Genomic DNA, 55,412 nt, shown 5'->3' on the forward strand with positions numbered 1-55,412 from the left:
CCGCTCCCCCAGGCGCAGGTCCAGCCCCAGCGCCTCGATATCCGCCGCCGGACGGAGCATCACCTGGTCCGGCTCCAGCTCGCCCGTCAGGATCTGCTTGGACAGCGGTGGGCGGTCGTACGGGAGATGCGGCTCGTCGCCGATGAGTGTGATGGCGCCCTCGTAACCGAGTCGGCGCAGCGCCTCAGCGGTGGCAAGACCACCGGCGGACGCGCCCACTACAACGACCCGTTCCGGCCTGCCTTGGTCGATGCTCACGGCTGCGTGAACCTGATGGCCGCGGAGGGACAGACCAACGCCGCCTCGCGGACCCCGTCGTGGTGCTCGGGACCTGGCGAGTCATCGAGGAGGACGACCATTCCGTCGTCATCTCGCTGATCGAAGACCTCGGGGGCGATCAGGACGCACTGCCCCGAGGCGACACACTTCGGAACGTCTACTGCTACGTGCATTTCCGCTCTGCTTTCCTGTGATGCGGGTTCACTCACCAGATGACGGGCATGAACTTCGCCCCGTAGGCGGCCGAGGTCTGTTTGAAGGCGACTTCGCTGTCCGGGTCGATCCGCAGGGCCGGGAGCCGACGAAACACCTCGGGCAGCACGAGCTGCAGTTCCATGCGGGCCAGCGGCTGGCCCAGGCACTGGTGGATGCCGTAGCCGAACGCGACGTGCTGGCGGGCGTTCGCACGAGCGAGATCGACCTCGTCAGCATCGCTGAAGACGTCGGCGTCCCGGTTCGCGGAGTTGAGCAGGACGATCACTCCCTCACCGGTGCGGATCGTCACCCCGCCGATGGTGACGTCCTCGGTGGCGATCCTGCGTAGCCCCACGTGCGCGATGGTCAGGTAACGCAACAGCTCCTCGACGGCATTGGCCAGCTCAGCCTTGCCCGCATGCAGCCGGGCCAGCTGATCCGGCTGCTCCAGCAAGGCGAGCACACCGAGGCCGATCATGTTCGCTGTCGTCTCGTGTCCGGCGAAGAGCAGGAAGGCGCCCACGTCGGCGGCATCACGAACGGAGAAGGTGCCCGCATTGACGTGCTCGCCGAGCCTGGACACCAGATCATCCTTCGGCTGTCGCCGCCGCTCCTCCACCAGCCGTTGTAGGTAGTCCCCCAGTGCCAGGTGCGCAGCAGTCTTGTCCTCAGCCGTGGCGACGGTGTCGATGAGCACCTTCGAATGCGACTGGAAGAAGTCGTGATCGGCGTACGGGACACCCAGCAGCTCACAGATCACCAGGGACGGCAACGGCAACGCGACCGACTCGACGAAATCCGCCGGGGCTCCCTTCGCCATCATCGCGTCCAGCAACTGATCGACGATGCGCGAGGTCGGCGCACGCAGCATTTCGATCCGCTTCACCATGAACTCGCGCGTCAACGAGCGCCGGAACAAGTCGTGCACCGGGTCGTCGTGCGCGAAGAAGTATCCCGGTGGCATCGTCGGCGGATTCTCGATCGTGGTCGGGAAATCGGCCCGCGTGGTATCGGAGCTGAACGCCGGATGAGAGAGCACCGCGCGAACATCTTCCCACCGCGTGACCAACCACGGGGTGGCTTTTCCGCCCCAGATGGAGACCCTGGAGATAGGCGCCTCCGCACGCAACCGCGCGTACTGAGGAGGCGGATCGAGGGGAGCATCGCGGGGCCGGGTCAGGGAAAAGGTCAGCACGGAACTTTCGGTACTGGACATGGGGATCCTCCACACGAACGGTGGGCTGGTGAGCGCGCAATCGACGCTAGCACCCCCGGAACGAGCTCGGGAGGAAAACCGACGGGAACATCCGATTTTTCTGCCCGGAGTCCCCGTTCCAGTCATAATGTGAATACGCCCCTCATGTCGAATCATCATGTGATCGGAGTTGGATTCCCAACGCCACAAGGGTTTACGCTCCTGATGAGCACTTGACGGAAGACCTCGGGCCGGATCGAACAATCGTCGTTCTGGGACAGGAATGCTAAGTCCGAAATTGTTCGATCCCACAGCAGCAAAAGGACGGTCAATGGAGCCCCTACGTTTCGACGGACGAGTCGCGATCGTCACGGGCGCCGGTCGCGGAATCGGCAGGGCGCACGCGATGCTGCTCGCCGAGCGCGGCGTCCGCGTCGTCGTCAACGACCTAGGCAGCGCCAACTCAGGTGACGGGAGTGACCCCGACCCGGCCGGGCGGGTCGCCGCGGACATCCGCGCAGCCGGTGGCGAAGCCGTCGCGGACGCGTCCGACATCGCATCCGTCGAAGGCGCGGCCCGCCTCGTCCGCCGCGCGATCCAGGCATACGGCCGCGTCGACATCCTGGTGAACAACGCGGGAATCTTCGTCCCCGGAGAGTTCCCGGCCGTCGACCTACCGGAACTGCGCCGCTACTTCGACGTGCACGTCGGCGGCAGCTTCAACGTAACGCGCGAGTGCTGGCCGCACATGGCCGACGCTGGCTACGGGCGCATCGTCATGACGACCTCGCACGGCATCCTCGGCTCCGCCTCCCTGATCGCCTACGGCACGGCGAAAGGCGGTGTGTTCGCACTGGCCCGAGCCCTCTCCGTGGCTGGCAAGGACCTCGGCATCACCGTCAACAGCATCGCCCCTGTCGCGTCGACCCGACTTGCTGGCGGCAGCGACGACGGCGACTCGGGCCGGGGAACGTTGGACGGCAGCGCACCGACCCGAGTCTCGCCCCTGGTGGCGTTGCTCTGCCACGAATCCTGCCCGGTCAGCGGAGAGACCTTCCTCGCGGGCGGCCGCCGTCACGCCCGGCTGTTCGTCGCCGAGACCGAGGGTTACATCCACCCCGAATCCGACGTCACGCCGGAAAATGTCGCTGAACACTGGCGCGAGATCATGGACGAGTCCTACTACTACATCCCGCAGGACACCGACACGTGGCTCAAGGGGTACGCCGAGAGGATCGCGGCAAGCCCGATCGTGCCTTCCGCATGAGTTCGCCAAGCGGTCGTTTCTCCGGCCCGGATCATCGGCGGAGGAACGACCGCAGGCGGCTCGTCTCCTCTAGCAGGGCACGCGCAGCTGCTTCTCTCTCGCGGGGCCCGAACCGGGACTCCGGCGCGCTGATGCTGTAGGCCGCCAGGCCCACATCCAGCCACGCGATCGGTACCGCGATCGACACGGCACCAGCGATCGTCTCCCCCGTTGAGACGGTGTAGCCGCGCTTGCGGCTCACCTCAAGGTCAGCCAGGAACCGGTCGACGCCACCGACCGGCGCAGCCACGTCCGGCTCCGCGAGGAACTCCCGCACGGCGCGTTCGTCGAGCCCGAGCAACAACGCCTTTCCCGCTGCCCCACGAGTGAGCGGGTAATCCACCCCGACACCCGCTTCGATCCGACCGGGGCGCTGGCCCACCATCTCCTGCGTACACGTCCGCTGATTGCCCAGCCGCCAGAAGATCGCCGAGGTCTCACCGGTCAGCGCACGCAGACGGGCCAGGATGGCGTGCGTCTGAGCGACGAACGCGTCGCGATGCAACATCACACCCGCGAGGCGGATGATCTCCGGCCCAGGACTGTACTTGCGAGTGGTTCGGTCGAACACCAGGAACTGTTCGGCCTCAAGCGCCCGCAGCAAGCGGTACCCCGTGGGTTCCGAGTAACCGAACTTCGCCGCGACCTCGGGCCCCGTCAACGCGGGCTGGCGCGCGGAGAAGGCATGCAGAATCGACAACGCCCGGAACACGCTTTGGGTACCGCCGACTGTCGGCTCGATCGCGGCGCTCGCCCCGGCCTCCGATTTCGTCATTGACGTCGCTCTCCCTGGCAGCGTCCGCGGTGCGGCAAGATGATCAACTGCAATACGTGCCGAGGCTATCGCACGCCGTGCGACCAGACGGCGTTGGCGGGGAATTGTCGCTTTGGCGTATTCCCTGATATACCAACAGGTTCCTGCCGGACGACCTTCCCACACCATGACCCAACACATTACTAGGACGTCCGACTACCTCGTAGCTTAACCAGTGTTTCGCGGTTGTCAACGGAAAGAAGCCGTTATCACATAATGACCGAGCCTGGCCCGCCAAGTCACAATGTGATCGGATTTCTGCGATGCGGTACCCCGACCCCGAACTGGAGGTTAACGTTTGCAGGCTCGCTTCCCTCAGCAGGAATTCAACCCGCGGGGCTCATTCACTGATTCGGCGGCCCCTCACCCTTTCCACGCGGTACGCTCGGGCCGTCCAGGACGGCGAGCAGCGCCTACCGGCCTTTGTGGGTGGCACGGACACATTGGCAGCCAGCCCGCAGCCGGTTGCGCGGTCCTTCCAATCTCCCATGCAGGTCAGCCCCGCAGACGTCGAGTACCAGCGGAACCCGTGCCCCATTCTTCAACGACGGAACGTGACAGCCCTGTTCAGGACAAGCACCGAGCGGAAATTCGCGGTTTGCGGATGGCCGAGCGCTGGTTGTTCGCGACTTTCGAGCTGGTGACGCTGCTGACGAACGCATCTCGTAGAGCCGTTGCTGTCTTCGCCTGCAACCCGTGCCCGGATGGTTCCTACGGCTTGGTGCGCCTGGTCGGCCTCCGGGATCCGTCCGCGAGCAGGCGGTCGACGATGCGAACGAATCGCACGGCCCGCGCGGCGTCCACCCGGAAGCGCGGGCGGGCGCTCGCGGAGGTGGTCCTGGCGGGGATCACCTCCGCGGCACCGGTCAGACGTAGAACGGTGAGGGGACCTGCTCGTTGAACATGATCGACTTCAGCTGCGTGTACATGTCCAACGTCTCCCGCCCGACCTCGCGGCCGATCCCGCTCTCCTTGTAACCACCGAACGGCTGGCCGTCGACGAGGTTCACGTACTTGTTGACCCACACCTGTCCGGCCCGCAGCCGGTCGGCGGTCCGCATGGCGTTGCGCAGGTTGGACGTGTAAACCCCGGACGCCAAGCCGTACCTGACGTCGTTGGCCTGCTCGATCATCGTGTCGAAGTCGTCCCAGCGGATCAGCGAGAGGACCGGGCCGAAGATCTCCTCCTGGGCGATCCTCGCACTGTTCTTCGTCTCGAAGATGGTCGGCTGGATGAAGTACCCGTGCTCGTTCCCGGGTACCGTCACGCGCTTCCCGCCGGTGAGCAGGTCGGCCTCCGCCTTGCCTGCCTCGATGTAGCCCAGTACCCGTTCGCCTTGCTCCGCCGAGACGAGACCGCCGAGGCGGGTCTCCGGGTCGAGCGGCGAGCCGATCCGGATGTTCTCGTAGGCCTTGACGAGCTTCTCGATGAATGTCGGGTACAAGTCGTCGTGGACGAAGAGCCGCGTGCCCGCCAGACAGGATTGGCCGTTGCAGAACGTGGACGCGAAGGTGGTGTTGTCCACCACGGCGTCGATGTCGTCGATGTCGGGGAAGACGATGTTGGGGCTTTTGCCGCCCAGTTCCAGGGACACCGGCACGAGTCTTTCGGCGCCCGCGTGGGCGACGATCCGGCCGACCTGCGGGGAGCCGGTGAAGGCCAGCTTCGCCACGTCCGGGTGCGCGGTGAGCGCCGCGCCCGCCTCCTCGCCGTAGCCCGGCACGACGTTGACGACGCCGGGAGGGAAGACCTCGGCGAGCTGGCGTGCTAGCTCCAAAGTGGACAGCGACGCGTTCTCGTCGGGCTTCAGCACCACGGTGTTCCCGGCGGCCAGCGCGGGCGCGAGCTTGAACGCGGTCATGATGGCGGGCACGTTCCACGGGATGATCTGACCGACCACGCCGTAGGGCTCGCGCTTCGCGATCCCCCAGCCGCCGGGGTAGCTCATGCTCCAGCCGTCGTGGGTCATGACGGCGGCCGCGAAGTACCGGTACTGGCCGATGGCCTGTACGTAGTCCTGCGGAAGCTCGAACAGAGTTCTGCCGATGTCGTGGGCATCGATCCCGATCAGGCGCTCGACGTTCGCCTCGACCCAGTCGGCCACTGTGAGCAGCAGGCGGGACCGCTCCTCGCGCGAGGTGGCGGCCCACGCGGGGAAAGCCGCCTTGGCCGCGGCCACCGCCGCGTCGATGTCGGCCTTCCCGGACCGCGTGATGGTGGCGAGCCGCTCGCCAGTCGACGCGTCCACGGCGTCGAACGTCTCGTCGGTGTGCGAGCGGAACTCGCCGTTGATCAGCGGTGCGTAGTGGGACGCGAGACCCAGGTCGATGCTCATGACTGACTCCTCGGAGTGGGAGCGGGATTCAGGCCCAGGAAGGAAATGGCGTTGTCGCGGGTGATGAGCCCGCGCTGGGATGCCGACAGCTCCTGGCTTTCTCGCACGACGCGTCCGGCGGGCCGTTCGCCAAGCGGGTACGGGTAGTCGCTGCCGACCATCACGCGGTCCGACCCCACGGTGTCCACGAGCAGCAGCAGCGCGTGCTCGTCGAAGACCGCCGAGTCGACGTGGAAGCGGCCGAGATAATGCGACGGCGGGTGCTGCGAGACGCCCACGACGTCCCGACGGTTGTGCCAAGCGTTCTCTAGCCTGCCGAGCCAGAACGCGAACGAGCCGCCCCCGTGGGCGAAGCAGATCCGCAACCGCTCGTCGATGCGGTCGAATGCGCCGCCGAGGATCATCGAGATGATCGAGAGGTGGGACTCCGACGGCATCCCGACCAGCCACTGCGCCATCCAGCGGTCCAGCCGGGGCGAGGAGCGCATGTCCCACGGATGCACGAAAACCGGGACGTCCAGCGCCGCGCAATGCTGGAGGAAGGTGATCATACCCTCGCTGTCGAGGTCGTCGTCGCCGACGTGGTTGCCGATCTCGACGCCGCGATGCCCGTTGGCGAGGCAGCGTTCCAACTCGCGACAGGCGGCGTCGGGGTCCTGCAACGGGACCTGGCAGAACGGCAGCAGCCGGTCGGGCGCCGGGGCGACGATCTTCAGCGCGAGGTCGTTGAAGATCCGCGCGATCCGGACCGCCTCGACAGAGGTCCGACCGTAGTTGAAGAAGACCGGAGTCGGCGACACCACCTGCACGTCGACCCCATCGGCATCCATGTCGGACAGCCTGCGCTGAGCATCCCAACTGGCGGCTCCGATATCGCGGAACTCCCGCGATCCCAGCATGATCGTGGCGTCCGACTCGGATCCGATCCGCAGCCAGGGCACCGGTGGGCTCACGTCGGCCGACAGGTCGGGCCAGCCCTGGGGAACGTAGTGGGTGTGGACGTCGATGGCGCCCATCTCAGCCCTTCCCCAGATGGACGGCACCGCAGTTCGGGCAGGTGCGGGCGTTCTCGTCGGCGTAGAAGGCGGCGAACACCGGCGGGAGATCCGCCACGATGTCGCGGACCTGCAGTTCTGCCTCGTACACCAGTGCGGCACACTTCGGGCAGTACCACTGGAACTTCTCCAGCGTGCCCTCCTCCCTGACCCGCTCGATGACCAGCCCGATCGAGTCCGGATCGGGACGCTGCGGCGAATGCGGCACGTTGCCGGGCAGCAGCCAGGCGTCGCCCTCCAGGATGTGGACGGTCTCCGGCTTGCCCTCGTTCATGAGATTGACGTGGATGTCGCCCCGGATCTGGAAGAACCACTCCTCGTACGGGTCCACGTGGAAGTCGGTGCGCTGGTTGGGTCCGCCGACGATCTGCACGATGAAGTCCTTACCCAACGCCATAGTCCGGTTGTTCACCGGTGGCTTGAGCCGGTGCCGGTGCTCGTCGATCCAGCCGTGGAAGCTGAGCACCTCGGGGATGTCCGTCATTGGGAAGTCTCCTTCCGCCGCGAGCGTAGGACCGCGATCGCCTGGATCTCGATCAGCAGATGTGGATGGGGAAGTTGGTGCACGGCCACGGTCGTGCGTGCCGGTCCGGTGGCGTCGAAGTACTCGCCGTAGACGGCGTTGTAGCCGCCGAATTCGTTCATCGACACCAGGAACGTGGTGACCTGGACGACATCGGACAGCTCGGCACCGACCTCGCCGAGGATCGCACCGATGTTGTCGAGCACGGCCCTGGTCTGGGCCTGGATGTCCAGATTCGTGGTGCCGAGCTCGTCGACCTCCACGCCCGCGAAGGTGTTGTCCGCGCGGCGGGAACTCGTACCCGACACGAACACCAGGTCACCCACGACCTTGACGTGCGGGAACGGGCCGCGCGGGACGGCCAGGCCCTCGACCACGCGCGCGCCGCTCATACCCGGCCCGTCAACGACACCGACCCGAGGCCCGCGATGTCGCACCGGGTGGTGCCCGCGGTGAGCGGCACGGCAGCGGTGGCGGCACCCGCGAGGACGACGTGTCCGGCGCTGATGGGAATCCCGCGCGTCCGGCAGACCGCGAGGAGGGCGTGCAGCGCCCGCACGGGGTTCCCCAGGATCGCCGAGGTCGAGCCGACGACCTCGGCGGCGCCAGCGGGCTGGAACCGCACGGCGCGGTTCGCCACGTCCTGCATCCGCCGCCATTGGCCGATGACGAATCCGGCGGCCGAGGCGTTGTCGGCCACGACGTCGGTGTGGGTGAACCGGAAGTCGGCGTAGCGGGAGTCGATGATCTCGATCGCGGGCGCCACGGCGTCGACGCAGGACTCGATGTCGACAGTGGGGTCGTCGGCGTCGACGGCTCGGCTGATCCGGTAGGCGATCTCGGGCTCCGCCCTGGGATGCAGGAATCCGTCCAGTCGCACGAAGTCGCCGTCGTGCACGCGCATGGCGTCGGTAACGCGGCCGACGATCACCTCGGTCACGCCCATCTGGACCATCTTGGCCTTGCTGGTGAAGCCGAGCTTGACCCCCACGACGTGCTCGCCGCGGGATTGACGTTCGGCGAGCAACGTCTCCTGGATGCGGTAGGCGTCCTCGATGGTCAGTTCGTGGGTGTCCGCCAGGCTCGGGGTGGCCTGGCGGCTTGTCTGCGCGGTGTCGAGCCGTCGGGCGAGTTCGAGGAGGTCGGTCATGACGTGGCTCCGTTCACGAGGTCGAGTGCGACGTCGACGATGAGGTCTTCCTGGCCGCCGACCATGCCGCGCCTGCCGACTTCGGTGAGGATGCGGCGGGCGTCGATGCCGTACCGCCGGGCCGCGCGTTCGGCGTGCAGCAGAAAACTCGAATAGACGCCGGAGTAGCCGAGAGCAAGGGTCTCGCGATCGACCTGGACTGGACGTGGCCGCAGCGGACGGATCAGGTCGTCGGCGGCGTCCTGCAAGGCGAACAGGTCGCAGCCGGTCTCCCAGCCGTACAGGTTGGCGACCGCGACGAATGCCTCGGCCGGGGTGTTGCCGGCGCCCGCCCCCTGGCCCGCCAGCGCGACGTCGACCCGATAGGCGCCGTGCTCGACGGCCGTGACGCTGTTGGCGACCGAGAGCGACAGGTTCTCGTGCGCGTGGATGCCGATCTCGGTGCCGTCGTCGAGGACCTGCCGGTACGCGTCGACGCGCTCGGCGACGTCCGGCATGGTCAGGCGGCCGCCCGAGTCGGTGACGTACACGCAGTGCGCGCCGTAGGACTCCATCAGCCGCGCCTGGTCGGCAAGCGCGTCGGGTGGGCTCAGGTGGCTCATCATGAGGAACCCGGCCACGTCCATGCCGTTCTCGCGTGCCCACTCGATGTGCTGGGCGGCGACGTCGGCCTCGGTGCAGTGCGTCGCGATCCGCACGCTTTGCACGCCGAGATCGCGTGCCCGCCTCAGGTGTTCGACCGTGCCGATGCCCGGCAGCAGGAGCGTCGTCAGCGTCGCGTTCCGCACGGTCTCCGCGGCGGCGGTGATCCACTCCTCGTCGGTGTGGGCGCCGAAGCCGTAGTTGGCGCTGGAGCCGCCGAGCCCGTCGCCGTGCGAGACCTCGATCGCGGCCACCCCGGCTGTGTCCAACGCGGACACGACGCGGCAGACCTGGTCGACGGAGTAGTCGTGCGCCATGGCGTGCATGCCGTCGCGCAGGGTCACGTCCTGGACGTAAACGTTCACGCCGCCACCCACCCTCGACGCACGACGACGCTTTCGGCCGTGCGCAGCGCGGCCGACGTCATGATGTCGAGGTTCCCGGCGTAGCCGGGCAGGTAGTGCCCCGCGCCGGTGACCTCAAGGAAGACCGAGATCTTGGTGCCCGTCACCCGACGTCCGAGTGCCGGGACGGGGACGGCGTCGAGCACGTCGAACTGGACCTGCTGCTTGAGCCGGTAGCCGGGCACGTACTCGCGAACCGTCGCGGCCATGTCGGCCACGGACGCGGTGATCTTCGCCTGGTCGACCTCGCCGTCGACGACGCAGAACACCGTGTCCCGCATGACCATCGGCGGTTCGGCCGGGTTGAGCACGATGATCGCCTTGCCGACTTCGGCGCCACCGACGCGGCGGATCGCCTCGCTGGTCGTCTCGGTGAACTCGTCGATGTTGGCGCGTGTGCCGGGGCCTGCCGAGCGTGACGCGATCGACGCGACGATCTCGGCGTAGGCGACCGGGCCGATCCGCGACACCGCGGCGACGATGGGGATAGTCGCCTGACCGCCGCAGGTCACCATGTTCAGATCGGTTGCGTCGAGATGCTCGGCGAGGTTGACCGGTGGCACGACGAACGGTCCGGCCGCCGCGGGCGTCAGGTCGACGATGAGCTTGTCGTGCTCCCCCGCGACGGCGGCGTGGTGGGCGTGCGCCTTCGCCGACGTGGCGTCGAAGAGCACGCGGATGTCGGCGAACTCCGGCATCGCAACCAGCCCGTCGATGCCCTCGTGCGTGGTCGGGATGGACAGCCGCCTCGCGCGGGCCAGGCCGTCGGATTCCCGGTCAACGCCGACGAGGGCATCGACGTGCAGGGTCGGCGACAGGCGGATGATCTTCATCATCAGGTCGGTGCCGATGTTTCCGGAACCGAGCACGGCGACCCCGACGCTGCCCTCCGCTGGTCCTCTCACGGTGCTGCCTCCTCAAGGATGGTGGCGACCTCGCCGAGGCCGTCGAGCTTCAACCGGAATCGTCCGGGGCCCGTGATCGGCACCATGGGGCCGAGCGCCCCGGACATCACCACGTCACCGGCGCGCAGCGGGCGGCCGCGGCCGACAAGTTCGCGGGCCAGCCACGCGACGGCGACCGCGGGGGAACCAAGGCACGCGTGTCCGGCGCCGAAGCTCACCTCGTCGCCGTCTAGTTCGAGCGTCATGCCCACCGCTGCTAGGTCACGGCCGGTCACGCTGAACGGGGTGGCGCCGAGTACGACGACACCGCTGGAGGCGTTGTCCGCCACCGTGTCCGTGATGGTCAACTCCCAGTCCGCGATCCTGCTGTCGACGATCTCGATCGCGGGCAGCACGAAGTCGGTGGCCCGCAAGACATCCGCGATCGTGGGCCTCGGCCGGTCGACGTCGTCCTTCAACACGAACGCGATCTCGCCTTCCACGCGCGGTTGCAGGAGTCGGCCCAGCGGGACCGGTTCACCATGCGCGTAGACCATGTCGTCGAGCAGCACTCCGAAGTCGGGCTGGTAGACCCCGAACTGCCGCTGCACCGCGGGCGCCGTCAGGCCGATCTTCGAGCCGACGACCGTGGCACCGTCCCGGAGGCGGCCAGCGATGAACCGGCTCTGGGCGTCGTAGGCTTGGTCGAGGTCCGCGACCATGTCCCGGACCGGTGCGCACGGCGTGCCGGTAGCCGCGGCTTCGGTCAAGCGCTGTGCTGCCTCTTCCGCGCTCATAGCTGCACGCACACGTTGGTGGGTTCGGTGTAGAAGTGCAGCGAAGACGCGCCGCCCTCCCGACCGATGCCGGACAGGCCCATGCCGCCAAACGGCGACAGAAGGTCGCGCAGAAACCATGTGTTGACCCACGACATGCCGACGTTCATCGCCTGGCCGACCCGGTGGCCGCGCCTCAGGTCATTGGTCCACACGGACGCCGCGAGGCCGTACTCGGTGTCGTTCGCCAGCTCGATTGCCTGCTCCTCGGTGTCGAAGGGCACCAGGGCGGCCACCGGGCCGAAGATCTCCTCACGGAGCACCCTGTTGTCGTTGCCGATCCCGCTCCACAAGGTCGGCTCGATCCACGAGCCGTCGTCGAGCGCTTCGCCCAACCGGGGAATGCCGCCACCGGTGAGGACCTTCGCGCCCGACTGCTCCGCGAGGGCGAAGTAGCTCAACACCTTCTCGCGGTGCGTCTTCGAAATCAGCGGTCCGGTCGTCGTGCGGTCGTCGGTCGGTTCACCGAGGCGTAGTGCGGCCGCACGCGCAACGAGACCGTTCGCGACGTCATCGAAGATCGCCCGGTGGACGTAGACCCGCTCGGTGCACAGGCAGACCTGGCCGGTGTTCGTGAAGATCGCCTTCGACAGGCCGGTGAGCGCTTCGTCCAGGTCGACGTCGTCGAAGACCACCGCGGCGTTCTTGCCGCCGAGCTCGAACGACACCGGTCGGACGCGGGGCGCGACAGTTCGCATGACGTGGGAGCCGGTGGCCGATGAGCCCGTGAACGTGACGCCGTCGATGCCGGTGTGCGAGGTCAGGAACTCGCCCGCCGATCCGGCGCCGAAGCCGTGTACCACGTTGTAGACCCCGCGGGGCAGCCCGACCTCGGTCAGCACCTCCGCCAGGAGCGACGCGGTGGACGGGGTTTCCTCGCTCGGCTTCACGACGACTGCGTTGCCGCAGGCGAGCGCGGCGGCGACCTTCCAGGTGAGCAGGAGCAACGGCAGGTTCCACGGCACGATCACCGCTACGACACCGAGCGGCTTGCGCACGGCGTAGTTGAGCGCCTGCCTGCCACCGGGCAGGTCCATGAGGAACGACTCCTGGCCCGCGGCGGCGACGACGTCGGCGAACGTCCGGAAGTTCGCGACGGCCCTGGCCACGTCGAGTTCGCGTGCCAAGGCGACGGGCTTTCCGGTATCGGCGACCTCGGCCGCCACGAACTCCTCGAACCGCGCCTCGATTCGGTCGGCGACCCGGCGCAGCAGGGCCGCGCGTTCCCGAACCGGTGTGGTGGCCCAGCCGTCGGCCAGCGCCCGTCGCGCTGCCGCCACGGCAGCGTCCACAACGGACTGATCGGCCTCGTGGACCAGTGCCGACACCACTCCGGAGGCCGGATCGATCTTTTCGGACGAATGACGGTCGTCGAACTCGATCTCCGCGCCGTCCACGAAGTTCCTGATGGTGCACACAGCCATGGTTCGAGCCTCGCTGCAGGCAGCCATGTCCGACAAATACTCTTTCGGCCCCGAGCTATACCCAGATCGATCGCAAGTAGGCTTCAAAGCCGTTGTCCAATGCCTATTTCCGCAGAGCTGCACCGCGAGAAAGGCATGACTTCAGGAGTATCGAGACAGTCCGTCGTGATGCCAAGATCCGGTCATGACCGACGTCATGCCAACGCTCCCCGAGCTCCTCGCCCGTGCCAATGCGCTGCGCCCCGAACTGTGGGCCGCAGCGCCCGAGACCGACCGGAACCGCCGGCTGAGCGATGCCACCTATGCCAGGGTCCGCGCCGCCGGACTCCTCAAGCTGGGCACGCCACGCCTGCTGGGCGGCTACGAGGCGAGCCTGCGCACCATGGTCGAGGTCACCGAGGCCCTCGGCCGCGGCTGCGGCGCGACCGGTTGGGTCATCGGTGTCCTCAACACCGGCAACTGGTTGGCCGCCCAGTACCCCGCGGAGGCGCGGGCCGAGGTCTGGGGCAGCGACCCGGACGCCGCGGTCGCGTCCGTGGCGACGCCGAGCGCCACAGTCGAGCAGGTCGACGGCGGTTTGCGCGTCAACGGGGAGTGGGCCTACGCCTCGGGATCCCTGCACGCGGACTGGGTGTCGGTCGCCGTGCCCTTGGACGCCAACGACAAGAGCACGATCGGCATGGTGCTGGTCCCCGCGAGCGACATCAAGGTCGATGACACGTGGCACGTGACCGGGATGCGGGGCACCGGCAGCAATACGGTGGTCCTCGACGAGGTGGTCGTACCGCAGCACCGGGTGCTCGACGCCCACGCGCTGTTCTCCGGTGAGAACGCCCACGGACACCCGGACGAACCGCTCTACCGCGCCAACATGGCCACCGTGTTCGGTCTCTCGCTGATCGGCACCCAACTCGGGCAGGCGTACGCGGCGCTGGAGCATGTGCTGGCGAAGGCGCCCACCCGCGTGATCGCGACGACCAGGTATCCCAACCAGGCACGGTCGGTGCCGTTCCAGGTCGACGTGGCGGAAGCGGAGACGAAGATCCGGGCCGCCCGGCTGCAGGCTTTGGAGGCCGCGGACACCGCCGACTCGCTGGCTGCCGAGGGCGAGGCGCCGGACGTGGACACCCGCACCAGCATCCGGCTGGCACTCACGTGGGCGAGCAAGCAGTGCTGGGAGGCGGTCGACCAGCTGGTCACCGCGCACGGCACGTCGTCGTTCGCCGAGGTGAACCCGCTGCAGCGGATCTGGCGCGACCAGGCGGTCGCCACCCGGCACGTCGCGTTCAACCTCCGGCTCGTCGAGGAGATCCGCGGCAAGAGCCTGCTCGGTCTTGACCCCCGAGAAGTCACCGATCTTGTCTGACGCCAGGGAGTGCTGATGATCGACGTGCACGCGCATTGGTTCCCGCCGGAGTTCAGCGCGGCTTACGCGCGGACCACCGGGCGGCCCGCGTGGCCACCACACACCGACGATCTGACGGGCCGCATCGCGGACCTCGACGCCGCTGAGGTCGACCTCCAGATCCTGAGCGGCGGACACATCCAGCCGTATTCGACCGACCGGGATCGCGCCGTCGGATGCGCCCGGACGTTCAACGACCTCTACGCGGCGGCGGTCTCGATGTACGCCGGCAGGCTGGGAGCATTCGGTGCGGTTCCGCTGCCCCACGTCGACGAGGCGATCGCCGAGGCGGCACGCTGCCTCGACGACCTCGGCTTCGTGGGCATCGGGGTGGGGACCACCGTCGCGGGTCGGCCGCTGTCGGATCCGGACTTCGAGCCGCTGTGGGCCGAGCTGCACCGCAGGCGCACCACGGTGTTCGTCCACCCGGTGGTCACGCCCGACCGGTTCACGCTGTCCCCGGACCCGTACCTGCTGGGACCGAAGTTCGGCGGACCGCTGGAGGCCGCGATGGCGACGACGCAGTTGGTGGTGTCGGGCGTGCCGAAGCGCCACCCGGACATCAAGTGGATCATCGCCCCGATGGGCGGCGCCCTCGCGTTCCTCTGGCGTCGGTTCGAGATGGACAGCGAGATCCTCGGGCAACAAGAGCTCTTCGAACACGATCCCACTGCGGAGCTTCGGAAGTTCTTCTACGACACCACGTTGAGCGACGATCCTCGCGCCGTGCAGTGGATGACGGACCTCGTGGGAGTCGATCAGCTGGTTTTCGGCAGCGACGCGCCGAAGGTCACCGTAGTCGACTGGCTGAACCGGATGGAGAAAATCTTCACCCGCGATGATCTCGTGAAAGTGACCGGGGAGACGGCACGCCGGAGGTTGGAATTGTGAACAACGGTCTCGAACCCTTCCGGTTGGGTGACCGGACCACGACGTACTACGCGCAGCGGGCGAGTGCGGACCTGATCGTCACCGAAGGCATGCAGCCCTCGCCCGGCGGGCAGGGGGCGCCGTTCACGCCGGGGATGCACAGCCCAGCGCACGTGGCTGCCTGGCAACTGGCGACGTTCTACGCGGGGGGACGAGCGGGGCTACCTCGACTATCGCGCGCTGGTTTTCGCGGAAGGTCGGGTCCGATGAGGATCGTCGGGATCGGTGGATCGCTGCGGGCTGGCTCTCAATCGGAGCGGGCGCTGCGGATCGCGCTCGACGGCGCTGCTGAGGCAGGCGCCGTGACGCAGGTGATCGCGGGGGCGGTGACCGCCAGGCAGATTTGTCGCCTCGGGACGAATGCCGCTGGACCAGTTGGTGGACACGTTCCCACTGGACGAGGTCGAGCGGGCAGCCCACGCCACGACTTCCGGCGAGACGGTCAAGCCGGTGCTCCTGCCCGGCAGCTGACCTCCTGGGAACGTCAGATGCCGACGCACGCGGTGAGGTTGTGGGGGACGTCGGCGAACTGGTCGTCGTCGTGACCGGCGAGATGAGCGCGGATCCTGGCTGCACGCCGGTGCAGATGCTCCAACAGCAACGCGGCGCTGGGGGTAGGGGGACCGTCGGCCCGCACCGTCACCCCCACCTGGCGTTGCACTGAGGGCAGCGGGGTCGCCAGTGGGGTAAGGCGCAGGTCCTCCTCCGGGATCAGGCCGGGTAGCACGGCCACCGAGTCCGAGCTGACGATGAGGGCGAGCAAGGTCAGGATCGACGCCGACTCGACGCGGTCGTCCGGCAGTGGAAGTCCTTCATGCAGGAAGACCTCTTCGATCTCCCGCCGCAGTGTGGTGTGCTCGTCCGGCAGGATCCACGGGTAGTCCAGCAGGTCCGCGAGCGTGGGCGCGGTGGCGCCTGCGGCGGGATGGCCCGCTCGTACGACGAGCCGGACCGGCTCGGTGTACATGTGGATCTGGGTGAGCCGGTCCGCGTGGCTGCTGGGGGTCAGCCTGCCGACCACCAGGTCGAGCTCCCCGGTCAGCAGGTCCTGGACGAGGGCGTCGGGCGTGCCTTCCCGGACAACGACCGTCGCCTTGGGGTGTACATGCTTGAGCGCGGCGATCGCCTGCGGCAAAAGGACGTTCGACCCGGCGAGGTAGGTGCCCACCGTTACCGATCCGGCCTGCCCGGATTCGAGTTCCGCCAGGTGCCGCCCGACTTGCTGGACCTGTGCAAGCACGGCGTCCGCATGCTGCAGGAACGCCTCACCGTAGGCGGTCGGCTTCATACCGCGTGGTCCGCGCTCGAACAACGCGACGCCGAGCAACGCCTCCAGCTCGCGAAGTCCACGGGTGACGACGGGTTGAGTGATGCGCAGTTCCTCGGCGGCGTGGATGACGCTGCCCCGCCGCGCGATGGCACTCGCAAAAACGAAGTGCCGGAGCTTGAGGGTGCCGTCCAGCAGCTTCCTGGCCCGCACCGCATTCGACGTCAGTGGCCTGATCGGATCCGTTGCGTCAGGCGGCACGGTCGAGCTCCGCCAACTCCCTCGGCGACAGGGCGAGCGTCGAGGTGGCGACGTTCTCCACCAGGCAACGCACGGATGACCTGCCGGGAGTGAGCAGCATGGTGGCGGGCCGGTGCAGGAACCACACCCGCGCGACCTTCAGCCAAGAGGCGCCATGCCGGGCGACGACGACGTCCAGGGACGCGGTGTTGTCGGCGGTCAGCCGCTCGCGGAAGCACTCGCTTTCGATCATGTGAGGTCCCCTTTAATTGCTGTCCCAGGCTCGGCTGCACACCCGGCCTTCCAAGGACGGGAGGAGGTTCAACCGGCCGTATGCGGATACCAAGCTGGTTGACTTGCCACGCTATAGTAGCCGCGCCAGTTAGGCGATTGTTGTTCTCGCCGAAGGTCTTCAAGGTTCTCCACGCGGATGAGATCTGCCGCTTTCTCAGTGATTGCGTAGACGGTCGCGTTGGTATTGCCGGACACAATGGACGGCATTGCGGAAGCATCGGCTACGCGCAATCCGCTGATGCCGTGCACACGCAGTTGCGGTTGAGTGTCCACAACGTACAGATCGTCTGTGCCGATCCGGCAAGTCCCACCGGGTGGTTACACGGTCCAGCTACTTCGGCTTCACGGCATTTCAAGCCTAAGATCGCGGCCAAGCTGCAGAAATGCTTGACCGGGGTGGAAATCACACACCGGTCGTGCCCGGTCTCCACTGATGAGTAACCGCGGAAGATCCGGGATGGCCTGATCTCAGCGAACGTGCCGCCGACAGCGACCTCTGGGATCAGGGGCTCGCAGTCCTGTCGGACCTGCGCCGTCGAGCGCGCGACGCACGCAGGTTGACCGCGTTTCCACAGATCTGAGCGTTGTGCCACGCCCCGTTGTTGTTGTTGGTCGTGTCGTAGAAGGCTATCGAGCAAACCCGGTTGCGGCACAGTTTGAGTCGCTTCCAGGTATCGCGATCTTGTCCCAGGAAGACTTCGCGCAGAGCGACCGCGTTGATCCACGCCGCGCCTCGGCCCCGCGGGACGGCGGACAGCTCACCATCGCTTCCGAGGCGAAATTCGAGCGAGCACCGCACATCGCGCATGCGTCCGTCGATCGGTTCATCCCGCACCTCTCCGCACACCGCTCGTTGCAGCTGTGCGCGAAGAACCTGCAGCGCGTGCAACTCTTCGACGGTGATGGTGAGATCCGGAACAGGCAGGCCGGTCCGTTCCCCCCAGGCTTCGGCAGCTCCGGTCGCCCAGCCTTGAGCGGCGTCCGCGTCACGGAGAAGGTCCGGCAGCGCGGGCTTCCCGGCGGGGCGCGTGTTCAGGATCTCCTGGACAAGAACGAGACCGGTGGGCGCGATCTTGACCAAGTATCGTTCAGTCGCAAAAACTGACATAGGGATACCTTATATGGCCATGTCGAATCCTGCGCTCAAGGCTCAGCCCTTGGCCACCTGCACGGATCCCCACAGCGCGCCGCGGTTGATCCGCGCAGGGTAGCGCTCGATCATGTAGTGGTAGAGATCGAGCGCCGTGCTGGTATTCGCTACGCCCTCCTCGAACGTTCGGATGTACTGGCGGGTCTCGGAGATGATCCCCGGATCGTCGTCCGCCGACGGATCCTTGTGCCCCGCAACGACTGCACGCGGCTGCAGGCCTTCGATCCGGTCAAGCGCGTGAAGCCAGTCCCGGCGCCCGGCCTCGTCCGAACCCGCGAGATAGAGGTGCACGTTGTTGTAAGCCGCATCCCCGGCGACGACGAGACCTGCTGAGGGAACATGAAGGCACGTGGTGTCGTCGGAGTCGGTGTGTCCCAGCTCGATCGGCACGAGTTCATGGCCCTCCAATTCGAGGGTTCCTTCCAGCGGGTCAGCGAGCACGATGTGGCGGGGAATCTGTCCGGGGAACCGGGTCTCCCACACCTCCATCAATGCCGCGGGCGTTGACTGTGCACGCATCTGCTCGACAACCTTGGGCACCGCGACCGCGCGGGCGCCGGGGAATCGGTCGAGTACTGCACCCAATCCGAACCAGTGGTCGCCGTGTCCGTGGGTGACGTACACCGTTGTCAGATTCTTCCCGCTGATAGCGAGCCAGGCCACCAGATCCTCGGCCTGCTTCACCGTGAACAGCGGATCGACGAGCACGGCGTCACGCTCCCCAGCGATAAGGGTGGCCGCCGTAGGCGACCACATCCGCCGATCCAGGCCCGGCGGTAGATCCGTCACCGTCGTCGGGACGCTCTCTGCCACGTAGACGGCGTACGACAGCTGTGATGACCCCATGACGCCTCCTTGAGTGATAGTGGGTGACGTAGTCATACACTATAAGATTATGTCTTAATCACTACATCTGTGAAGCATCACACGCGAAATCACATGAGAATCGTCGTCTTGCGAGACATAGTCATCTGACCTAAGCTTGCGTCACCCTGAGTACCCCAGGCAAGGTCGAGACTCGACCGGCAGTCAAAGGAGACGGGATACACATGGACCTGCCGAAGACTCCGGCGAACGAGTCAGGCGATACCCAACCGCTCACGGTCGTGCTCGTTCACGGCTTTATGGACGACGCGGACGGCTGGAACGACGTGAGGCCGGGCTTGACCGAGAGGTCGCTTCCGACGGTGACAGTGAAGCTGGCCGGCATGGGCGATCGGTACCTCGAACAGGGCCCTTTCACCCTGGAGCGGTACACGCGGGACGTGATGGCCGAGGTCGCGAAACTCAAGACCCCTGTTGTCCTCGTCGGACACAGCATGGGCGCTCAGATCGCCGAGCTGGTCGCCGGGCGGCAACCGGATCGGGTCGCGGCGTTGGCACTGCTGAACCCGATTCCGCTCGCAGGTGTGAGGCTGCCCGACGAGCAGCTGGAGCCCTTCCGCAACCCCGACCTCAGCCCCGAGGCGCAGCGTTCGTTCCGCGCCCAACTGTCCACGCGGTTCCCGGATGACCATCTCCGTCGTCTCACCGATGTCGCCGCACAGGTACCGATGACGACGATCACCGCTGTCGCGATGGCCTGGAACGAAGGACATCCGGACGGGAACGAGCCGGCACGCTTCGCCGGGCCTGTGCTTCTCCTCCGCGGAGCCGATGATCCATTTGTCACATCGGAGATCTTCACCTCCTCCGTGGCGCCCCGGTTCCGTGAAGCGCGGATGGCCACCATTCCGGACAGCGGGCACTGGCCACACATGGAGAACCCCGCGTCGGTCGTCAGCGCGATCCTCGATTTTGTCGCGCGCGATGTCATCGCGCCGGCGAGCGGCTCGTCATCGGCGCCTTCGAACTCCTGGACATCCGCATTCTCAGACCGATCCGAGAGCTCGTTCGCCGACGCACTCGCGCCCGACGTGCGCCTTCAGGCGAGCACTCTAAGCAAGCCGGTCCATGACCGCGACACCATCAAGAAGATCATGGCGACTGTCAGCTCAACCTACGAGTCCTTGGAATTCGTTCACGAGGCCCGCAACGGCACTCGCACATACCTCGAATGGCGCGCCACAGCCTTCGGCGGCCTGCAGATGGAGGGCATTACTATCCTGACTCGCAACGACGCTGGCCAGATCGTCGATATCGCCATCCATCACCGCCCACTCGGCGCCGTACTCGAAATGGTCAAAAAGGTAGGCGCGAAGCTGGATGGCGTGCTCACTCCCGACTACTACGAGTACAGGCCGTGAGGCAGCTCCATGACTACGCGACACGACGTTGAATTTCCGGTGGACAACGGAATCACCCTACGCGGATGGCTCTATGTACCTGCAGGTGACGGCCCTCATCCGGCGATCACCATGGCGCACGGCTACGCCGGGACGCGGGAGATGGCGCTTGAAGCGTTCGCATGCGCATTCGCTGAAGACGGGTTCGCGGTGCTCATCCATGATCACCGCAACTTCGGCGCGAGCGACGGTGAGCCCCGCAACGACATCGATCCCTGGCAACAGATCGCCGATTGGCGGCGAGCCATCTCCTTCCTTGAGGCCAGGCCCGAGGTCGACCCGACAAGGATCGGCATCTGGGGCACGAGCTTCGCCGGCGGCCACGCGCTCGTGCTCGGCGCGACAGACCGCCGCGTGCGCTGTGTCGTCTCACAGATCCCGACGATCAGCGGCTACGAACAGTGGCAACGCAAGGTATCGCTGGAACGGATCGTAGAGTTCGACGAAGCGCACAACGAAGACGAGCGCGCACAGCTTCGCGGTGAGAAACCGCGCTATCAGACAGTGGTCAGCGACGATCACACCGTGCCAGCGCTTTTCCACTCCTCCGATGCCATCGAGTTCCATCGGCAGGCTGTCCCGAAGGGCGAGTGGACGAACACGGCAACAATGCGATCGAACCGTGCGTCGCGCATGTACGAGCCCGGCAACTGGATCGGGCGCGTCTCTCCCACACCGCTTCTCATGATCGTCGAGATGAACGACACCGCCATCCCTGCCGACCTCCAGCTGGCTGCATATCAGAAAGCCTTGCCCCCGAAGGACCTCCTGACGCTACCGGGCGGACATTTCGACGCCTACCTCGTGCACTTCGAGCAGTCGAGCGGTGCCGCGAGGGAGTGGTTCCGCACGCACCTCGCCGCGAAGTAGCCCCCGCCAGCGCCGAAAGGACAACCGATGCCACACCTCACTCTACAGTTCGAGGAGGACGTCGCCGTCCTCACGTTGACCAATCCACCTCAGAATCGGCTCGATGACAAGATGATCGCCGATCTCGCCGCAGCACTGGACGCGTTTGAACTCAGCCCGCCACGCGCGGTGCTCCTCAAGGCAGCCGGACCAGACTTCTGCTACGGCGGAGAAATCAGCACATGGCCGGAAAGCACGCCCACGCAGCTGCGCAACGGAATCAGCCGTTCAATCGCCGTGCTCAACCGGTTCGAGAATCTGTCCGTCCCGGTTGTTGCCGCCGTTCAGGGCACTTGTCTCGGCGGCGGGTTCGAGCTCGCCATCCGCGCCGACGTGCTCTTTGCCGGTGAGTCCGCACAGTTCGGGCACCCGGAGCAGACCATCGGGATCGTCACGCTCCTCGGCGGCATCTACCGCGTCGCACAGAGGGCGGGCCAGGGGCGTGCGATCGAGTGGGCTCTGACCTCCGAGCGGATACAGGCCACGGCGATGGCTCAGGCGGGCGTCGTCAACCACGTGGTTCCGGACGACGAGCTACTCGAAGCCGCGCGCTCGTTCGCACGTCGCGTGGCCCAAGGCCCAACACTCGCGCACGGAGTCCACAAGGCGCTTTTGCGTACTTGGGCGCAAGGCGGCATCGCCGCCGCTGACGCGGCCCTCCTCGACGCAGCGATTCCTTTGTTCGCCACCGAAGACGTCACGAACGCCCTCCCCATCGCGCGCGACGCGCTCGCCTCGGGAAAGCCGCGTCCCGTGATGAATTACCAAGGGCGGTGACCAGCGCCTGCCGGTCGCACTCGACGGCATCACATGGCACGCCGCCAGCTGCCATAAGTCGTCAGATGTACCCACCAACGATCCGAAGGAACACAATGGTCATCGACCCAGAGCCACTCGACGCGCGTTCGACGTACAAGCTGCTTATCGGAAGCGTGGTCCCCCGCCCCATCGCCTGGGTCAGTACCCAGTCGGCCGACGGCGTACGCAACCTCGCGCCGATCTCCTTCTTCACTGTCGTGGGCCGAAAACCTCCTCGGGTATCGCTCACCATGCAACCCCGCTCGGACGGAAAGACCCTCAAGGACACGTTCGTCAACATTCGCGACACAGGCCAGTTCGTTGCGAACATGGCGACGTTCCCACAGGCCACGCACGTCCATCGTTCCGCCATCGAATATCCCTCGGACGTCGACGAGTTCGACGTACTCGGCCTCGAAGCAGCTCCCTCGGAAGTCGTGCGCCCGCCCCGTGTGCGAGAGGCACCGATCGCACTGGAGTGCGAAGTATTCCAGATCTTTTCGTCACCCGATGGCCTCGGCAACATCGTCTGGGGCAACGTAGTGCGCTTCTACATCAGAGACGATCTATATCTGCCCAGCGGACGAATCGACACCGCTGCACTCGCACCGATCGGTCGTCTAGCAGCGGAATACAGCGTCACGGACAACGCATTCGTCCCGCCGCTGCCGTCCGAAACCCTCGCCGCCCGCCACGGTCGACGCATGGCGCGCCTCGATAGCCACGAGGACAGCTTCTCCCCGATCGACACTTCGACGTGGTCTCCCTCAGGATCCGTGCTCGAACCGTGAATTGCTCCACCAGTAACTGTTCGGCCGCAGGTCTCATGTTGAAATGGGCGCCAGTTTGGTTCCGCATACACGAGTACGCATTTCCGAATCGGCTACCAGAAAACTATATACGATAAAGTAGGAGACATTAAATGGTCTCAACCTCATCACATATGGATCAACACATGGTCAGGGTTAGCGAAGAAATGCTATACCGGCGGGAAATATTCGTTGGTGGAGAATGGAAAAAACCGGTAGGCGGGGGTCAGACCGACGTCATTTCAGCGAGCACGGCACAGCCCATCGGTAGTGTCCCGGTGAGCACGCCCACTGATGTCGACGCAGCCGTCGCCGCAGCGCGTCGCGCGTTCGACGACCCAACCGGGTGGGCCTACTGGCCGTCGGCAGAACGGGCCACGGCGCTCAGACGCCTGGCCACGGAACTAGCTTCCCGCCATGAGACCGTCGCCCGCCTGGTCAGCCTGCAGAACGGCATGCCCTACTCGACGTCCATGACGTTCGAGGCTGTTTCATCGCCTGCCCTCTTGCAGTACTACGCTGAGTTGGTCGAAACAACACCGACAGAGGAACACCGCTCCGGCATCCCTACCGGGACGACTCTGGTCCGGCGTTCCCCGGTGGGCGTCGTTGCCGCGATCGTGCCCTGGAACTTCCCACAGACCCTGACATCCTTCAAGCTCGCGCCCGCCCTTGCGGCAGGCAACACCGTCGTGGTCAAGCCGGCGGCCGGCACAATTCTCGACTCGCTCGTGCTGGCCGATGCCGTGGCCGCGGCCGGCCTTCCCGCCGGTGTCGTGAACATCATCTCCTCCGGACAGGGACTCGGCCGCTATCTCGTTCGGCACCCGAACATCGACAAGATCTCATTCACCGGTTCCACCGAAGTCGGCCGGGAAATCGCCAGCTACGCCGGAAGCGTACTGCGGCCGGTGACCCTTGAGCTCGGCGGCAAGTCCGCGGCGATCATCCTCGATGACGCGGACCTGGAGTCCAGCGCTGAGCAACTGTTCGTAGCCTCTCTGCTGAACAACGGCCAGACGTGTTTCGCCAGCACCCGGATTCTGGCGCCAAGTAATCGATACGACGAGGTAGTCGGTTTTTACGAGGCCCTCGCGAAAGGCGCCGTCGTCGGCGACGCGCTCGCCGACGACACCCAAATCGGACCGATGGTCAGTGAGTCACATCGGACAGTCGTCGAGTCCTACATCGCGAGAGGCACAGCGCAGGGTGCTCGGCTGGTAACCGGTGGCGGACGCCCGGATAACCACGAAGGCTGGTTCGTCGAGCCGACGATCTTCGCCGATGTCGACAACTACATGGCGATCGCCAGGGAGGAGATTTTCGGACCGGTGCTGTCGGTAATCCCGTACGACGATGACGAAGACGCCGTCCGGATCGCGAACGCATCGGAGTACGGGCTCGGTGGGACAGTCTGGAGCGCCGACGAGGACCGCGCGCGACAAATAGCGAAGCTGGTGCACACCGGCACGATCGGGATCAACCACTACGTGCCCGACCTCGCATCGCCGTACGGCGGGGTGAAGGCAAGCGGAATGGGCCGAGAACTCGGACCAGAAGGGTTGACGTCCTACCAGAAACTCCAGTCCGTCTATCTATGAAAATAGTCGATTGAGTGACCAGATGGCGCAGAATGGCGCCTAGCGGCGGCGATCTCCGGCCTTCTCCTCGGCCGCCCAGCCGGTTCACCCCGGCCGCCCAGCCGGTTTCGCCGGGCCGCACATCGGCCATTCGGCTGAGCTGCCGCACCCGCGTCCTTCCTCGGACTCCGGGAGTGGAATCCGACAAGACGAACGCGCCTGCCCCACCCTGGCCGGTTCGCGCTCGGCCAGGGTGGGGCAGGCGGCGATCGGGTGAGGTGGGGCCACCGTCTGGTTGGGCTGCGGTGTCGACCGCGCGGCGTCGGGGTGGCCGGTCAGCGCAGGTCGACGCGGCGCCACCAGGTGACGCGGCGCCAGGCCCATTCCAGGGGCCCGTACCGGAAGCGGGCCAGCCACCACCGGCTCCACAGCGCCTGCACGGCCAGGATCGCCACGGCGAGTCCGAGCATGGTCGGCCAGGCGCTCGACCCTTTCAGCCCGAGGAGGGGTCCGAAGGACACGATGAGCAGGGTCGCCGTGATGTAGTTGGTGAGCGCCATCCGTCCGAGCGCCTCCAAGGTGGGTGCGAACCAGCGACCGACCGGGGTGCGCAGGATCAGTAGGAGTCCGGTGGCGTAGGCGAGGGCCATGGTCAGCCCGGCCACGCCGGACGAGACAGTGAAGCCTGCGTTCAGAGGGTCCTGTTCCTGCCACAGCAACGCGGCCACCGAGCCCGCAGCCGCGAGTACGAACACGGCCAGCAGGTGCGGGCCGAGCCGGTCGAGGGCGTTGGGGAGACCGAGCTGGGCCAGCGCGAAACCGGTCACGAGTAGACCTGGCACTAGTAGGAAACCACTGCCGAACAGTGCCGTCGGCACCACGATCGCGGCCAGCCCGATTGCCAGGTTCATCCAGCGCGGTGCCCAGCTCAGCGGCAGCAGCACGACGATGCCGATCAGCGCATATCCCAGCAACGCCTCGCCTGGCTGCAGCCAATGGTGCGCGGCACCGAGTACGGCGAGCGCTGCCAGGCGGCGCAATAACAGCAGCCGCGGCCGCGGTGCCCTGGTCTGCGCCCGTTGCAGGAAGATGCCGAAGCCGACCCCGAACAGCAGCGAGAACAGCGGGAAGAACCGTTGATGTGCGGTCAGGTCCAGGACGTGCGGAATGGGCAGCTTCCGAAGGTCGACGATGTCGGCCATGTGCATGATCTGGCCGATATTGACCAGCAAGATCCCGCCGAGCGCGAACCCGCGCAGCGCGTCGAGCTGGCCGATGCGTGGACCCGAGCTGGACTGCGCAAACCCGGTCCTCCCGGTTACCGCGGGAGCGGTCATCATGCGTGATTCCCTTCTAGTGCGTGAGTTGTTCGTTGTTGGTTGGCTCGGCCTGGAGGCGTCGGAGCGTGGGACCGCTGGTGGAGGTGACTAACGCGGCGATGAGCCAGCTAAGGAGGACGGGCAACCCCGGCTTCGGGCCCGGAGCACCAGCTGTCCGCCGGAACATGCCGAGGACACCGATGGCGATGTCCACTTTAGCCAGTGCGTGCTCGGCGTAGCTCTTCCCCGGTACGTCGTCATACGTCCAGCATCGCCACCGCGTCACGGCGCTGCGTCAGGGAAGACCCTGAGAAACCCCCGACCCGGCCCAACACTGCAACAGCGCATCCGCAGGGAACCCCGAGCCGACATCCACGAAGCCTTCCTCTCGCCTGCTGCCTGATCACTCACCGGACAACTTGGCTGGTTGCAAGTGGTTTCCACACATGATCTTTCCGGCGTGGAGGCGCGTCGTCCGGTCGGTCGCCCACGCGCGGGCCAATCCGGCGAGGACGAAGGCGTGCAGGGCGCTATGCCGAGCATGGCGTGATGGACTCCCTTGCCTTCGAGATGGTCATCCCTGATGTTTCAACGGTGCGAGGACGTGCTTGACGTGGGCTCAGATTCACCGGTAACCGTCCGGTTCGACTCCGACGAGAGTTCACTGTGGACGGTTTGCCAAACGAGTGGATGCACGATGCGCCCAGGTAACCCGCCAGCCGGGCACGGTTCATGGCCTGCTCTACTCTCCGAACCGGGCGATCAGCAGCCGTGTTGCTCGGTCGAACCGATGGGAAGCAACACCACTGCGTCTAGCGCTGCGAGTTCGTTCAGCTCCGCGGCGGTGAGGTGGTTCCACCTGACCTCGTTCGTTTCGACCACGGCCGGGAACATAGACCCCCAAGGGCATGTTCGCGTCCGTCACATGACGGCCAGTGTGTACGTCACTCAGATCGTCTGAGCGCCGCGCCGAGTTCGGCACGGGAGCTGAACTGGCCTTGGCATCGTGAACCCGCTTACAGTGGACTGACGTCTCGTGACAGCAAGGATTTCGGGGCAGGTTCCGCAGACTGCTCGTCGAGCACTCTTTGTCTTCCTTTGGGAGAAAGCGTGCTCGCGGCCTGCCGCTGACTCGTGCGGAGCCACGGCCCCATGCTGGCTACCCGGTCGAGAGGAAGTCCCGTACGACGGTGTTGAAGAGTTCTGCGTTCTCCCGGAACATCAGGTGGCTGCCGAACTCGGCCGCGGAGAACGTCCTCAGCCGCGCGCCCGGGATCCGCGCGGCGACCCACTGCCCGACGCCGGGGCCGAAGACGCTGACCTCACCACCGATGACCAGCGTGGGCACCGTAATGCGCGGCAGCACATCGCGCCAATCGTTGCCGTAGTGATCCAAGTGCAAGCTCGCGGCATGCTCGCGCGGGAGGAGAAGGTTCTGCTCAACGATCCACTCGACCTCGTCCTCGCCCATCGCCGCAGTGCGCATCATGTCAACGATGGACCTCGTGGTGGCGACCGCATCGGTGCCACGCAGCCCAGCCGCGATCCCGAAACCCGCCTCCGCGCTGAAGATCGCACCCAACTCAGCGGCCCGACCTGCTGGCGCCAGATCCACCGCGGCCAGCGGCCCCTGGTCCACCAAAACCAGGCGGCTGATGCGACTGCGGTCGAACAAGTCCCAGTAGCACCAGATGACCGCGCAGCCCAACGAATGGCCAAGCAGCACGACATCCCGAAGATCCAGGGCCTCAAGGAGATCCCGCAGATCAGCAGCCAGCCGGGAAACCCGGTAACCGTGCCGCGGCCTGTCCGACTCGCCATGTCCACGATGGTCCACGGCAACCACCCGGTGGTCCCGGCTCAGATCGTCGATCTGCGCTCCGAACTCGGCAGCACTCTGCGAAAAACCCGGCACCAGCACCAACGGAACCCCGACACCGGCTTCCACATAGTGCAGGCGCACCGAATCGTTGGTCACGATGTATCCGTTACGACGTTCACCCATGGATTCTGCTCCCAGCGATGAGAAGGCTCCGCAGACCGCCTGGTCGGCGCTGCCGGTGAGGGCCGTGTGCCGACACCATCGCACGACAGCCGTTCTCGGGCAGTTTGACTGCGCTGCGGAACCTTGAGGGACCCCGACCAATCCCGTCTGCGCCCGGGTGCGCAGTGCGGTGACGTACATCGGCAGCGTCACTCGACGGGCGCGAAGATCCGCACCGGATACCTAGCGTGGCTCACTGTGCCACACCGGTTCACACCACAACCCTCGTCGAACAAGGTTCGCCACCACTCGTTCTCGCGAATGCGGGTGGCGGGATGCTGAACAGGAGAGCGTTTTCCCGCGTTGTCGCCGCCGCGTCGGCTTCGGTCGTGTCCGTTACCGGCTGTTCGCCGACTCCCAGCGCGGCACCGGTCGACGTCGCCAAGACCCGCGCACCGGAGTCGCCCGCTCTCGGCCCGCTCAAACACGTGCGGACCGATGTGCTGGACGTCGCCTACTACGAGGCCGGACCAGCCGACGGCGAAGTCGTGACGCTCTGGCACGGCTGGCCCTACTCCATCGACTGCTACCGCGACGTGGTTCCCGAACTCGTCGAACACGGATTCCGCGTGATCGTCCCCTATCTGCGCGGAAACGGCCCGACCCGGTTCCTACGCGCGGACACCGTCCGATCCGGACAGCAGGCCGCGCTGGGCCAAGACGTCATCAATCTGCTGGACGCACTGCACATCCCCCGGGCCGTTTTCGCCGGATACGACTGGGGCGGTCGCGGCTGCTGCGTCGCGGCCGCGCTGTGGCCGCAGCGGTGCGCCGGTCTCGTGTCGGTGAACAACTACCTGATCCAGAACCTCGACGCCGCGCTGACACCGGATCCTCCGGCGACCGAATCCGCCCACTGGTACTTCTTCTACTTCCTCAGCGAACGCGGCCGAGCCGGACTGGCCAACGACCCCGAGGAAATCGCCCGGGTCGTCTGGACCAGGAACTCGCCGACCTGGCATTTCACCGAGGGCGACCTCGACCGCGCGGCGGATGCCTTCGACAACCCCGACTACGTCGACGTCGTACTGCACTCCTATCGCCACCGCCTGCTGGCCGCACCTGGTGATCCCGGCTACGACCACTTGGAGGCGCGGCTGCTGGCGCAACCGCCGATCACCGTTGCGGCCGTCACCCTCGACGGCCTGGCCGACGGGAGCGTGCCCGCCACCGACGGCACCAGCTCGGCGAAGCACTTCACCGGACCCCGCGTACATCACCAAATCCCCGGGGCCGGGCACAACCTTCCCCAGGAAAATCCGCACGCATTCGCCGCAGCCATCCTTGAGGTGACCACGCTCCGATGAAACCGCAGACGAACCATCCGCTGACCCGCAGGCTGACCAAGAGCGCTGTTGTCATCGCCGGTCTGGTTCTCGCCGCGTCCTGTTCCGCACCGGGCCCGCCGCTCCCGGCGAACCCACTGAGCACGCACCCCGCATCCGCGGGCGAGCCGAGTTGGCCACCGGCGCCGGTGGTACCGCTGCCGTCCCAACCAGCCCCCTTTCTCGTGGTGGACACGCCACTGCCCGATCAACTGGCCATGGGACTGGTCGTGATCCGCTACCGCGCCGAGAACCTGCGCATCGTCGCGGTCTACGGCCCGAACGCGCTCGACGTCTCGCCGCGGATCGGCCACATCCACGTCACCGTCGATGACGCGGCCTGGCACTGGGCGGACGGCAGCGGCGAACCACTGATCATCCAGAGTCTGCCGCCCGGCCCGCACCAGGTCTTGATCGAACTCGCCGATCCCACGCACAAGATCATCGACCGCAAAACCGTGGACCTGGTCATCCCGCCGCGCGACGGCAACCACCACTGACCCCGAGAAACGCCATCCGATTGAGAAAGCAGATGAAGATCAAGAGTGCTTCCCTTGCGGTAGCTGCAGCGCTCGGTATCGCCGTGTTCGCCACCAGCTGTGCCGCTCAACCAGAACTAAGCGCCGCGGTGCCGAGTTCCCATCCGGCGGCAGAAGGCGCGCCAGCGTCTGCGAAACCGACCATCGTTCTGGTGCCCGGAGCGTTCGAGGACGCGTCAGCCTGGAGCAAGGTCACCAGAGAGCTGCAAGCTGAGGGTTTCCCGGTCATCGCCCCGGCGGTTCCGCTACGCGGCATCGCATCGGATACCGCCGCGATCGAAGGGGTTGTCGACGCCATCCGGGGACCCAAGATCCTGGTCGGGCACTCCTACGGTGGTCTGCTGGTCAGTGCGCTGGCGAGCAGGACGACCGACGTGACCGCGTTGGTCTACGTCGCGGCGTTCATTCCGCAGGCAGGCGAAACCGCCGGGCAGCTGAATGCCCAGTTCCCAGGATCCCTGATCGGCCCGGCGACCACTCACACGATCAGCGGGCCGGATGGCGAGGAACTCTACGTGAACCCGGAGAGCTTCCGCGAACTCTTCGCCGCAGGTGCTCCGGCGGCCGACGCGGCCGTGGACGCGGCTGGACAACGACCGATCCTGGCTGCGGCCTTCGAGGAAAAGGTCACCGCCGCCGCGCCCGCGGACATCCGCAAGTACGCCATCGTGGCAACCGAAGACAAGGCCATCCCGCCAGCAGCGGAACGTTTCCAAGCACAGCGCGCCGGTGCCGTGATCACCGAAGTGCGCTCGCCCCACGCGGTCGCCGCAACCAACCCGAAGGCAGTCGTCGACGTCATCGAGCAAGCGGCGGGATGATCGCCACCGGCGCGGATGCGGCCCGCTGGCGCGAGGTTCTGGTGGCCCTGGCCAGCATGACGAGACGCGCTGGCTGGCGACGTTCCCGGCACGAGGAGTTGCTCGAAAACGGGATTCGCCCGTGTGGCAAGGCGATCTGTCAGTCAGACGCGCACGAATTCCTACACCCCTCTTTGGAGCACCATGCGTATTCTGCTGTCCGGCACTCCGGCATACGGCCACTTGATCCCCTTCGGCCCCCTGGCGCGGGCGGCTCGCGCGGCTGGCCACGAGGTCGCCTTGCTGACCAGCGGTGGGATGGCGGGGACCGTCGAGCTCGATCTGCCTGTCCTGCCCGCCGGTCCCATGCCCGACGTGCTGTTCGCCGAAGTCGCGCGTCGGACCGGCGGAGCCGACCCGGCGTCCGATCCCGAACCCGAGTCGGTTGCCGAGTTCTTCGCTGGCACGCGAGTCGACCTGAGCATCGCCGAAGCTCTCGACGCGGCCGAGGCGTGGAAACCGGATCTGATCATCGCGGAACACTATGACTGCGTGGGTCCGCTGGTCGCGGCTCATCTGGGCGTGCCGTGGAACGTCTTGAACCTCGGGCCGAGCCCCGACGAGTTTCTCCAGGCCATGCACCGAACCGTCGCGTCGCGGTACTCCGACCGCGGACTGACTCCCACACCTCCCTTGGCCTCCCTCGACCCGTGCCCGCCGTCGTTGCAGGCCGATGGGTGGCAGCCGCCGGACAACCGAATCGCGCTGCGTTCTGAGCCCCATCGCATCGACGGAGATCCGTGGCGCGTTCCGGATTTCGTCGGGCGTGCTGATCGGCCGCTGGTTCTGCTCACCCTGGGCACCGTTTTCACCGATGTCGGTGTGGTGCAAGCCGTCCTGGCATCTCTGGAGATCGTGGACGTCAACGTCATCGCGACTCTGGGGCCGAATGGTGACGCCGACGCCGTCGACGTCGACCGCACCCGGGTGCGCGTGGTCGGCTTCGTCCCCCTGGAACGGCTGCTCGGGGGGGTGAGCATCGTGGTCGCCGCCGGTGGGTCCGGTACCGTACTGGCCTCGTTGAGCCGCGGACTGCCGATGGTGGTGTTTCCCCAGGGAGCCGACCAGGGGATCAACGGCGAGCGCGCCGAGGCGGCTGGCGCGGCCGTGGTGGTCTCGGAGGCCGCAGAGGTCGGCCCGGCCGTCGCCCGGTTACTGCACGACGACTCGTTCCGTGCTCGGGCCGGAGTTCTCGCGGAGGAGATCGCCGCGATGGAATCCCCCGCACGTGTCGTGCAGCGACTCGCAAGCCAAGTCTCGAACAGGGGCTGAACACCGGCCGTCGACGGTCCGTTTAGGACACCGGTGCGGCCGAGCTGATTGGACCAGCTCGGCCGGATTCCGTCGGTAGTCTCGATGTGCGGAGGTGTCAGCTGGGGTGGGGTTCGCCCCGCGCCCGGTAGTGGGTCGGCGGGTGGGCGGTGATCCGCTTGAAGGCGTTGCTGAACGCTGCCTCCGACGCGTACCCGAATTCGCCTGCGATGGACGCGATCGTCCGGTCCGTGGAACGCACCGCGCGGATCGCGGACTGCATTCGCCAGCGCGCCAGGTAGTCCAACGGCGGCACGCCGACCAATGTCTTGAACCGCAGCGCGAAGGTGCTTCTGGACATGCCTGCCGCGGACGCCAGCTCGGCCACTGTCCAGCGGTATTCGGGTTTCTGGTGGATCGATACCGGTGCGGCGCCGATGTTCTCGTCGTTCAACGCACCGAGCCAGCCGAGCTGGTCATCTGAGGCCAACAGCGTCCGAAGTATCTGGACGAACAGGTTCAAGGTGAGCTGGTCGCGCATGGTCGCCGATCCAGGAGTGTCGCTGGCGGTCTCATCGGCGAGCAACTGCAGGATCGCCAGGACACTCCCGCCCGCCCGGGATTTGGTCCCGGGCGGGAATCCGTATGCTCGGCTCAGCCTGGCGTTTGTTCAGCGGACTCCGGCTGGAGAGTAGACGTGGTTGTCGGCTGGAGCGAAGATGTGGCTGTCGGCTGAGGCCGTTGCGGGCAGTGCCAGCATCAGCGCTGTAATTGCGGCCGCCACTGCGGTCATCATTAGTCGTGGTTTCCGCACTTGTTCTCCCCTGTGTCATAACCAACCCCCACGCTCGGATGCAGTGGGATGCTTTCAAGGTGCCGGGATTCAGTCGGGGCGTCATTAGCAGAGCGTCCACAATTTCTTGACGCTGCGTCAACTCCGAGGTGTGGAGTCTTTGTTGGCGGTAGTCGCGGGGTGGGGTGCCGTAGACGGTGCGGAAAGCACGGGTGAAGTCGGTGTGGCCGGTGAATCCCGGGGGCCGCCGATAGGGTGGCTCGCCTGGTGGCCGCTGGCTTCGACGCAAATCGGCGACGAGGCATCGCTGGAGCCGGTACAGGTCAACGGCTACCCGGCTCTGATCATCCGGCTGGGCGGGGAGATCGACACCGTCATGACGATGCGCATCGACGACGGACTCATCACCGAGCTCTACGCCGTCCGCAATCCCGGCAAGCTGTCGCACATGCAGCGCGAGACCGTCCTGCGCCGCTGAGCCAGGGGCTCTGCCAGCGCTCAAGGCCCGCGAGATATACGACGACCACGGCAAACGCAAATACACCGTCGCACAGATCGGCCAAACCTTCGGCGTCTCCCGCAAGACCGTCTACCGCTACCTCGACCGCGATCAACCCGCCGCCGAAGGAGCGACGCCGGTTTCTGGCCACTGCGGGCTGCCGCATGACGGCGCAGGCGTTTGGTCGAGTGCACTGAGAATCATGCAGGTGTGTGGCTGTGGTCAACGACAGCGCACCTGGATCTCCGGAGGATTGATCGTGTCGGCTCCGTCGAGGCGACATATCCGGGGGGACAGGTGAAGGAGAAAACATGATCAGTGCATTCCGTCGCGGGTTGACGGTGTTGGGGGCCAGCGTGGTGATGGCGTCGTGCTTGGTGACGACGGCTGGCGCGAGCGCCGTGGTGGACGAGTCGCTCCCGACGGGCGAGCAGGTGGGTGGTGTTCTCGCCGAGTACAACGGGAGGACGATCAACCTCGCGCAGGACTGGGAGGGCGCCGACTACTGCATGGAGGAAGCGCCGTCGAAGTTCCGCTGCGTCGACCTGCCCGCGAAAGAACTCGGCATCACCGATATCGAGGACTGCCGGGACGGGTCGTTCTGCCTCTGGGACAACCGGAACTACCAGGCAAAAGGTGTCGAGCTGCGCAGTCCCGGACGCCACGATCTTGCCGACCACGGCCTTCGGGACCGGGCCAACAGTGTTTACAACTACCGGAAATCGCAATCGAAATTCATCGACGTGCGCACCGGGATCCCAGATGCGGAATACACGCTAACTGCTGCCGGCAAGCTCGGGGACCTGGGTCAGCTCGTCTACCCCCACGGTGGCAACTGGAACAACAAGATCGACGTGGTTGAGCTTTTCTAGCAGCCTCGATCCACGCATGAACAGCCAGCCCTAGGCCGGTTGTTCATGCGTGGTACCAAGCCGGATGACATAAACGTCCACACCCCGGAATGTCGATCAACCGTTGACGTCGAGACGAGCTCGGTTGAGGGCTTGATGGCGATACTCACCAGGCGGGGCGCCGAACGCAGCACGGAAGGCGCGGGAGAAGACGGCGGCGTTGGTGTAGCCCCAACGGGCGGCGATGTGATGGACCGGGGTGGCGCGTTGTGCCTCGTCCGCGAGGTCCTGGCGGGCATGTTCAAGGCGTTGCTCGCGGATCCACTCAGTCAGCGTGGTGCCGTGCCAACAGGAGCGAACGATTCGATGCAGGTAGCTGACGGAGATGTGGTGTGCGGCAGCGATCATCGGCGGCGTCAGGTCAGGGTCCTGGAGGTGATGGCGGATGAAAGCCCGGATGCGCGCGGCGAGAGTACGACTACGGGTCTCCGGCGGGAGGCTGTCCTCGGCATCGAGGTGGTGGGCCAACGTGGCGGCGAGCAGATCGACCAGCACCGTCTCCAACCGGACCCCGTCCGTGGCACGGAATGACCGGTAGTCACGCGCCAATTGCATGAGGGTCCCGGCCAACAGAGCACCCGGCCCCTCTCGCGCGGACAACCGATGCGTCACCAACCGGTCGACCCTGTCACCCGACAGCGGCAGCAGCCGCCGCGGGACTTCCAGGCTGACCAGTTTCGCTGAGGTGTTGGCGCACTCGAACGGCTGCGACGTGCCGACCACGTACATGTCCCAGGGACCATGAACGTCTTCCCGACCGGACTGGCTTATCCACAAGTTTCCGCGGAAGGGGAAGCTGAGGTGGTAAATCTCCGGATCGGACTGCCTGATCAGCTTCGACGTCCGCTGGAACGTCATCGGCTGGCACGTCGCCGGCCACACACTCACCGCGCCAAATCGCAGCAGTCGCATCTCCGCCCGAAACTGCTCCGGTTGGTCAGTGCCCATGTCCATGGGCGCCATTGCTTTCGCCAGGAGCTCACGCCACATATCGAACCGGTCCAACGCAGCAACGTCATCGGTTCGAAACTCCGCCTCGATCACACCCCAGCCCCCAGCGACCCAAAAGGTATATAGATCGCAATTAGGACAGAGGATACTGGCGTGCTGAGTCAAGTCAACGCGCCCCAGTTCGCCCACCTGCCAACAGGTCATCGCCCGTGTGCAGGATCGCGATCACGATAGAATGATCAACGGCGGGCGTCTGCCCGCCGAACTCTCCGTATGAGAAACCGTCGAAACCCGCTTGCGAGATCGTCCAGATACCCCCTCAGTGGGAACTGGTCTTGTCGTCGCGGAGTTCGACCCAGCCGTCCCGGCGGGCGACGCGCACGCACTCCTTGCTCGGATCGCTGGCGCTTGCCTTGCGGAAGTCGTGTTCGGCGAAGGCGGGCAGGGCGCTGGTCATCGGCAGTTCTCTCCTCGGGTGGTCGCTTCCTGAAGTCCTTGAGGACGGATCTCAGGAACTTGCGGGTCTCCGGAAACCGTAGCGCGGCATCGGACAGACGAACTCATGCCTTTTCGTGCGCCGCCAGCGCCTTCTTGTCGTCGAGGTCGCGGATCTCGCCTTCGCCCTCGACGTAGACCAACTCCAACGGGCCCGCAGCACCAGACGTGGGCATGCGGATCATGGTGAACCGGTTCCCGATGGGTGAGCGCCGACCGTGCGGCTGGTCGAAGGGCATGACCTGAAGGTGGATGTTTGGCCGGTCCGAGAGCTTGATCAAGTAGTCGATTTGCTCTCGCATGACCTCCGAGTCGCCCCAGACTCGTCGCAGGCACGACTCGGAGAGCACGAAGTGGACGACCGGTGGTTCCGGCTTATCGAGGATGTCCTGGCGAGCCAGCCTGGCCCGGATCTTGTCTTCGAGCGACACATCCTGGTTGTCCGGCTCATCAGCGTGCATGGCACGCACGTAGGACTCGCACTGCACCAGCCCAGGAACGACCTCCACCTGCACTGAGCGAATCTGATCGGCATGCTTCTCCGAGTCCACAAGCAGCCGAAGATCCTCCGAGTACACGATTGTGCCCGGTGGTCCAGAAGCCACGCTTGTGGTTGTCACGCCGCAGTTCGCGCAGTTCTTCCTTGTATCCCTCGTCGGTGAAGCCGAGCTTGTCAGCGAGCAGGACCAAGTCCCCAGGCGAGATGCTGCCCCCACCCTTGATCAACAACGCTATGCGGACTGGCTCGTTTCGATGAGCTTGGCCGCCTCACCCTGCGAGATACCCGCACTCTCGATCATGTGCGCGATCTCGTTTCCGAGCAGCAGCTTCTTGGCCGTACGAACCGTCGCGGGCATCGATGCGGACCTCCAGGTCAAGCGCGATAGGCGCGGGGTCAGATACCGACAAGCTGATTCGCTCCTGGACGGCCTTTTTGATCTCGATTCGATGATCATGACAAGATCCACACCGGAACACCAAACAGCCCACTGACCTGCGCTTACGCGCTCGGTCAGCGGGCTGTTGCGACCGTCGGGATGACAGGATTTGAACCTGCGACCCCTTGACCCCCAGTCAAGTGCGCTACCAAGCTGCGCTACATCCCGGCCTCACCTCTTGGGGTGTTCCGTTAGCTTAACGCACGGCCGGATGGGCGATCATCGGGGCCCTCGTTGCCCGGTTTGGCCTGGTCATCGGGCTGGTGCCAGGCGTCCACCGCTGCTGTCAGGGCTGTTGTCCAGGCTGCCAGGAGTTGGGTGCCCTCGGCCGCCGTCGCGCCTCCGGGGTTGCCCAGGACACCGTTCGGGCTGGTCGCGCGGACTCCCTCAGCGCGGAGCCGGTTGATCAGGTTCGGCAGCGGCGTGGTGTTGCCGGGCTCGGCGCGGTCGAGGCGGACGGCCTGCGGGCGGAGCGCGAGCAGCACCGAGGTTTCGGTGCGGCCCGCGTGGGTGTCGTCGGGTCGGCCGGTCGGGGCCCAGGCGAGGGCCCGGCGGCCTTCGGCTCGCGCGGTCGTGACGGCGCGGCGGACCGGCTCGGCGTTGCCGCCGTGGGCGGATACCAGCACGATTCCCGCGAACGCGTCGGCGGAGCGGATGAGCTCGACGAGCAGTCGCTCGACCGCTTCCTGGCCGATCGACAACGTGCCGGGGAATCCGGCGTGCTCGCCGCTGGAGCCGTAGGTCACCGGCGGTGCGACCAGGGCAGATCTGCGCTGGGCGAGTCGGGTGGCCAGCTCCACCGCTATCTCGGTGTCGACGGTGAACGGCAGGTGGGGGCCGTGCTGTTCGGTCGCGCCGACCGGGATCGCGAGGAGGCTGTGCCCGGCGATCCCGGCGATCTCGGGCCAGGTCAGGTCGGCCAGCCGCGTCATCGCTCCGCCTTGTCCGACACCGGGACGCTGCTGCGGCCACCGCCGTCGGACAGCGACGGCAGCAACGGCGCGAGGCTCCGCGACTTGAGGGCGCCGCGCAGGACACCACAGCCGTAGGCCACGTCGTCGGCGATGCGCGCCAGGCTCCAGCGGATCGGGTCCAGCGGCGGGCGTTCGCGGGTCCAGTCCAGCAAGTGCCGCAGCGCCACCAGGCCGAGCACGACCCGTCCTCGGCGGCTGAACAGCAGCAGCGGGACCGCAATCGGCGCCCAGGCCCGGCCGATGGCATCGGCGAAGATGCGCCCCGCGCCGATATTGCCCTGCACCGCCAGGCGCAGCGATTCGCGGGTTGGGACGCCGATCTTGCCGAGCTTTCGGGACAGCAGGACCGCCGCGCCGCCGACCACGGCGAGACCCGCGCCGGTCCGGCTGGTGAGGACGAGTGCCCAGGCCAACGCGCTCCACAGCGACGCTCGCACCGGCGCGACGGCTTCGCCGTGCCGCTGGCCGAGCGGTCCGGCTGATGTGCCGTAGTCGAAACGTTGGCGCAGCAGGGCACTCCACCGCGTGCGCGGCGCGTGTTGGACGACGGCGGTCGGCTCGTAGCGCACCAGGTGCCGCTGGTCGATGAGTCGCCAGATCAGGTCGACGTCCTCGCCGAAGCGCAGGTCTTCGTCGAAGCCGTCCAGTTCGCGCAGTGCCGCCACCCGGACGACGAGGGCGGCCGTTGGGACGTAGCTGATCCGGCCGCCCGGTCGCACCAGGCCCGGTTCGGTCCCCATGTCGAGGGGGGACTGCGTGCTCTCGTAGCGGGCTAGGGCCGTGTCACCCGGTGTGCTGCGGACGCGGGGGGCCACGGCCGCCACCGCTGGGTCTTCGAAGTGCCGCAACACCGGTTCGAGCCAGCCCGGTTCTGGCACCGTGTCGGCGTCCAGGAACGCCACGAGCGGCGTGCGGACCAGTCGCCAGCCCGCGTTGCGAGCGGCCGCAGGTCCTCGGGCGACGTCGTGGCGCCATGCCGCTCCGGCCACCGGCTGCTCGGATCCGTCATCGACCACGATCGCCCGGGTCGTGCCGAGTGCGGTGAGGAGGCTGGTCGGCGAGGCGTCCCGCACCGGGACAACCACCGTCACGTCGTCCGGACCGAACCGCGTCGCGTCGTAGTGCGGATGCATCATGCCCGCTCGGACGAGGCGTCGCGCCAGGGTCGCAGCGCTGCCGGATGCGGGTTCGCCCTCGATCCAATCGTTGACGAGGTCCGCTCCCCTGGTGCTCAGGCGCATCACTCGGAACGGCGATCCGCCAGCCAAGATTCGCCCGTTGTCCCAGCGGAGCAGGCCGGGGTCGGGCACCAATCGCAGGGTCATGCCGTGAAGCCTCCGTCGGCGTGGACGACGGTCCCGGTGATCGCCGAGGCCTGTTCGCCGCACAGCCAGCACACCGCTGCCGCTACCTCATCGGGTTCCAGCAGGCGTTCGACGAGCTGGTGTTGGCTGAACTCCTCGACATCCGGCAGGTCGTAGTAGGCCGCCGTCGCGGTCAGCATGTCCGTCCGGGTCGATCCCGGGGACACCGCGGTGGCCGTGACTCCGGTGCCGCGCAGGTCGGTGGCCAGGCCCCGGATCAGGCCGACCACGGCGTGCTTGGCCGCGTTGTACCCGGCGAGGTGGTAGAGGCCGCGGTGCGCGGCCGAGGACGCGAGGGCGACGAAACGACCGGATCGGGGTTGTGGGCGTTGCAGCAGCAGCGGGACGGCTGCGCGGGCCAGGTTCGCCACGCCGCGGACACCGACGTCGAACAGGGCGTCCCACTGGTCGTCGGAGGTCTCCCAGAGCGGCTGGCCACCGGCCATGACCGCTGCCGCCGCGACCGCCGCGTCGAGTCCGCCGAACTCGGTTTCGGCCACCGCGACGGCTTGGCGCAGGGCTGTCTCGTCGCGGACGTCCGCGACCACGTCTCGCACCGAGTCCGGCCAGCGCTCGGCGAGGGCCCGCAGTTGGGCTCGGGTGGCCAGCGGGTAGGAGGCGCCCGGGAGGTCCGCGCAGATGTCGACGGCGACCACCCGCCATCCGTCGGTGGCGAGGCGCTGCACCACGGCTGCGCCGATTCCGCGGGCCGCGCCCGTCACGACCGCGACTCTGCTCATGACCTCTCCACAGTGTTTTGCGGGACACCCGCACCCGAGGTGTTTTGCGGGACACCCGCACCCGAGGTGTTTTGCGAGGCACCCGCACCGGTGTCCTGCGGGACACCCGCACCCGAGGTGTCTTGCGGGACACCCGCACCGGTGTCCTGCGGGACACCCGCACCCGGGCGGCCCCGCAAGCGGGAAAAATTGTCACTCACGACGCCCTACCCCGGTGGTGTAGCCGTGGCGGCGCAGGTAGTTCAGCAGTTCGTCGACCGCTTCCGCCGCCGACAGCGGTCCGATGACGGTCGGCGGGGTGCGTTCCCGCAGCGCGCCGGTCAGTTCGAGCATCCGATCGTGGGCGGTCGTGCCGGTCGGGGCGGGCAGCTCCCTCGGGCGGGGGCGACGTGGTCGTGAGTGGATACCCCGCTTATCGGAATGTCCACTCGCGAGCTCCTCGCCGGGGATCGCGGGCACCGTCGCCTGCTGGGCGGCCAGCAGCGCGGGCAGGCTCGCCCGGCGCAGGCGCACCCCGGCGGCTTCGACCGACACGACCGCCGGTCGCGGCAGCCGCAGCAGCTCCCGGCTGCCGCCGTCGAGTCGGCGATGGGCGAGGACCGACCGACCGTCGGTTTCGAGCCGCACGACGCCGAGCGCCTGGGCGGCGCCGAGTCGGGCGGCCAGGAAGGCGGGCGTTGTTCCGGTCCCGCCGTCAGCCGATCTGTCCCCGCACAGCACGAGATCCGGGGTGCGATCGCGCAGCGCGGACGCGATGGCCGCGGCCGTAGCGGCACCGTTTTCGGCCAGTGCGCGGGGTTCCAGCCGGTCGTCCCGGTCGACTCGGATCGCTTCGTGGGCACCGGCTGCCAGTGCGGTTCGCAGCACCGCGTCCGCTGCCGCGGGTCCCACCGTCACCGCCAGCACGCGGCCGTCGAATCGTTCGGCGAGCCGCAGGCCGTGTTCCAGCGCGGCATCTTCGGCGGCGTTGCTGCCCCGGTCGCGTTCGTCGGCGTGAACGATGCCGCTGAGCGGATCCACCCCGACGCGTTGCCAGGACCAGCCCAATGCCACCACGATCTCCATGTCAGCCCTTCCGGAACACGACGCCGTGCCCGCCGTCGGGATAGGTCCAGGTGATGGCGCCCGAGGAGTTGCAGATCTGGTAGCAGGTGCCGCATTCGAAGCACTGCTCGTAGTTGAACAGGATTCCGCCGTCGCCGGTGGGCACGAACAGCTTCGCCGGGCACGCGTGCACGCATTCCTTGGTGGTGCACGACCGGCAGATGTCGGAGTCGACGGTGATGTGCGGGCGTTCACCGACGTCGAAGTCCACTGTGGTCATCCGGTCCTCGAACGACATGTCGCGGTATTGCTGCATGTTGACCCCTCAGCCGAAGACCCGGAACCCGGCCCAGGCGTCCGCGGCGAGCTCGCGCAACCGGACGCCGTGCCGGGTGGCCGCGCGGCGCAGCAGCTTGCCGAGTCCTGGTTTGGGTTCCGGGTTGCGGACCGTGAAGACCTCCTGGGCGAAGTCGCACAGCATTCGCGGGTAGCGCTGCTGCACCCGCTCGGAGAGGACCAGGTGCGGTGCGCCCCGCAGGTTCTTGTGGTCGGTCAGGACGAAGTTGCGTTCCATCCGCTCGCGGTAGCCGTCGAGCCGGTCGAGCTGGCCCGCGGTGATGGCCTCGGCGGCGGTGCGCCCGGCCGCCAGGCCGGAACCGATGGCGAAATTGACCCCTTCCAGCCAGATCCCGGCCGCCAGGCACATCGCCGCCGCGTCGCCGGCGACCAGCAGTCCGTCGGCTGCCAGCTTCGGCATGCTCCGGTAGCCGCCTTCCGGGATCAGGTGCGCCGAGTACTCCTTGAGCTCCGCACCCCGCAGGTACGGCGCGATGGCCCGGTGCGCCTTGAGGTCGGCGAGGACCGCCTCGGGCCGCCGCCCCGAGGCGGCCAGCCCGGTCAGCGACAGCACCACACCGACGCTGACGGTCTCGCGGTTGGTGTAGAGGAAACCACCGCCGGGGATGTCGCCGGTGCAGCCGAGGATTTCGAAGTCGGCGCCTTCGTCGCCGCTGAGGCCGAACCGGTCCTCGATGGTTTTGCGCGGCAGGGCAAGGGTTTCCTTCACGCCGAGGGTTTGGTTCGCGGCGTCGGTCGCGGGCAGCAGACCAGCCTGTTTGGCCAGGAAGGAGTTGACCCCGTCGCAGGCGATGACCAGTTTCGCCCGGAGGTCGCCGTCGGGTCGGTCGGTGCGGACGCCGACCACGCGGCCGGATGCGTCGCGCAGCAGTTCGGTGGCGACGGTGGAGGTCACGAGCCGCGCACCGGCGTCCACGGCCTTGCCCGCCAGCCACGAGTCGAAGTCCGCGCGATAGGTGGTCATGCCGTTGTACGGCGCGCTCCCCCAGTCGTCGGTGCGGAAGTCTACGGTGAGCGCTTGGGTGGGGGTCATCATCATGGTGCTGCGGCGGGTGACCCAGCGCTGCACCGGGGCGTCCTCCCACCAGGCGGGCAGCACTTCGTCGAGCACCCGGCCGTAGACGACACCGCCGTAGACGTTCTTCGAACCGGGGAACGGTCCGCGTTCCAGCAGGATCACGTCGCACCCGGCGCGGGCCAGCTCCAGCGCGGCGGACGAACCGGCCGGACCGGCCCCGACCACCACGACGTCCACATCGGAGTGTTCAGCCATCGGCGGCTCCGTTCAGTCGGCGTGCCAGTTCCCGCAGGACTTCGGGCGCGTCGGCGACGATGCCCAGGTCGGCCATCGCGGTCATCGGGCAGGACGGGTCGGTGTTCACGCTGACCACATGTGCTGGCCGCCCAAGCCCGCCCACGTGCTGCGCGGCTCCGGAGATGCCGAAGGCCACGTACAGTTCGGGGTCGACCACGACTCCGGTGGTGCCGATCTGCCGGTCGTGCGCCGCCCACCCGGCGTCGGTGACCACCCGAGTCGCGCCCGCGGAGGCGCCCAGCGCGGCGGCCACCGAGGTCAGCGTCCGCAGCACCGCCGAACCGTCCTCGCCCGGCCGGACCAGTCCGGCACCACCGCCCAGGATGCGCGTCGCCTCGGCCAGTTCGACCGTTTCCGGCTCCGGTTCCAGGACCTTCACGACCTCGGCGTCGAGGACGTCTTCGGGCAGGGTCACCGCCAATTCGACCGGGTCCGGCGCCGCCACCGGTTGCGGAATGCCGCGCACCCCCGGGATCAGCGTCGCCACCACCGGCTCGCCGAACGGGACCCGAACTTCCAGCGAATCGTCCAATCTGGACAGATCCGCTGCCTCGGACGTGCATCGGAGGGCACCGGCCAGCAGCGGCCGTTGGATCTGGAACGCCAACCGGGCGGCGAGGTCCCGCCCGTCGGGAGATGCCGGTAGCAGCACGACGTCGACCGGTTCGAGCAGCGGTGCCAGCGCCGCGGCCAACGCGCCGGGTGCGACCGCCGGAACCTCGACGGTCCAGATCCGCCGCGCGGCGGTGAAAGCGCGTGCCGCCTCCGGTGTTCCGGTTCCGACCGCGAGGACGGCTCCGCCGCATTCGGCCGCCACCTCGTCGGCGCCGCCGGGCAGCGCGCCGTCGCGGACGACCACCACGGCGAGCATCTTCGGCAGTTCGTTCACAGGTCCACCGCCACTCGATGTCCCTCGACGACGGCGGCGTGCGCGCGGCGCGGTGCGACGCAGTCGCCAATCCGGTGCACCTCGAACGGTGCCTGCTTCAACTCCTGCCACAGCTCGTCCGCCGGGCTCTGGTGCGTCGCGCACACCACCCAGTCGAACCGGGCTTCGGCCAAGGTTGCGGTGGTGTGCTTGAGGATTTGCAGCACGACCCCGGTCGGCTCGGCCGACGCTGACATCACGACCTCGTCGGTGCGCTGCTCGATGCCCTTCGCGTGGGCGCGGACGTTGAAGGTCTCCATGTCCAGCGTCACGCCCAGGTCCTGGCAAACCACCATGCCCGGTGTCGAGATCTGCACCCGGCAGCCCCGGTCGGCCAGCAGTTCGGCGACCGACGATGCCTGGTGGAATCCCAGTTCGTCGACCACCAGCACGTCGCCTTCCGGTGCGGCGCGGCCCTCCAGCACATCGCGGACGTCGACGACCCCGTCCACCGCCCAGTGCACCGGCTGCGGCCGGGCGCCGGTGGCGAGCACGACCGCATCGGGGTGCTCGGCACGCAGCATCTCGGCTGTCGCGGCGACTCCGGTCTTGACGTCCACCCCGTGCCGCTCGCATTCGGCACGCAGGTTGCGCACCACGTCGAGGAACTCCGCGCGGCTGGGAACCGTCGCGGCAACGGCGACTTGGCCGCCGGTGGCCTGCTCCCGCTCGAACAGGGTCACGTGGTGGCCGCGCTCCGCCGCGGTCGACGCGGCCTGCAGGCCCGCCGGGCCGCCCCCGACGACGAGCACCCGCCGCCGCTTGCGGGGCATCGGCAGTGACACGGACTCCCGTCCGGTGCGCGGGTTCTCGATGCAGCCCAGCCAGCGGTTCAGGCCCATCCGCCCGACGCATTCCTGGTTGCACGACAAGCAGGTTCGGATGTCGCTGCGGTACCCGGACCTGGCTTTGGCGGCGAAGTCCGGGTCCGCGATCTGGCCGCGCACGACGCCGACCAGGTCGCAGTGTCCCTCTTCCAGGGCGCGTTCGGCCTGCAGCGGATCTTTGATCCGCCCCACCCCCACCACCGGCAGGTCCACGGCGCGGCGGATGGCGTTCGAGATGAACAGCGCATAGCCCGGCGGTATCGCCATCGACGCCTCGATCATGTAGAGCGTCGAGGTCGCCACGCCTATCGAGGTGTTGATGTAGTCGACCTTGCCGGTGTCGGCCACCATCCTGGCGACCTCGACCGCCTCGTCGATGGTGGTGCCGCCCTCGATGAGCTCGTCGCCGCACAGCCGCACGCCCAGCGCCCGATCTGGGCCGAGCGCGTCGCGCACCGCGTCGATGATTTCCAGCAGGATCCGGGCGCGGTTGGCCAGCGAGCCGCCGTATGCGTCGGTGCGCTTGTTCGTCGCCGGGGAGAGGAAGCCGCGCACGATCGAGGAGTGCGAGCACTGCAGTTCGACGCCGTCGAATCCGCCTTCGGCGCAGTGCCCGGCGACCGTGCCGTACCCGGCCACGACCTCGGCGATCTCGCCGGTGTCGATCGCCTTGGGCACTTCCCGGAACATCGGGTCCGGCACCGCCGATGGCGCCCACACGGGCAGCCGCGAGTACATCGACGACGCTTGCCCGCCGTTGTGGTTGAGCTGGGCGAAGATCGGGACGCCGTGGGCGTGGACGGCCTCGGTGATCCGGCGGTACCCGGGGACGACCGACGGGCGGAAGCCGTGGATCAGCTTCTCGTACGGCCAGTCCGTCGGATGCGTCGAGTGCTCCTCGGTGATCACCAGGCCCGCGCCACCGGCGGCCCGCGCCGCGTAGTAGGCGGCGTGTTGTTCGCTGGGCAGCCCGTCCTGGGCGTAGTTCGTCAGGTGGGCCGAGAAGACGATCCGGTTGCCGACCGTGACCGGCCCGATTCGCAGTGGTGAGAACAGGTAGCGGTGACCGCTCACGGTGCCGCCTCCCCGCGATTCACAGTGCTGGTCACGTCCAGCCCGATCTCACGTTTCGTCGTTTCTTGTGGCTGGTTTGCGACACGGTCCCCTGAGGTGCGGTTCGGGAGAACTGAGGTTGACAGCGGATGTCTCATCGCGCCTCCGCTGCGAGCACCGGTGCTTCGGTGATCTGGTGTGCCACGCGGCGTCCTTCCAAGATGGCCTCGTGGATCGTCCGGGGCGCCACGCAGTCACCGGCTCGCGGCCACTGCGGCAGCGCCGGGTTCGGCAACCTATGTCCACAGTGGATAACTGTGGTACAGGGCAGGTTGCGGCGCTGGGCGGTGAAGGTGTCTTCCAGCACCACGTGATCCGGATGCACTTCGCGCAGCAGCGAGCGCTTCTCCAGCCGCACCCCGGCCTGTTGCAGGCGGGCGTTGGCATCGGCCAGGTCGCCGGTCAGCGCCAACTGCGTGCCCACGACCTGGTCTTGGGTGACGATCGCGGTGCTCCTGCCCTGCCCGGCCAGCAGTTCGGCGACGCCGACGCCGACGGCATCCCCGACCGGGTCGAACACCACCAGCGGGCCGTCCGGTACCGCGCCACCAGCCAGCAGGTCCGCCACGTCGACGACCGCGCCGCCGTGCATCTCGTAGCCGCGCGGCCCCGGCACCGATCCGATCGCGACCAGCACGTCCCGCCCGGAATCCACTTCGGTGCCGTCGGTGATCACGGTGCCGAGCGTGACGCGCACGCCGAGCCGCCGCACTTCCGCCGCCAGCCAGTCCACCAGCTGTCGCAGCCGAGCGCGTCCGCCGACTTCCGCCGCCCACCGCGCGGCGCCGCCCAGCCGGTCGGTCCGCTCGACGATCTCAACGGCGTGGCCGCGCAAGGCCAGCACCCGCGCCGCCTCCATCCCGGCTGGCCCACCGCCGACGACGAGCACGTCCCGCCGCCGGGTCGTGAGTGCGGAAACCGGCTCCAACCGGCTTTCGCACTCACGACCTTCGGTCTCGTGCCCGCTGGCAGGCTCGCCGATGCAGGACACGATGGGGTTGCGGTTGTCCCGCACCCGGCACTTCTGGTTGCACAGCACGCACGGTCGAACCCGCTCGGCATGCCCGGCCCGCACGAGTTCGACCAACCGGGGCTCGGCGATCTGGGCTCGGGTCATCTCGACCAGGTCGGCAACACCGTCGTCCAACGCCCGCTGGGCCTGCCGCGGTTCCACGACGCTGCCCTGCAGCACCACCGGAACCGGTAGCGCGACGCCGCGAATCCGTTGGCAGAGCTCGATGTTGAAGCCGGGTTCGGTGTGCAGGTCGGGGCGGGTCGCCGAGGTCGCCATCGCGGATCCGCGCACCACGACGAGATAATCGACCTGCTCCCGCACCGCCTCGACGATGCCGACGGCCTGCTCCGGGGTGATGCCCGCCCATGGGGCGAGTTCGTCGCAGGACAGCCGCAGCCCCACCACCCCGCCACCGATCGCGTCGCGCACCGCACCCAGGACCTCCCGCAGCAGCCGGGTCCGGTCCTCGCCGTAGCCGTCGGCGCGCTGGTTGGTGAGGCCGGAGAGGAACTGGCGCAGCAGGGAATGCTGACCTGCTTCGACCTCCACACCGTGCATTCCGGCCCGCACGGCCGATTCCGCCGCCGCCGCGAAGCCCGCGACGAGCTCGTCGATCTCGGTCTGCTCCAGTTCCATCGGCATCTCGCGGCTGGCCACGTCCGGCACGCGCGACGGCGCCCAAAGCGCGCCTTGCGAGAACGCCGAGGAGCCCTGCGAACCGGCATGTCCGAGCCCGGCGAGCACCACCGCGCCGTGCGGCCGACAGGCGTCGGCGACAGCCGCCCACCCCGCACCGCATTCGCTGGCCAGCGGCGCGCGCTCGTACGGCCAGTCACTGGGGTGCGCGCTGGCGGTCTCGGTGACGATCACGCCTGCACCACCGGCGGCCCGAGCCGCGTAGTAGGCCACGTGGCGATCGGAGATCTCCCGGCCACGGCCCAGGTTCGTCTCGTGCGGACCGAACAGCACCCGCGAGGGTGCGGTCACCTCGCCCAGGCGGACGGTGCCGGTCAGCGGTGAACTCACAACTGGCTCGCCAGCGGACTGGAATCGCACGGCTTCGCCGGAACCGACGGCATGCCCAACCCCACCCGCCGCGACGACCGGGAGTGGTCCTGCGTCGCCTTCGGCAACCCGGCGCGGTCCACAAGGGACAGTGCGGTCGTCCCGTGTCCCTGCACGCATTCCGGATCCGGCCCGTCCAGCGGCAGGCCGGTGAAGAACTTCGCCGCCATGCAACCGCCCTGGCACGAATCGAACGCCGAGCACGACCGGCACGCGCCACCGGACTGCGGCTGCCGGAGCTCGGTGAACAGCTCCGATTCCCGCCACACCCGGGCGAACCCGCCGACCTCGCGGACGTTCCCGGCCTTGAACGCGTCGTGGATGGCGAACGGGCAGGCGTACACATCGCCCACCGGGTCGATCAGGCACACCACCCGGCCGGCCCCGCACAGGTTCAGCCCCGGCAGCGGAGTCGACCCCAACGCGTTCAGGTGGAAGAACGAGTCACCGGTGAGCACCTCGTCGCCGTGCTCGACCAACCAGGCGTAGATCTCCCGCTGCTGCGCATCCGTGGGGTGCAGCTCGTCCCACACGTCCGCCCCGCGCCCCGACGGGCGCAACCGGGTGATGCGCAACTGGGCGCCGAACCGGTCCGCGATCGCTTTGAAATCGTCCAGCTGCGAAACGTTCTGCCTGGTCATGACGACCGAGATCTTGAAGTCCCGCATCCCGGCGGCGGACAGGTTCGCCAGCGCGCGCATCGCCATGTCGAACGAGCCGGGCCCGCGCACGGCGTCGTTGACCTCGCGCGTCGCCCCGTCCAGCGAGATCTGCACGTCCACGTAGTCGGTGGCGGCCAGTTGCGCGGCGCGCTCGGCATCGATGCGCAGGCCGTTGGTGGAGAACTTGACGCCCACCTGGTGTTCGATGGCGTAGTCGAGCAGTTCCCAGAAGTCCGGGCGCACCGTCGGCTCACCGCCGCCGACGTTGACGTAGAAGACCTGCATCCGCTGCAACTCGTCGATCACGGCCTTCATCTCGGCCGTGCTCAACTCGCGCGGATCCCGCCGCCCGGACGATGAAAGGCAGTGCTCGCAAGCCAGGTTGCAGGCGTACGTCCACTCCCAGGTCAGGCAGATCGGGGCGTCCAACCCGCCCTTGAACTGCTCCACCAGCGAGGGAACGGGCGCCGGTTCGCAGACCGCGGTCATGCTGGCCTCCACTTCGAGGTTGTGCGGCTCGATTGCCTCGCGGTGCTGATCGCGGCGGTTTCGCGCGAGATCGCCACCATTTCGCACTAGTCAGAACGCAGCCTCACCGAGGCCGGATCATGTCGGTGGCGGCCAAGGAGGCCAACGCCCGCCGGAACTGCGCCCGCCGGTCCTCCGGGACGTCCAACAACGCTTCCTCGACGCTGGTGTGCTCGCCGAGACCGCGCACCAGGTCCACCAGTTCGGGGACTTTCAGGAACGACAACTTGCGGTTGCCGAAGTGGTACGCGAGCGCCCCGAACGGCTCGGGGCGCAGCGCGACCTGCGGGTTCAACTGGTAACCCAGGCTCGAATCGAACTCCGCTGTGCCGGCCACGGTCAGTAGACCCCGCACATCCCGTCGATCGAGACCTCTTCCACGAGCAGTTCCTCTTCGATCGCCGGTTCGGCGACGACCGTGCCCACTTCGTGCTGTTCGTCAGCCATGCGATGCTCCTCCTCGGCGCGGGCCGAGTTTCCTCGACCACCGGAGCCACCGTATTTGCACCGAGTGCATTTTGGAAGACCTGGAGAGACATCCGTTGGGGCACAACACCGTTGGCGCAGTCCCGCGACCCGGCGGACGGCGGAAGGTGACCACCGCCGCCGAGCTGGAGCAGGTCGCCTTCGAGCTCTTCGACGAACAGGGCTTCGAACGCACCACCGTCACCGACATCGCCCGCGCGGCCGGTATCGCCCGACGGACGTTCTTCCACTACTTCCGGTCGAAGAACGACGTCCCGTGGGGCGACTTCGACCGGGAACTGGCCAGGATGCGCGCGGATTTCCACGCCCTGCCAACACGAACCCCGCTGATGGCGGCGATCCGGCACTGCCTGGTCGAGTTCAACCGGGTCGCCCCGGAGCAGGTCCCGGCGCACCGCCGCCGGATGCGCCTCATCCTCGGCGTGCCCGCCCTGCAGGCGCACTCGACGCTGCGGTTCCAGGCGTGGCGTCAGGTGATCGCCGAGTTCGCCGCGATCCGCCTCGGGCAACCCGCCGACGGCCTCGCCCCGCAGACCATCGCGCACGCCACCCTCGGCGTCGCCCTCGCCGCCTACGAGCGGTGGCTCGACGAGCCCGAAACCGAGCTCACCGACCTGCTCGACACCGCAATGCGCGAACTGGCCACCAGCTTCGAAGCCGCTCCCCAGCCATGACCGCAAAACCCAGCCAGCGCAACCCAACTCCGCCGCACCACAGGTGACGGGAACGAGGTGAAGGGCACCTTTTACCAACTTACTGGGTAAACGGTGCCCTTCACTCATCACCCGACTGGGGTCGTGAGTGCCTAAACCGGCTGGAGTCGGCTTTCGCACTCACGACCCGCGGTGCGGTCAGTAGTCGCCGTCGCCGTAGCGGATCATCCCGCGCAGGTTCTTGCCGTCACGCATGTCCTGGTAGCCGGTGTTGATGTCTTCCAGCTGGTAGGTGTTGGTGACCAGCTCGTCCAGCTTCAGCGTGCCGTGCCGGTAGAGCTCCAGCAGCCGCGGGATCTGGGTGCGCGGGCTGACGCCGCCGAAGATCGCGCCCTGCACCCGCTTCTGCAGCAACGTCAGTTCGTGCAGGCGCAGCGAGGTATCGACCTGCTTCGCATCGCCCATCCCGGTGACCACCACCTGACCACCCTTGCCGGTCAGCGCGAGCGCCGGTTGCAGCTGCTCGCCCTTGAGGTCGCCGATGGCCAGGATCGTGGTGTTGGCGTTCTGCCCCCAGGTCAGCTCGCCGATCGGCGCCGCCGCCTCGTCCATCGACGGAAACGCGTGCGTGGCACCCAGTTCCAGTGCCTTCTCCCGCTTGAACGCCACCGGGTCGACCGCGATCACGTAGCGCGCGCCAGCCGCGGCCGCGCCCTGCACGGCGTTGATCCCGACACCACCAACGCCCACGACCACCACCGTGTCACCGGCGCGGGTCCCGCCGACCTCGGTGGCCGAACCCCACCCGGTGGACACGCCGCAGCCCAGCAGTGCGGCCTTGTCCAGCGGGATGTCGTTCTCGATCTTGATCACCGACGCCTGGTTGACCGTCACGTACGGCGCGAAGGTCCCCAGCAGGCACATCGGCACGACCGGCTTGCCGCGCAGGCTGACCCGGTACGTTCCGTCGGAGATGGCCCGGCCGCTGAGCAGGCTGGCACCGGTGTCGCAGAGGTTCTGCATCCCGCGCGCGCAGGGCCGACACGTCCCGCAGCCGGGGATGAACGCCAGCACGACGTGGTCGCCTTCCGCCAGACCTGGAACCTCGGGCCCCACCTTGGTGACCACCCCGGCGCCCTCGTGCCCGCCCAGCGCGGGGTACGACGCGGCCGGGCTCGCGCCGGTGCGCAGGTGCTCGTCGGAGTGGCACAGTCCCGAGGCCGCGAGCCGCACCTGCACCTCACCGGCCACCGGGTCGCCCAAGTCGATCTCGTCGATCTCCCAGTCCTTGCCGGGACCGTGCAGCACCGCAGCCTTGGTCTTCATAGCCACTCCTCGTCGAATGGGCGAACCAGGTCAAGGTCACCTATGGCTTCCCGAGCATGGAAAACCGCGAGAATCCAGTCAAGGGGTGGATCTCCGGGGCACGAACAGGGGCTGTTCGCTACGGCTGGTCGTCGCGCACCACGATGACCGGGCACGGCGAGTGGTGGATCAGCTTGTGGCTGGTGGAGCCCAGCCGCAGGCCCGGGAACCCGCCCCTACCTCGTGCGCCCACCACCACGAGCTGGGCCTGCTTGGCGTGCGCGAGCAATTCGGCGGTCGGCGATCCGCGACTCACGAACCGCTGCACCTCGACGTCTGGGAAGCGCGAACTCCAGCCCGCCAGGGCCTCGGAGACGAACCGCTGCTCCCTTTCAGCGACCTCTTCCTCTGGCAGCCGGGTGCGCATCCACTTGAGGTCGATCCCGATCACTTCCCAGGTGTGCACCACGTGCAGCGGGACCGTCCAGGACGCCGCCACCGCGAAGGCGTGCGCGAGCACCGACTCGGCGGATCGGGGGTCGTCCACCCCGGCCACGACCGGACCGGTCACCGGAAAGGTCAGCGGATCACCGACATCCGGCACGACCGCCACCGAGCAGTTCGCGTACGCGGCGACCTTCACGGCCACCGCGCCGGCGAGCAGTCCGGTGAATCCGCCGAAACCGCGATCGCCCACCACCAGCAGCCCGGCCGTCTCGGATTCCGCGATCAGGACCTTGTCGGGGGTGCCCGGACTGGACGCGGTGCTCACCGGCAGTTCCGGCGCCTGCTCCCGGGCTGCTTCGGCGCCGGTGGAAAGCCACCGCGCGACCTGTTCCCGGATGTGCGCCTCGTGCTCCTTCGGCCAGTGCACGCCGGGGATTTCCGACAGCACGGGCTGGGCGGTCGGGTCCGCGTACACGATCCGCAGCTCGGTCCTCCGGCGGTCCGCCTCGCGAGCCGCCCACCGGGCCGCGTTGCGCGCGACCGCCGAACCGTCCACGCCCACGACCACGGGTCCGGTTCCGACACCGCTCATCCGGCCGTCCTCCTGGTGCTGCCCGTACGACACCACCAGGGTGGTCGCCCCCAGCCCAACGCGCTCGCCGATCTCGCGCGTGCGAAAGCGGGTTGGAGGCCGCCTTCGCACGCGCCACCGGTTTAATGTCGGCGTGAACTCCCCGATGAACCCGTCCTTCAGCGTGATTTCCGGCAGCCAGGTGCGCGAGGTGCTCAGCGGTCGGGAGCAGCAGGTGACGCGCGTGGTCGAAGCGGCCTACCGGTTGCACGGCGAGGGGCGGACGGTGAACCCCGATTCGTACTTCTTGCGGTTCCCGGACGATCCCGCGTCGCGGATCATCGCACTGCCCGCCTCGGTGCGCGGCGATGTCGACGTGCACGGCATCAAGTGGATCTCCAGCTTCCCGGCGAATCTGGACGCCGGGCTGCCCCGCGCCTCCGCGGTGCTGATCCTCAACGATCCCGGCACCGGTCATCCGTTCGCCTGCCTGGAAAGCTCCATCATCAGCGCGGCCCGGACCGCGGCGTCGGCGGCGCTGGCCGCGGTGCGGATCAGCCAGCGGCGCGGTGGCAAGCCGCGTCGGGTCGGTTTCGTGGGCACCGGGCTCATCGCCCGGTACATCCACACCTACCTGTCCGCCAACGGTTTCGAGTTCGACGAGCTCGGCGTGCACGATCGGTCCACGGCATACGCCGAGGCGTTCAAGGGGTATCTGCGGCGGACCGAGACCGGCACGATCACCGTGCACGACAGGCCGGAGGAGCTGATCCGCTCCGCCGACCTGGTCGTCTTCGCCACCACCGCGGGCGAACCGCACGTGACCGACCCGAGCTGGTTCGCGCACCACCCGTTGGTGCTGCACGTCTCGCTGCGGGACCTCTCGCCGGAGGTCATCCTCGCCGCCTGCAACATCACCGACGACGTCGAGCACTGCATGAAGGCCAACACGTCGCTGCACCTGACCGAGCAGCGGACCGGCAACCGGGATTTCGTCGCCGGTGCCATGCCCGAGTTGCTGGACGGATCGCTGGACTGGCCCGCTGACCGGCCGGTGATCTTCTCCCCGTTCGGGCTGGGCGTGCTGGACCTGGCCGTCGGCAAGTACGTCCACGACCAGCTGGCCGAAGCTGGCGAGCTGAATGCCGTGCCCGGTTTCTTCGCCGAGCTGAACCGCTACGCCTGATCGGCGGTTCAGCGACCGCCGTCCCGCTCCGTCACACGAGGGGGCGGCCGGTCCTGATGCGGCGGCGGAGGTCCCAGAGCACGAGGTTGAACGGGAATCGCCGCAGCACCGGTGGCAGGCGGCGCACGATCGCCGCGATCACCGACATGAGCGCGTCGAACCGCCGCTGGTCCCGGTCGGTCCAGCGCAGGCGCATCTCGGCCCGGAACCGTTCCGTGAGGAAACCGGTCGTGACGAACCTGTTGAAGCGGCCGAACAGCAACGGCAGCGGGCGCGGCAGCCAGGCCAGCATCGTCACGGCGGACAGGTAGTCGCGCACCGCGTCGTCGATCGCGATGCGGTTCAGGGACTCGGTCCAGTACTCCTCGAAGGCGGCGCGATCGACCGGCCACGCCTGCGGCGGCACCTGCAACGTGGTGCCCAGCACCGCACCGTCCCGGAAGAAGGCCTCGGCGGTTTCGGCGTCCGGCTCGCCGAAGAAGATCCGGTGCAGATCCTCGACGCCCCGGTACAAGCAGGCCGCCACCCACAGTTGCAGGTCCGGGTCGAACGCGTGGTAGGTGACCGGGCTCGAATCCGTCGAGCGCACCTGGGCGTGGACCCGGTTGACGCCCTGCCGGAACAGCTCCCGCTCCCGCTCGGTGCCCATCGTCGCGACGGCGAGGTAGGCCAGGGTGGTGCGGGTCCGCTTCGCCGGATGCCGGAACAGCTGGCCGCTTTCCACCCTGCTCTCCAGCACGCCGTAGCCCACGCCGGGACGGGCGAGCTGCATGATCACGTTCGCACTGCCCGCCAGCATTCCCACGCCGAGCACCGTGTTGATGCGCCAGCCCTCGTTCACCACGTCCACCGTCCGACACCCGCCCGCACCGAGTCAATTAGACGAGCCCGGCTGTTCCGGGCGCCCGCTGCCCAACGGGTGCGCGCTAGGCGTGGTCGGTGACGTCGAGGGCGGTGCGCACGATCGCGTCGGCGTCGATGCCGTGGTGGCGGTAGACCTCCGGCAGGGAGCCCGACTGGCCGAAGGCGGTGACACCGAGGTGGGCCGCGCGCACCCGGTTGATGCCCGCCAGGAACGCCAGCGCGTGCGGATGTCCATCGAGGACGGTCACCAGCGGATTCGCCCGGTGTGCGGGGAAGACCTGGTCGAGGATCCCCACCGGGCCACCACTGCCCTGGCGTGCCCGCAGCGCCTCGAACAGCAGACCGGGGCTGGTCACGCAAACCACGTCCGCGCCGATGCCCTGGGCGTCGAGGCGGTCCGCGGCCGCCAGTGCTTCCGGCACCACGGCGCCCATCGCCGCCAGGGTCACCGCGGGCTGGGCGTGTCGGCGCAGCGGGTAGGCGCCGCCGATCACCTGGCGGCGACGGCGTTCGCGCGCCGCTGGGTCGGTGGGCACCGCCGCGAGCGTCTGATCGACCGGGCGGGTCGACAGCCGCAGGTAGGCGGACGTTCCGCCGGGCCTGCCCAGGCGCGACAGCGCGGCCAGCAGGCACCATTCGGTGTCGATGGCGAACGCCGGTTCGTAGCTGGTCAGGCCGGGCTGCTCCAGGCCGATCGACGGGGTGATCACGGACTGGTGCGCGCCGCCCTCGGGCGCCAGGCTCACCCCGGAGGGTGTGCCCACCAGGATCGACTGGCCGCCGCCGTACATCCCGAACGACCACGGCTCCAGCGCGCGCCCGACGAAGCAGTCGTAGACCACGCCGATCGGCAGCAGCGGCTGTCCCCAGCGGCTCCAGGTCGCGCCGAGTTCGCCGAGCAGGCTCACCAGGTTCGTCTCGGCGATGCCGAGTTCGATGTGCTGACCCGCCGGGCGTTCCCGCCAGTGCAGGATGGTTTCGGTGTCGTCGGCGAACCAGTCCACCCGCTCGGTCGGCGACCAGACGCCCACCTTGTTCAGCCAGCCGCCCAGGTTGGTCGAGGAGCTGACGTCCGGTGCGAGGGTCACGATCCGCCGCGCCGCTTCCGGCGCGCCGCGCTTGAGGTCGAGCAGCGTCCGGCCGAGCGCGGCCTGCGTGGTCGCGGTGCCGGTCGGCGTCCGGCCGATGTCCACCGGCAGTTCCGGCGGCGACACCTGCTCGCGCTCGCGTCGCCGCAGCCGGGCCGCGGCGTCGGCGCACCGCTGCCCCGCCGCGCCCTCCGCCGGGAACCGGTGCCACGGGTCGTCGAGATCGGCACCGACGTGCTCGGCGA

At 67.7% G+C, this 55,412-nt stretch carries 56 protein-coding genes, 1 tRNA gene and 3 pseudogenes (2 of these 60 cut by a window edge); 19 read left to right on the forward strand and 41 right to left on the reverse strand.

The window, feature by feature from the left end:
• The 3 genes in view from ACTWQN_RS03905 to ACTWQN_RS03915 are tightly spaced (at most 32 nt apart) and all read right to left on the reverse strand, a layout consistent with a single transcriptional unit that may run on beyond the window.
• Positions 1–258 carry the beginning of an NAD(P)/FAD-dependent oxidoreductase gene (locus ACTWQN_RS03905; RefSeq protein ID WP_443201910.1) on the reverse strand. Its footprint begins 969 nt before the window's first position, so the window shows 258 of its 1,227 coding nt (coding positions 1–258); the start codon lies at positions 256–258; its stop codon lies beyond the left edge, outside the window.
• Complete coding sequence (locus tag ACTWQN_RS03910; protein WP_443201911.1) at positions 255–452, reverse strand: ferredoxin; 198 nt, start codon at positions 450–452, stop codon at positions 255–257. Before ACTWQN_RS03910 ends, ACTWQN_RS03905 begins: the two co-directional genes overlap by 4 nt.
• Before the next feature lie 32 nt (positions 453–484).
• A complete protein-coding gene (locus ACTWQN_RS03915; RefSeq protein WP_443201912.1) occupies positions 485–1,879 on the reverse strand; it encodes a cytochrome P450 in 1,395 nt (464 codons plus the stop codon).
• A 121-nt stretch (positions 1,880–2,000) separates the two neighbouring features.
• Between ACTWQN_RS03915 and ACTWQN_RS03920 the strand changes: the two genes are divergently transcribed.
• On the forward strand, positions 2,001–2,936 hold the full coding sequence (locus ACTWQN_RS03920) for an SDR family NAD(P)-dependent oxidoreductase (protein WP_443201913.1): 936 nt from the start codon (positions 2,001–2,003) through the stop codon (positions 2,934–2,936).
• 31 nt (positions 2,937–2,967) lie between these two features.
• On the opposite strand, the gene ACTWQN_RS03925 is transcribed toward ACTWQN_RS03920, so the two are convergent.
• From ACTWQN_RS03925 to ACTWQN_RS03970, 10 genes are all read right to left on the reverse strand, one after another.
• Positions 2,968–3,750: an IclR family transcriptional regulator gene (locus tag ACTWQN_RS03925; RefSeq protein WP_443201914.1), complete on the reverse strand. Its 783-nt coding sequence runs from the start codon at positions 3,748–3,750 to the stop codon at positions 2,968–2,970.
• A 905-nt stretch (positions 3,751–4,655) separates the two neighbouring features.
• Positions 4,656–6,125: an aldehyde dehydrogenase family protein gene (locus tag ACTWQN_RS03930; RefSeq protein ID WP_443201915.1), complete on the reverse strand. Its 1,470-nt coding sequence runs from the start codon at positions 6,123–6,125 to the stop codon at positions 4,656–4,658.
• The gene (locus tag ACTWQN_RS03935) at positions 6,122–7,141 is read right to left on the reverse strand and encodes an amidohydrolase family protein (RefSeq protein WP_443201916.1); all 1,020 of its coding nucleotides are present in this window, start codon (positions 7,139–7,141) and stop codon (positions 6,122–6,124) included. The genes ACTWQN_RS03930 and ACTWQN_RS03935 overlap by 4 nt, the downstream gene beginning before the upstream one ends.
• Before the next feature lies 1 nt (position 7,142).
• Entirely contained in the window at positions 7,143–7,664 is a 522-nt protein-coding gene (locus ACTWQN_RS03940; RefSeq protein ID WP_443201917.1) for a 3-hydroxyanthranilate 3,4-dioxygenase, read from the reverse strand.
• On the reverse strand, positions 7,661–8,095 hold the full coding sequence (locus ACTWQN_RS03945; RefSeq protein WP_443201918.1) for a RidA family protein: 435 nt from the start codon (positions 8,093–8,095) through the stop codon (positions 7,661–7,663). The genes ACTWQN_RS03940 and ACTWQN_RS03945 overlap by 4 nt, the downstream gene beginning before the upstream one ends.
• Positions 8,092–8,853, reverse strand: coding sequence for a 2-keto-4-pentenoate hydratase (locus tag ACTWQN_RS03950; protein WP_443201919.1), 762 nt, complete (start codon positions 8,851–8,853; stop codon positions 8,092–8,094). The genes ACTWQN_RS03945 and ACTWQN_RS03950 overlap by 4 nt, the downstream gene beginning before the upstream one ends.
• The gene (gene dmpG, locus ACTWQN_RS03955) at positions 8,850–9,860 is read right to left on the reverse strand and encodes a 4-hydroxy-2-oxovalerate aldolase (protein WP_443201920.1); all 1,011 of its coding nucleotides are present in this window, start codon (positions 9,858–9,860) and stop codon (positions 8,850–8,852) included. Before dmpG ends, ACTWQN_RS03950 begins: the two co-directional genes overlap by 4 nt.
• Entirely contained in the window at positions 9,857–10,804 is a 948-nt protein-coding gene (locus tag ACTWQN_RS03960; RefSeq protein ID WP_443201921.1) for an acetaldehyde dehydrogenase (acetylating), read from the reverse strand. Before ACTWQN_RS03960 ends, dmpG begins: the two co-directional genes overlap by 4 nt.
• Positions 10,801–11,580 (reverse strand): 2-keto-4-pentenoate hydratase, encoded by a 780-nt coding sequence (locus ACTWQN_RS03965; RefSeq protein ID WP_443201922.1) that lies wholly within the window; start codon positions 11,578–11,580, stop codon positions 10,801–10,803. The genes ACTWQN_RS03960 and ACTWQN_RS03965 overlap by 4 nt, the downstream gene beginning before the upstream one ends.
• A complete protein-coding gene (locus ACTWQN_RS03970) occupies positions 11,577–13,130 on the reverse strand; it encodes a 2-hydroxymuconic semialdehyde dehydrogenase (protein ID WP_443201923.1) in 1,554 nt (517 codons plus the stop codon). The genes ACTWQN_RS03965 and ACTWQN_RS03970 overlap by 4 nt, the downstream gene beginning before the upstream one ends.
• A 97-nt stretch (positions 13,131–13,227) precedes the next feature.
• On the opposite strand from ACTWQN_RS03970, the gene ACTWQN_RS03975 reads away from it, so the two are divergent.
• The 3 genes and pseudogenes from ACTWQN_RS03975 to ACTWQN_RS03985 form a co-directional block, all read left to right on the forward strand.
• Positions 13,228–14,409, forward strand: coding sequence for an acyl-CoA dehydrogenase family protein (locus ACTWQN_RS03975; RefSeq protein ID WP_443201924.1), 1,182 nt, complete (start codon positions 13,228–13,230; stop codon positions 14,407–14,409).
• A gap of 15 nt (positions 14,410–14,424) precedes the next feature.
• Positions 14,425–15,339: an amidohydrolase family protein gene (locus ACTWQN_RS03980; RefSeq protein ID WP_443201925.1), complete on the forward strand. Its 915-nt coding sequence runs from the start codon at positions 14,425–14,427 to the stop codon at positions 15,337–15,339.
• Positions 15,340–15,584: 245 nt separating this feature from the next.
• Positions 15,585–15,701: pseudogene (locus tag ACTWQN_RS03985) on the forward strand (NAD(P)H-dependent oxidoreductase); the annotation flags it as partial.
• A 161-nt stretch (positions 15,702–15,862) separates the two neighbouring features.
• Here ACTWQN_RS03985 and ACTWQN_RS03990 read toward each other — a convergent pair.
• From ACTWQN_RS03990 to ACTWQN_RS04010, 5 genes and pseudogenes are all read right to left on the reverse strand, one after another.
• Complete coding sequence (locus tag ACTWQN_RS03990; RefSeq protein ID WP_443201926.1) at positions 15,863–16,906, reverse strand: LysR substrate-binding domain-containing protein; 1,044 nt, start codon at positions 16,904–16,906, stop codon at positions 15,863–15,865.
• Entirely contained in the window at positions 16,896–17,138 is a 243-nt protein-coding gene (locus ACTWQN_RS03995; protein ID WP_443201927.1) for an aldo-keto reductase family protein, read from the reverse strand. The genes ACTWQN_RS03990 and ACTWQN_RS03995 overlap by 11 nt, the downstream gene beginning before the upstream one ends.
• Positions 17,139–17,206: 68 nt before the next feature.
• Positions 17,207–17,479 (reverse strand): annotated as a pseudogene (locus ACTWQN_RS04000) (GMC oxidoreductase); the annotation flags it as partial.
• Between the two features lie 202 nt (positions 17,480–17,681).
• Positions 17,682–18,260 carry a CGNR zinc finger domain-containing protein gene (locus ACTWQN_RS04005; protein ID WP_443201928.1) on the reverse strand — a complete coding sequence of 193 codons (579 nt, stop codon included), beginning with the start codon at positions 18,258–18,260 and terminating at the stop codon, positions 17,682–17,684.
• Between the two features lie 69 nt (positions 18,261–18,329).
• Positions 18,330–19,175, reverse strand: coding sequence for an MBL fold metallo-hydrolase (locus ACTWQN_RS04010; RefSeq protein WP_443201929.1), 846 nt, complete (start codon positions 19,173–19,175; stop codon positions 18,330–18,332).
• Positions 19,176–19,378: 203 nt separating this feature from the next.
• Between ACTWQN_RS04010 and ACTWQN_RS04015 the strand changes: the two genes are divergently transcribed.
• The 5 genes from ACTWQN_RS04015 (at position 19,379) to ACTWQN_RS04035 (ending at position 24,731) form a co-directional block, all read left to right on the forward strand.
• Complete coding sequence (locus tag ACTWQN_RS04015; RefSeq protein WP_443201930.1) at positions 19,379–20,575, forward strand: alpha/beta fold hydrolase; 1,197 nt, start codon at positions 19,379–19,381, stop codon at positions 20,573–20,575.
• Between the two features lie 9 nt (positions 20,576–20,584).
• On the forward strand, positions 20,585–21,484 hold the full coding sequence (locus ACTWQN_RS04020) for an alpha/beta hydrolase (RefSeq protein ID WP_443201931.1): 900 nt from the start codon (positions 20,585–20,587) through the stop codon (positions 21,482–21,484).
• A 27-nt stretch (positions 21,485–21,511) separates the two neighbouring features.
• Positions 21,512–22,300 (forward strand): enoyl-CoA hydratase/isomerase family protein, encoded by a 789-nt coding sequence (locus ACTWQN_RS04025; RefSeq protein ID WP_443201932.1) that lies wholly within the window; start codon positions 21,512–21,514, stop codon positions 22,298–22,300.
• Between the two features lie 95 nt (positions 22,301–22,395).
• Complete coding sequence (locus ACTWQN_RS04030) at positions 22,396–23,112, forward strand: flavin reductase family protein (RefSeq protein WP_443201933.1); 717 nt, start codon at positions 22,396–22,398, stop codon at positions 23,110–23,112.
• Positions 23,113–23,297: 185 nt separating this feature from the next.
• Positions 23,298–24,731 carry an aldehyde dehydrogenase gene (locus tag ACTWQN_RS04035; RefSeq protein ID WP_443202020.1) on the forward strand — a complete coding sequence of 478 codons (1,434 nt, stop codon included), beginning with the start codon at positions 23,298–23,300 and terminating at the stop codon, positions 24,729–24,731.
• A 314-nt stretch (positions 24,732–25,045) separates the two neighbouring features.
• Here the strand turns inward: ACTWQN_RS04035 and ACTWQN_RS04040 are convergent, their stop codons facing one another.
• The gene (locus tag ACTWQN_RS04040; protein WP_443201934.1) at positions 25,046–26,050 is read right to left on the reverse strand and encodes a DUF418 domain-containing protein; all 1,005 of its coding nucleotides are present in this window, start codon (positions 26,048–26,050) and stop codon (positions 25,046–25,048) included.
• Positions 26,051–27,188: 1,138 nt separating this feature from the next.
• A complete protein-coding gene (locus ACTWQN_RS04045) occupies positions 27,189–28,034 on the reverse strand; it encodes an alpha/beta fold hydrolase (RefSeq protein WP_443201935.1) in 846 nt (281 codons plus the stop codon).
• 314 nt (positions 28,035–28,348) lie between these two features.
• On the opposite strand from ACTWQN_RS04045, the gene ACTWQN_RS04050 reads away from it, so the two are divergent.
• The 4 genes from ACTWQN_RS04050 to ACTWQN_RS04065 all read left to right on the forward strand — a co-directional run bounded on the left by ACTWQN_RS04050 (position 28,349) and on the right by ACTWQN_RS04065 (position 32,069).
• A complete protein-coding gene (locus ACTWQN_RS04050; RefSeq protein ID WP_443201936.1) occupies positions 28,349–29,380 on the forward strand; it encodes an alpha/beta fold hydrolase in 1,032 nt (343 codons plus the stop codon).
• Positions 29,377–29,898, forward strand: coding sequence for a DUF6130 family protein (locus ACTWQN_RS04055; protein ID WP_443201937.1), 522 nt, complete (start codon positions 29,377–29,379; stop codon positions 29,896–29,898). The genes ACTWQN_RS04050 and ACTWQN_RS04055 overlap by 4 nt, the downstream gene beginning before the upstream one ends.
• 191 nt (positions 29,899–30,089) lie before the next feature.
• Positions 30,090–30,758: an alpha/beta hydrolase gene (locus ACTWQN_RS04060; protein ID WP_443201938.1), complete on the forward strand. Its 669-nt coding sequence runs from the start codon at positions 30,090–30,092 to the stop codon at positions 30,756–30,758.
• 183 nt (positions 30,759–30,941) lie between these two features.
• A complete protein-coding gene (locus ACTWQN_RS04065) occupies positions 30,942–32,069 on the forward strand; it encodes a glycosyltransferase (RefSeq protein WP_443201939.1) in 1,128 nt (375 codons plus the stop codon).
• A 97-nt stretch (positions 32,070–32,166) separates the two neighbouring features.
• Here ACTWQN_RS04065 and ACTWQN_RS04070 read toward each other — a convergent pair whose 3' ends face one another.
• The gene (locus tag ACTWQN_RS04070) at positions 32,167–32,706 is read right to left on the reverse strand and encodes a helix-turn-helix domain-containing protein (protein WP_443202021.1); all 540 of its coding nucleotides are present in this window, start codon (positions 32,704–32,706) and stop codon (positions 32,167–32,169) included.
• Between the two features lie 381 nt (positions 32,707–33,087).
• On the opposite strand from ACTWQN_RS04070, the pseudogene ACTWQN_RS04075 reads away from it, so the two are divergent.
• The 3 genes and pseudogenes from ACTWQN_RS04075 to ACTWQN_RS04085 form a co-directional block, all read left to right on the forward strand.
• A pseudogene (locus tag ACTWQN_RS04075) lies at positions 33,088–33,319 on the forward strand (RNA polymerase subunit sigma-24); the annotation flags it as partial.
• A gap of 34 nt (positions 33,320–33,353) precedes the next feature.
• Positions 33,354–33,641, forward strand: a complete 288-nt coding sequence (locus ACTWQN_RS04080) for a terminase gpP N-terminus-related DNA-binding protein (RefSeq protein ID WP_443202022.1) — start codon at positions 33,354–33,356, stop codon at positions 33,639–33,641.
• A 10-nt stretch (positions 33,642–33,651) separates the two neighbouring features.
• Entirely contained in the window at positions 33,652–34,212 is a 561-nt protein-coding gene (locus ACTWQN_RS04085) for a peptidase inhibitor family I36 protein (protein ID WP_443201940.1), read from the forward strand.
• Between the two features lie 96 nt (positions 34,213–34,308).
• Here ACTWQN_RS04085 and ACTWQN_RS04090 read toward each other — a convergent pair whose 3' ends face one another.
• The 3 genes from ACTWQN_RS04090 to ACTWQN_RS04100 form a co-directional block, all read right to left on the reverse strand.
• Positions 34,309–35,295: an AraC-like ligand-binding domain-containing protein gene (locus tag ACTWQN_RS04090; protein ID WP_443201941.1), complete on the reverse strand. Its 987-nt coding sequence runs from the start codon at positions 35,293–35,295 to the stop codon at positions 34,309–34,311.
• Positions 35,296–35,521: 226 nt separating this feature from the next.
• Positions 35,522–35,659 (reverse strand): hypothetical protein, encoded by a 138-nt coding sequence (locus tag ACTWQN_RS04095; RefSeq protein ID WP_443201942.1) that lies wholly within the window; start codon positions 35,657–35,659, stop codon positions 35,522–35,524.
• A 103-nt stretch (positions 35,660–35,762) separates the two neighbouring features.
• The gene (locus tag ACTWQN_RS04100; RefSeq protein WP_443201943.1) at positions 35,763–36,413 is read right to left on the reverse strand and encodes a DUF5753 domain-containing protein; all 651 of its coding nucleotides are present in this window, start codon (positions 36,411–36,413) and stop codon (positions 35,763–35,765) included.
• On the opposite strand from ACTWQN_RS04100, the gene ACTWQN_RS04105 reads away from it, so the two are divergent.
• Complete coding sequence (locus tag ACTWQN_RS04105) at positions 36,307–36,690, forward strand: hypothetical protein (protein WP_443202025.1); 384 nt, start codon at positions 36,307–36,309, stop codon at positions 36,688–36,690. The two genes, ACTWQN_RS04100 and ACTWQN_RS04105, sit on opposite strands and share 107 nt — an antisense overlap.
• 39 nt (positions 36,691–36,729) lie before the next feature.
• Here the strand turns inward: ACTWQN_RS04105 and ACTWQN_RS04110 are convergent.
• The 13 genes from ACTWQN_RS04110 to mftA all read right to left on the reverse strand — a co-directional run bounded on the left by ACTWQN_RS04110 (position 36,730) and on the right by mftA (position 49,014).
• Positions 36,730–36,803, reverse strand: a tRNA-Pro gene (locus ACTWQN_RS04110).
• A gap of 23 nt (positions 36,804–36,826) precedes the next feature.
• Positions 36,827–37,567, reverse strand: a complete 741-nt coding sequence (mftE, locus tag ACTWQN_RS04115; protein WP_443201944.1) for a mycofactocin biosynthesis peptidyl-dipeptidase MftE — start codon at positions 37,565–37,567, stop codon at positions 36,827–36,829.
• On the reverse strand, positions 37,564–38,934 hold the full coding sequence (gene mftF / locus ACTWQN_RS04120; protein WP_443201945.1) for a mycofactocin biosynthesis glycosyltransferase MftF: 1,371 nt from the start codon (positions 38,932–38,934) through the stop codon (positions 37,564–37,566). Before mftF ends, mftE begins: the two co-directional genes overlap by 4 nt.
• On the reverse strand, positions 38,931–39,713 hold the full coding sequence (locus ACTWQN_RS04125; RefSeq protein WP_443201946.1) for a mycofactocin-coupled SDR family oxidoreductase: 783 nt from the start codon (positions 39,711–39,713) through the stop codon (positions 38,931–38,933). The genes mftF and ACTWQN_RS04125 overlap by 4 nt, the downstream gene beginning before the upstream one ends.
• Before the next feature lie 192 nt (positions 39,714–39,905).
• The gene (locus tag ACTWQN_RS04130; protein ID WP_443201947.1) at positions 39,906–40,778 is read right to left on the reverse strand and encodes a mycofactocin-associated electron transfer flavoprotein beta subunit; all 873 of its coding nucleotides are present in this window, start codon (positions 40,776–40,778) and stop codon (positions 39,906–39,908) included.
• Between the two features lies 1 nt (position 40,779).
• Positions 40,780–41,073, reverse strand: coding sequence for a ferredoxin family protein (locus tag ACTWQN_RS04135; RefSeq protein WP_443201948.1), 294 nt, complete (start codon positions 41,071–41,073; stop codon positions 40,780–40,782).
• Positions 41,074–41,082: 9 nt separating this feature from the next.
• Positions 41,083–42,387: an FAD-dependent oxidoreductase gene (locus tag ACTWQN_RS04140; RefSeq protein ID WP_443201949.1), complete on the reverse strand. Its 1,305-nt coding sequence runs from the start codon at positions 42,385–42,387 to the stop codon at positions 41,083–41,085.
• Positions 42,380–43,318 (reverse strand): mycofactocin-associated electron transfer flavoprotein alpha subunit, encoded by a 939-nt coding sequence (locus ACTWQN_RS04145; RefSeq protein ID WP_443201950.1) that lies wholly within the window; start codon positions 43,316–43,318, stop codon positions 42,380–42,382. The genes ACTWQN_RS04140 and ACTWQN_RS04145 overlap by 8 nt, the downstream gene beginning before the upstream one ends.
• Entirely contained in the window at positions 43,315–45,258 is a 1,944-nt protein-coding gene (locus ACTWQN_RS04150) for a mycofactocin system FadH/OYE family oxidoreductase 2 (RefSeq protein WP_443201951.1), read from the reverse strand. The genes ACTWQN_RS04145 and ACTWQN_RS04150 overlap by 4 nt, the downstream gene beginning before the upstream one ends.
• 133 nt (positions 45,259–45,391) lie before the next feature.
• Entirely contained in the window at positions 45,392–47,338 is a 1,947-nt protein-coding gene (locus ACTWQN_RS04155) for a mycofactocin system FadH/OYE family oxidoreductase 1 (protein ID WP_443201952.1), read from the reverse strand.
• Positions 47,335–48,528 carry a mycofactocin radical SAM maturase gene (gene mftC / locus ACTWQN_RS04160; RefSeq protein WP_443201953.1) on the reverse strand — a complete coding sequence of 398 codons (1,194 nt, stop codon included), beginning with the start codon at positions 48,526–48,528 and terminating at the stop codon, positions 47,335–47,337. Before mftC ends, ACTWQN_RS04155 begins: the two co-directional genes overlap by 4 nt.
• A 103-nt stretch (positions 48,529–48,631) precedes the next feature.
• A complete protein-coding gene (mftB, locus tag ACTWQN_RS04165) occupies positions 48,632–48,904 on the reverse strand; it encodes a mycofactocin biosynthesis chaperone MftB (protein ID WP_443201954.1) in 273 nt (90 codons plus the stop codon).
• A 2-nt stretch (positions 48,905–48,906) separates the two neighbouring features.
• The gene (gene mftA, locus ACTWQN_RS04170; protein ID WP_443201955.1) at positions 48,907–49,014 is read right to left on the reverse strand and encodes a mycofactocin precursor MftA; all 108 of its coding nucleotides are present in this window, start codon (positions 49,012–49,014) and stop codon (positions 48,907–48,909) included.
• A gap of 146 nt (positions 49,015–49,160) precedes the next feature.
• Between mftA and mftR the strand changes: the two genes are divergently transcribed.
• Complete coding sequence (mftR, locus tag ACTWQN_RS04175; protein ID WP_443201956.1) at positions 49,161–49,727, forward strand: mycofactocin system transcriptional regulator MftR; 567 nt, start codon at positions 49,161–49,163, stop codon at positions 49,725–49,727.
• Positions 49,728–49,904: 177 nt separating this feature from the next.
• Here the strand turns inward: mftR and ACTWQN_RS04180 are convergent, their stop codons facing one another.
• Both ACTWQN_RS04180 and ACTWQN_RS04185 read right to left on the reverse strand, forming a co-directional pair.
• Positions 49,905–51,032 carry an NDMA-dependent alcohol dehydrogenase gene (locus ACTWQN_RS04180; protein ID WP_443201957.1) on the reverse strand — a complete coding sequence of 376 codons (1,128 nt, stop codon included), beginning with the start codon at positions 51,030–51,032 and terminating at the stop codon, positions 49,905–49,907.
• A 118-nt stretch (positions 51,033–51,150) separates the two neighbouring features.
• Complete coding sequence (locus ACTWQN_RS04185; RefSeq protein WP_443201958.1) at positions 51,151–52,050, reverse strand: universal stress protein; 900 nt, start codon at positions 52,048–52,050, stop codon at positions 51,151–51,153.
• 145 nt (positions 52,051–52,195) lie between these two features.
• Here ACTWQN_RS04185 and sbnB point away from each other — a divergent pair, with 145 nt between their 5' ends.
• Positions 52,196–53,215, forward strand: coding sequence for a 2,3-diaminopropionate biosynthesis protein SbnB (gene sbnB, locus ACTWQN_RS04190; protein ID WP_443202023.1), 1,020 nt, complete (start codon positions 52,196–52,198; stop codon positions 53,213–53,215).
• Between the two features lie 31 nt (positions 53,216–53,246).
• Here the strand turns inward: sbnB and ACTWQN_RS04195 are convergent, their stop codons facing one another.
• Positions 53,247–54,014: an oxygenase MpaB family protein gene (locus ACTWQN_RS04195; protein ID WP_443202024.1), complete on the reverse strand. Its 768-nt coding sequence runs from the start codon at positions 54,012–54,014 to the stop codon at positions 53,247–53,249.
• 127 nt (positions 54,015–54,141) lie between these two features.
• A protein-coding gene (locus tag ACTWQN_RS04200; protein WP_443201959.1) for a thiamine pyrophosphate-binding protein crosses the window boundary here: on the reverse strand, positions 54,142–55,412 show its 3' portion. Its footprint extends 1,042 nt past the window's final position; only the last 1,271 of its 2,313 coding nucleotides appear in the window; its start codon lies beyond the right edge, outside the window; it ends in the stop codon at positions 54,142–54,144.

Origin of the sequence: Saccharopolyspora antiqui, assembly GCF_052246905.1 — a bacterium.
Taxonomy (GTDB): Bacteria; Actinomycetota; Actinomycetes; order Mycobacteriales; family Pseudonocardiaceae; genus Saccharopolyspora.

What these genes read in the sequence shown, in the direction of transcription:
- ACTWQN_RS04030 (WP_443201933.1), top strand. Translation starts at nt 22,396, where the DNA reads ATGGTCATCGACCCAGAGCCACTCGACGCGCGTTCGACGTACAAGCTG.
- ACTWQN_RS04025 (WP_443201932.1), top strand. Translation starts at nt 21,512, where the DNA reads ATGCCACACCTCACTCTACAGTTCGAGGAGGACGTCGCCGTCCTCACG.
- ACTWQN_RS04050 (WP_443201936.1), top strand. Translation starts at nt 28,349, where the DNA reads ATGCTGAACAGGAGAGCGTTTTCCCGCGTTGTCGCCGCCGCGTCGGCT.
- ACTWQN_RS04130 (WP_443201947.1), bottom strand. Translation starts at nt 40,778, where the DNA reads ATGGAGATCGTGGTGGCATTGGGCTGGTCCTGGCAACGCGTCGGGGTG.
- mftE (WP_443201944.1), bottom strand. Translation starts at nt 37,567, where the DNA reads ATGACGCGGCTGGCCGACCTGACCTGGCCCGAGATCGCCGGGATCGCC.
- ACTWQN_RS04015 (WP_443201930.1), top strand. Translation starts at nt 19,379, where the DNA reads ATGGACCTGCCGAAGACTCCGGCGAACGAGTCAGGCGATACCCAACCG.
- ACTWQN_RS03925 (WP_443201914.1), bottom strand. Translation starts at nt 3,750, where the DNA reads ATGACGAAATCGGAGGCCGGGGCGAGCGCCGCGATCGAGCCGACAGTC.
- ACTWQN_RS04035 (WP_443202020.1), top strand. Translation starts at nt 23,298, where the DNA reads ATGCTATACCGGCGGGAAATATTCGTTGGTGGAGAATGGAAAAAACCG.
- ACTWQN_RS03935 (WP_443201916.1), bottom strand. Translation starts at nt 7,141, where the DNA reads ATGGGCGCCATCGACGTCCACACCCACTACGTTCCCCAGGGCTGGCCC.
- mftC (WP_443201953.1), bottom strand. Translation starts at nt 48,528, where the DNA reads ATGACCGCGGTCTGCGAACCGGCGCCCGTTCCCTCGCTGGTGGAGCAG.
- ACTWQN_RS04040 (WP_443201934.1), bottom strand. Translation starts at nt 26,050, where the DNA reads ATGATGACCGCTCCCGCGGTAACCGGGAGGACCGGGTTTGCGCAGTCC.
- ACTWQN_RS04140 (WP_443201949.1), bottom strand. Translation starts at nt 42,387, where the DNA reads ATGGCTGAACACTCCGATGTGGACGTCGTGGTGGTCGGGGCCGGTCCG.
- ACTWQN_RS04135 (WP_443201948.1), bottom strand. Translation starts at nt 41,073, where the DNA reads ATGCAGCAATACCGCGACATGTCGTTCGAGGACCGGATGACCACAGTG.
- ACTWQN_RS04055 (WP_443201937.1), top strand. Translation starts at nt 29,377, where the DNA reads ATGAAACCGCAGACGAACCATCCGCTGACCCGCAGGCTGACCAAGAGC.
- mftF (WP_443201945.1), bottom strand. Translation starts at nt 38,934, where the DNA reads ATGACCCTGCGATTGGTGCCCGACCCCGGCCTGCTCCGCTGGGACAAC.
- ACTWQN_RS04195 (WP_443202024.1), bottom strand. Translation starts at nt 54,014, where the DNA reads ATGCTGGCGGGCAGTGCGAACGTGATCATGCAGCTCGCCCGTCCCGGC.
- ACTWQN_RS04185 (WP_443201958.1), bottom strand. Translation starts at nt 52,050, where the DNA reads ATGAGCGGTGTCGGAACCGGACCCGTGGTCGTGGGCGTGGACGGTTCG.
- ACTWQN_RS04045 (WP_443201935.1), bottom strand. Translation starts at nt 28,034, where the DNA reads ATGGGTGAACGTCGTAACGGATACATCGTGACCAACGATTCGGTGCGC.
- ACTWQN_RS03945 (WP_443201918.1), bottom strand. Translation starts at nt 8,095, where the DNA reads ATGAGCGGCGCGCGCGTGGTCGAGGGCCTGGCCGTCCCGCGCGGCCCG.
- ACTWQN_RS03980 (WP_443201925.1), top strand. Translation starts at nt 14,425, where the DNA reads ATGATCGACGTGCACGCGCATTGGTTCCCGCCGGAGTTCAGCGCGGCT.
- ACTWQN_RS03975 (WP_443201924.1), top strand. Translation starts at nt 13,228, where the DNA reads ATGACCGACGTCATGCCAACGCTCCCCGAGCTCCTCGCCCGTGCCAAT.
- ACTWQN_RS04065 (WP_443201939.1), top strand. Translation starts at nt 30,942, where the DNA reads ATGCGTATTCTGCTGTCCGGCACTCCGGCATACGGCCACTTGATCCCC.
- sbnB (WP_443202023.1), top strand. Translation starts at nt 52,196, where the DNA reads ATGAACCCGTCCTTCAGCGTGATTTCCGGCAGCCAGGTGCGCGAGGTG.
- ACTWQN_RS03930 (WP_443201915.1), bottom strand. Translation starts at nt 6,125, where the DNA reads ATGAGCATCGACCTGGGTCTCGCGTCCCACTACGCACCGCTGATCAAC.
- ACTWQN_RS04095 (WP_443201942.1), bottom strand. Translation starts at nt 35,659, where the DNA reads ATGACCAGCGCCCTGCCCGCCTTCGCCGAACACGACTTCCGCAAGGCA.
- ACTWQN_RS03965 (WP_443201922.1), bottom strand. Translation starts at nt 11,580, where the DNA reads ATGAGCGCGGAAGAGGCAGCACAGCGCTTGACCGAAGCCGCGGCTACC.
- ACTWQN_RS04125 (WP_443201946.1), bottom strand. Translation starts at nt 39,713, where the DNA reads ATGAGCAGAGTCGCGGTCGTGACGGGCGCGGCCCGCGGAATCGGCGCA.
- ACTWQN_RS03995 (WP_443201927.1), bottom strand. Translation starts at nt 17,138, where the DNA reads ATGATCGAAAGCGAGTGCTTCCGCGAGCGGCTGACCGCCGACAACACC.
- ACTWQN_RS03920 (WP_443201913.1), top strand. Translation starts at nt 2,001, where the DNA reads ATGGAGCCCCTACGTTTCGACGGACGAGTCGCGATCGTCACGGGCGCC.
- mftA (WP_443201955.1), bottom strand. Translation starts at nt 49,014, where the DNA reads ATGGCTGACGAACAGCACGAAGTGGGCACGGTCGTCGCCGAACCGGCG.
- ACTWQN_RS03910 (WP_443201911.1), bottom strand. Translation starts at nt 452, where the DNA reads ATGCACGTAGCAGTAGACGTTCCGAAGTGTGTCGCCTCGGGGCAGTGC.
- ACTWQN_RS04180 (WP_443201957.1), bottom strand. Translation starts at nt 51,032, where the DNA reads ATGAAGACCAAGGCTGCGGTGCTGCACGGTCCCGGCAAGGACTGGGAG.
- ACTWQN_RS03950 (WP_443201919.1), bottom strand. Translation starts at nt 8,853, where the DNA reads ATGACCGACCTCCTCGAACTCGCCCGACGGCTCGACACCGCGCAGACA.
- ACTWQN_RS04085 (WP_443201940.1), top strand. Translation starts at nt 33,652, where the DNA reads ATGATCAGTGCATTCCGTCGCGGGTTGACGGTGTTGGGGGCCAGCGTG.
- ACTWQN_RS04010 (WP_443201929.1), bottom strand. Translation starts at nt 19,175, where the DNA reads ATGGGGTCATCACAGCTGTCGTACGCCGTCTACGTGGCAGAGAGCGTC.
- ACTWQN_RS04020 (WP_443201931.1), top strand. Translation starts at nt 20,585, where the DNA reads ATGACTACGCGACACGACGTTGAATTTCCGGTGGACAACGGAATCACC.
- ACTWQN_RS03940 (WP_443201917.1), bottom strand. Translation starts at nt 7,664, where the DNA reads ATGACGGACATCCCCGAGGTGCTCAGCTTCCACGGCTGGATCGACGAG.